General features: G+C 44.9%; 40 protein-coding genes, 6 tRNA genes, 1 other RNA gene and 1 pseudogene. 43 read left to right on the top strand and 5 right to left on the bottom strand.

Translation table 11 applies throughout. The features are described 5' to 3' along the window. Positions 1-155 precede the first annotated feature (155 nt). Both KKI13_06495 and glgP read left to right on the top strand, forming a co-directional pair. Entirely contained in the window at positions 156-1,079 is a 924-nt protein-coding gene (locus KKI13_06495) for a class A beta-lactamase-related serine hydrolase (protein ID MBU4488687.1), read from the top strand. Positions 1,080-1,111: 32 nt separating this feature from the next. Continuing rightward, complete coding sequence (gene glgP, locus KKI13_06490; protein MBU4488686.1) at positions 1,112-2,806, top strand: alpha-glucan family phosphorylase; 1,695 nt, start codon at positions 1,112-1,114, stop codon at positions 2,804-2,806. Between the two features lie 674 nt (positions 2,807-3,480). On the opposite strand, the gene KKI13_06485 is transcribed toward glgP, so the two are convergent. Continuing rightward, on the bottom strand, positions 3,481-3,645 hold the full coding sequence (locus KKI13_06485; GenBank protein MBU4488685.1) for a DNA-directed RNA polymerase: 165 nt from the start codon (positions 3,643-3,645) through the stop codon (positions 3,481-3,483). Between the two features lie 13 nt (positions 3,646-3,658). Beyond that, the gene (locus KKI13_06480) at positions 3,659-3,823 is read right to left on the bottom strand and encodes a hypothetical protein (protein MBU4488684.1); all 165 of its coding nucleotides are present in this window, start codon (positions 3,821-3,823) and stop codon (positions 3,659-3,661) included. Between the two features lie 132 nt (positions 3,824-3,955). Between KKI13_06480 and KKI13_06475 the strand changes: the two genes are divergently transcribed. The 27 genes and pseudogenes from KKI13_06475 (at position 3,956) to KKI13_06345 (ending at position 23,111) form a co-directional block, all read left to right on the top strand. Then, the gene (locus KKI13_06475) at positions 3,956-4,843 is read left to right on the top strand and encodes a phosphoribosylaminoimidazolesuccinocarboxamide synthase (protein MBU4488683.1); all 888 of its coding nucleotides are present in this window, start codon (positions 3,956-3,958) and stop codon (positions 4,841-4,843) included. A gap of 14 nt (positions 4,844-4,857) precedes the next feature. Beyond that, the gene (locus KKI13_06470; protein MBU4488682.1) at positions 4,858-5,202 is read left to right on the top strand and encodes a hypothetical protein; all 345 of its coding nucleotides are present in this window, start codon (positions 4,858-4,860) and stop codon (positions 5,200-5,202) included. A 29-nt stretch (positions 5,203-5,231) separates the two neighbouring features. Further along, a complete protein-coding gene (cbiM, locus tag KKI13_06465; GenBank protein ID MBU4488681.1) occupies positions 5,232-5,900 on the top strand; it encodes a cobalt transporter CbiM in 669 nt (222 codons plus the stop codon). 8 nt (positions 5,901-5,908) lie between these two features. Then, entirely contained in the window at positions 5,909-6,244 is a 336-nt protein-coding gene (locus tag KKI13_06460) for a cobalamin biosynthesis protein (GenBank protein MBU4488680.1), read from the top strand. 2 nt (positions 6,245-6,246) lie between these two features. After that, on the top strand, positions 6,247-7,020 hold the full coding sequence (gene cbiQ, locus KKI13_06455) for a cobalt ECF transporter T component CbiQ (protein MBU4488679.1): 774 nt from the start codon (positions 6,247-6,249) through the stop codon (positions 7,018-7,020). Beyond that, complete coding sequence (locus tag KKI13_06450) at positions 7,004-7,813, top strand: energy-coupling factor ABC transporter ATP-binding protein (GenBank protein MBU4488678.1); 810 nt, start codon at positions 7,004-7,006, stop codon at positions 7,811-7,813. Before cbiQ ends, KKI13_06450 begins: the two co-directional genes overlap by 17 nt. Positions 7,814-7,858: 45 nt before the next feature. Then, a tRNA-Arg gene (locus tag KKI13_06445) sits at positions 7,859-7,935 on the top strand. 7 nt (positions 7,936-7,942) lie between these two features. Then, positions 7,943-8,021 (top strand) — tRNA-Pro (locus KKI13_06440). Positions 8,022-8,146: 125 nt separating this feature from the next. Then, the gene (locus tag KKI13_06435) at positions 8,147-9,619 is read left to right on the top strand and encodes a glucose-6-phosphate isomerase (protein MBU4488677.1); all 1,473 of its coding nucleotides are present in this window, start codon (positions 8,147-8,149) and stop codon (positions 9,617-9,619) included. Positions 9,620-9,699: 80 nt separating this feature from the next. Further along, a tRNA-Arg gene (locus tag KKI13_06430) sits at positions 9,700-9,776 on the top strand. A 264-nt stretch (positions 9,777-10,040) separates the two neighbouring features. Continuing rightward, positions 10,041-10,125, top strand: a tRNA-Leu gene (locus tag KKI13_06425). A gap of 699 nt (positions 10,126-10,824) precedes the next feature. Next, positions 10,825-11,103, top strand: coding sequence for a hypothetical protein (locus tag KKI13_06420; GenBank protein MBU4488676.1), 279 nt, complete (start codon positions 10,825-10,827; stop codon positions 11,101-11,103). A gap of 9 nt (positions 11,104-11,112) precedes the next feature. Continuing rightward, on the top strand, positions 11,113-11,751 hold the full coding sequence (locus tag KKI13_06415; GenBank protein ID MBU4488675.1) for a type II secretion system GspH family protein: 639 nt from the start codon (positions 11,113-11,115) through the stop codon (positions 11,749-11,751). Positions 11,752-11,800: 49 nt separating this feature from the next. Then, positions 11,801-11,991, top strand: a non-coding RNA gene (ssrS, locus tag KKI13_06410) — 6S RNA. 424 nt (positions 11,992-12,415) lie between these two features. Continuing rightward, positions 12,416-12,877 (top strand): annotated as a pseudogene (locus tag KKI13_06405) (site-specific integrase). A gap of 135 nt (positions 12,878-13,012) precedes the next feature. Further along, positions 13,013-13,088 (top strand) — tRNA-Lys (locus KKI13_06400). A 65-nt stretch (positions 13,089-13,153) separates the two neighbouring features. Next, complete coding sequence (locus KKI13_06395; GenBank protein MBU4488674.1) at positions 13,154-13,672, top strand: hypothetical protein; 519 nt, start codon at positions 13,154-13,156, stop codon at positions 13,670-13,672. Beyond that, positions 13,663-13,737: transfer RNA gene (locus KKI13_06390), tRNA-Gly, on the top strand. The genes KKI13_06395 and KKI13_06390 overlap by 10 nt, the downstream gene beginning before the upstream one ends. A gap of 203 nt (positions 13,738-13,940) precedes the next feature. Next, on the top strand, positions 13,941-14,408 hold the full coding sequence (locus KKI13_06385) for a PTS sugar transporter subunit IIA (GenBank protein ID MBU4488673.1): 468 nt from the start codon (positions 13,941-13,943) through the stop codon (positions 14,406-14,408). 9 nt (positions 14,409-14,417) lie between these two features. Beyond that, positions 14,418-15,668 (top strand): YvcK family protein, encoded by a 1,251-nt coding sequence (locus tag KKI13_06380; protein MBU4488672.1) that lies wholly within the window; start codon positions 14,418-14,420, stop codon positions 15,666-15,668. Continuing rightward, positions 15,659-16,018 (top strand): HPr family phosphocarrier protein, encoded by a 360-nt coding sequence (locus KKI13_06375; GenBank protein ID MBU4488671.1) that lies wholly within the window; start codon positions 15,659-15,661, stop codon positions 16,016-16,018. The genes KKI13_06380 and KKI13_06375 overlap by 10 nt, the downstream gene beginning before the upstream one ends. A 4-nt stretch (positions 16,019-16,022) precedes the next feature. Next, entirely contained in the window at positions 16,023-17,774 is a 1,752-nt protein-coding gene (gene ptsP, locus KKI13_06370; GenBank protein MBU4488670.1) for a phosphoenolpyruvate--protein phosphotransferase, read from the top strand. A 12-nt stretch (positions 17,775-17,786) separates the two neighbouring features. Next, a complete protein-coding gene (locus KKI13_06365) occupies positions 17,787-18,533 on the top strand; it encodes a nucleotidyltransferase family protein (GenBank protein ID MBU4488669.1) in 747 nt (248 codons plus the stop codon). Further along, complete coding sequence (metK, locus tag KKI13_06360) at positions 18,533-19,711, top strand: methionine adenosyltransferase (GenBank protein ID MBU4488668.1); 1,179 nt, start codon at positions 18,533-18,535, stop codon at positions 19,709-19,711. The genes KKI13_06365 and metK overlap by 1 nt, the downstream gene beginning before the upstream one ends. A gap of 11 nt (positions 19,712-19,722) precedes the next feature. Further along, positions 19,723-20,979 carry an adenosylhomocysteinase gene (ahcY, locus tag KKI13_06355; GenBank protein MBU4488667.1) on the top strand — a complete coding sequence of 419 codons (1,257 nt, stop codon included), beginning with the start codon at positions 19,723-19,725 and terminating at the stop codon, positions 20,977-20,979. Next, the gene (gene pfkA, locus KKI13_06350; protein MBU4488666.1) at positions 20,979-21,950 is read left to right on the top strand and encodes a 6-phosphofructokinase; all 972 of its coding nucleotides are present in this window, start codon (positions 20,979-20,981) and stop codon (positions 21,948-21,950) included. Before ahcY ends, pfkA begins: the two co-directional genes overlap by 1 nt. A 90-nt stretch (positions 21,951-22,040) precedes the next feature. Next, complete coding sequence (locus KKI13_06345) at positions 22,041-23,111, top strand: class II fructose-bisphosphate aldolase (GenBank protein MBU4488665.1); 1,071 nt, start codon at positions 22,041-22,043, stop codon at positions 23,109-23,111. A gap of 3 nt (positions 23,112-23,114) precedes the next feature. On the opposite strand, the gene KKI13_06340 is transcribed toward KKI13_06345, so the two are convergent. Genes KKI13_06340 through KKI13_06330 form a run of 3 tightly spaced genes read right to left on the bottom strand, consistent with a single transcriptional unit; the run spans position 23,115 to position 25,834 of the window. Continuing rightward, positions 23,115-24,221 (bottom strand): LptF/LptG family permease, encoded by a 1,107-nt coding sequence (locus KKI13_06340; GenBank protein ID MBU4488664.1) that lies wholly within the window; start codon positions 24,219-24,221, stop codon positions 23,115-23,117. Between the two features lies 1 nt (position 24,222). Then, positions 24,223-25,326 (bottom strand): LptF/LptG family permease, encoded by a 1,104-nt coding sequence (locus tag KKI13_06335; protein ID MBU4488663.1) that lies wholly within the window; start codon positions 25,324-25,326, stop codon positions 24,223-24,225. A 25-nt stretch (positions 25,327-25,351) separates the two neighbouring features. After that, a complete protein-coding gene (locus KKI13_06330) occupies positions 25,352-25,834 on the bottom strand; it encodes a ComF family protein (protein MBU4488662.1) in 483 nt (160 codons plus the stop codon). Between the two features lie 315 nt (positions 25,835-26,149). Here KKI13_06330 and KKI13_06325 point away from each other — a divergent pair, with 315 nt between their 5' ends. The 14 genes from KKI13_06325 (at position 26,150) to KKI13_06260 (ending at position 40,800) form a co-directional block, all read left to right on the top strand. After that, entirely contained in the window at positions 26,150-28,186 is a 2,037-nt protein-coding gene (locus tag KKI13_06325; protein ID MBU4488661.1) for a CHASE2 domain-containing protein, read from the top strand. A gap of 106 nt (positions 28,187-28,292) precedes the next feature. Next, positions 28,293-29,111, top strand: a complete 819-nt coding sequence (locus tag KKI13_06320; GenBank protein MBU4488660.1) for a SurA N-terminal domain-containing protein — start codon at positions 28,293-28,295, stop codon at positions 29,109-29,111. Positions 29,112-29,184: 73 nt separating this feature from the next. After that, a complete protein-coding gene (locus KKI13_06315; GenBank protein MBU4488659.1) occupies positions 29,185-29,682 on the top strand; it encodes a methyl-accepting chemotaxis protein in 498 nt (165 codons plus the stop codon). Position 29,683: 1 nt separating this feature from the next. Then, the gene (locus tag KKI13_06310; GenBank protein MBU4488658.1) at positions 29,684-30,256 is read left to right on the top strand and encodes a hypothetical protein; all 573 of its coding nucleotides are present in this window, start codon (positions 29,684-29,686) and stop codon (positions 30,254-30,256) included. Positions 30,257-30,364: 108 nt separating this feature from the next. Then, positions 30,365-31,780 carry a lysine--tRNA ligase gene (lysS, locus tag KKI13_06305; GenBank protein MBU4488657.1) on the top strand — a complete coding sequence of 472 codons (1,416 nt, stop codon included), beginning with the start codon at positions 30,365-30,367 and terminating at the stop codon, positions 31,778-31,780. Beyond that, positions 31,777-32,961, top strand: coding sequence for an ABC transporter permease (locus KKI13_06300; protein ID MBU4488656.1), 1,185 nt, complete (start codon positions 31,777-31,779; stop codon positions 32,959-32,961). Before lysS ends, KKI13_06300 begins: the two co-directional genes overlap by 4 nt. Next, on the top strand, positions 32,954-33,631 hold the full coding sequence (locus KKI13_06295) for an ABC transporter ATP-binding protein (GenBank protein ID MBU4488655.1): 678 nt from the start codon (positions 32,954-32,956) through the stop codon (positions 33,629-33,631). The genes KKI13_06300 and KKI13_06295 overlap by 8 nt, the downstream gene beginning before the upstream one ends. A 44-nt stretch (positions 33,632-33,675) precedes the next feature. Next, entirely contained in the window at positions 33,676-34,548 is an 873-nt protein-coding gene (gene ilvE / locus KKI13_06290; protein MBU4488654.1) for a branched-chain-amino-acid transaminase, read from the top strand. Positions 34,549-34,584: 36 nt separating this feature from the next. After that, positions 34,585-35,184, top strand: a complete 600-nt coding sequence (locus tag KKI13_06285; protein ID MBU4488653.1) for a methyl-accepting chemotaxis protein — start codon at positions 34,585-34,587, stop codon at positions 35,182-35,184. Positions 35,185-35,204: 20 nt separating this feature from the next. Beyond that, positions 35,205-35,708 carry a UvrB/UvrC motif-containing protein gene (locus tag KKI13_06280; GenBank protein MBU4488652.1) on the top strand — a complete coding sequence of 168 codons (504 nt, stop codon included), beginning with the start codon at positions 35,205-35,207 and terminating at the stop codon, positions 35,706-35,708. After that, on the top strand, positions 35,705-36,757 hold the full coding sequence (locus KKI13_06275; protein MBU4488651.1) for a protein arginine kinase: 1,053 nt from the start codon (positions 35,705-35,707) through the stop codon (positions 36,755-36,757). Before KKI13_06280 ends, KKI13_06275 begins: the two co-directional genes overlap by 4 nt. A 27-nt stretch (positions 36,758-36,784) precedes the next feature. After that, a complete protein-coding gene (locus KKI13_06270) occupies positions 36,785-39,223 on the top strand; it encodes an ATP-dependent Clp protease ATP-binding subunit (GenBank protein ID MBU4488650.1) in 2,439 nt (812 codons plus the stop codon). Beyond that, positions 39,216-40,028 carry an ABC transporter permease gene (locus KKI13_06265; GenBank protein MBU4488649.1) on the top strand — a complete coding sequence of 271 codons (813 nt, stop codon included), beginning with the start codon at positions 39,216-39,218 and terminating at the stop codon, positions 40,026-40,028. The genes KKI13_06270 and KKI13_06265 overlap by 8 nt, the downstream gene beginning before the upstream one ends. Positions 40,029-40,032: 4 nt before the next feature. Continuing rightward, the gene (locus KKI13_06260) at positions 40,033-40,800 is read left to right on the top strand and encodes an ABC transporter ATP-binding protein (GenBank protein MBU4488648.1); all 768 of its coding nucleotides are present in this window, start codon (positions 40,033-40,035) and stop codon (positions 40,798-40,800) included. Positions 40,801-40,929 lie beyond the last annotated feature (129 nt).

Below are 40,929 nucleotides of genomic sequence, written 5' to 3'. Positions count from 1 at the left end.
TCCTGCGCCAGAGGCCATAGCTCTCTCTTAAGAACTGGTACAACTTCTAGGGGCAGGTCAATTGACGAGAGAGTTTTTGAGAATGAATGCGCCTCAAAAAACGAATATTTGATAGCCTGGAATGAGGGCGAGGATTTTATATCCCTTAAGGAAAAATGAAAGCAAAGAACATATTTCTATTTATTTTAATTATTGTTGTATTGAGCGTCGGAGCATATTTTGGCCGGCAGTATTACGCTAGATTCCAAAAGACTCAACAACAGCGGCTTCTCTATGAGGCAAGGAAAGCCGCATGGCAGGATCTCCAGCAACGCATTAAGAGTGAAATAGACCACTTTAAGGGCGAGACCGGAATAGTGATTAAGGATTTAGAAACCGGGTGGGGACTTTCTTGCGAGAAGGATAAACTGTTTCCTTCGGCAAGCTTGGCCAAAATCCCTCTTATGGCGGCATGTTTTTTGGCGGCTGACCAAGGGAGAATTAAGCTTGACCGTAATGTCGCGCTTAAATCTACGGATAAACTTACCGGCTCAGGGGTATTGAAGGATATGCCTGCAGGCACCACTTTCAGCGTGGAGAGGCTCATCGGCCTTATGATTTATGACAGCGATAACACCGCAACCAATATACTTACCAATATGGTTGGTATTGATTATTTGAATAATTCATTTGAGGCATTTGGGTTGAAAAACACCGAGCTTTCGCGAAAGATAGCCGATTATAAATCAAGGGATGCCGGGCTTGAGAATTATACGACAGCAGAAGATATGGCTCTGATACTGGAGAATATATATAGACGAGTCCTGGTAAATAAGGATATTTCTGAAAAATGTATAAAGCTTCTGAAGTTGCAACGGATTAATGATCGTCTATCAAAATATCTACCAGTTGAAACTCTGCTTGCTCACAAGACTGGTCTAGAACGCGGTATCTGCCATGATGTAGGATTAGTATTTACCCATAAAGGCGATTTTATTATTGTGGTATTAACGAAACACGCGAATTCTACAAGCGCTCCATCAAAGGAATTTATCGCTAAGATTGCATTGCATGTTTATAACTATTTTGAGCAATTGTAATGTCTACTGATGTTGATTTGAGGTAGAAGAAGATGAATAAACAAGAGCTAGAGAAAAGAAAGATCGCATATTTTACAATGGAAGCGGGATTTGACCCCAGGATGCCTACTTATAGCGGTGGATTGGGAGTTCTGGCAGGAGATACTCTAAAATCCTGCGCGGATTTAGGCGTGCCGCTTATTGCCGTAACTTTACTTAATGAAAAAGGCTACTTTGCGCAAAAGCTGGATGCACAAGGTAGCCAGACAGAGTTTCCTGTAGACTGGTCAAAAGAGGAGTTTTTAACCCCTTTGCCGGTAAAAGCAGCTGTAAATATTGAGGCAAGAGAAATCACGCTTCGGATTTGGGAATATATTGTAAAGGGGGTTACCGGAGCAACTGTGCCTGTTTATTTTCTGGACACAAACCTTGCTGAAAACGCTGAATATGACCGTACCTTAACCAGTTTTCTTTACGGAGGCGACCAGTGGTATCGCCTTTGTCAGGAAATAATCCTTGGTATAGGGGGGTTGAGGGCAATCGAAGCTATCGGCTATAAAAATATCGAGAAATACCATATGAATGAAGGCCATGCCAGTCTTTTGGCAATGGAATTACTGGAGAGGACAAAAAAAGACATTGAGACGGATATTTATAAAAAATATGACCTTGAATCCGTAAGAAATAAATGTATATTCACCACTCATACGCCTGTAGCCGCCGGACATGACCGGTTTCCCCTTGACTTTGTAAAAAGGGCTCTGCGCAGCGATTTACCTTTTAAAATGCCCGATATATTTATCCGGGGTAACGAAATGAATATGACTTTAATTGCTTTAAATCTGAGTAAATACGTCAACGGGGTAGCTAAAAAACACGGCGAAGTGACGCGGGAGATGTTTCCTGGTTATTCCATAGATTCTATTACCAACGGTATTCATTTGCTGACTTGGGTGTCTCCTGTATTCAAAAAGCTTTACGATAAATATATTCCCGGCTGGCAATCAGACTATTTTTCCTTGCGTTACGCCTTGAGTATCTCTAAAGAGGAAATATTTCAGGCGCACCTTGAGGCAAAAAAAGAGCTTATTGATTATGTAAATGCCCGCACAGGTATTGATATGGACTGCGATACCTTTACTATAGGTTTTGCCCGGCGCGCCACAGCCTATAAAAGAGCAGACCTTTTATTAAGCGATATAAACCGGTTAGTTGAGATTAATGACAAGGCAGGCAGGATGCAAATCATTTATGCGGGAAAGGCTCATCCTAAGGATGGGGGCGGCAAGGAACTGATAAAGAAGATATTTTCAAAAATGAAAGAGCTCAATCCAAAAATCAAAATTGCCTATCTTGAAAATTACAATATGACACAAGGGAAATTGATTACTGCTGGTGTTGACCTCTGGCTAAATACCCCGCTTCCGCCGCAAGAGGCATCCGGTACAAGCGGAATGAAAGCTTGCCTTAACGGTGTGCCGAATTTAAGTATTTTGGACGGCTGGTGGATAGAGGGATGTATTGAGAATGTCACCGGCTGGGCAATCGGCTCATCACAAAAGCAGAATACGGACAGCGCTCAAGATGCCCGTGATTTATATCAGAAATTAGAAAATATAATCATCCCGATGTTTTACAAAGACAAAGATAAATGGCTTGAAGTTATGCGCCATGCGATAGCGTTGAACGCCTCATTTTTTAATACTCAGAGAATGGTTCAGGAATATGTGTTAAATGCTTATTTATGAGTAAGCCAGGTGCTATGAAGGGATTCTATGGTTAAAACTAAGATAATCTGTACGCTTGGTCCTGCATCGCCAGAAGTCGGCGGCATCATGATAGCGCGCGGGGAAATTAGTTTTATAAGCTTTTAGTTCAATTTAGTAAGGCGGTAGGTAGAAAAATGAAAAGATTAGAATGGTATCAGCAGTCAATAGTAGAGGTTTTTTCATACCTTCAGACAAGGGCTACGGGCCTTACTGAGGAGGAGGTGACCTGCCCCTAGAAGTTGTACCAGTTTTTAAGAGAGAGGAACCGGGGTTTGGTCAGTGGTCGGGGTAGTAAAATATGAATGTCCGGACAAAGAGAGGCGGACATTCCTATCTCCTGATATATCAAAGAGTTACGTAAATTAAAGCCAAAAAATACCGGACAAATAGGACCCTCCTACGCTAAAGCTTCGGAGGGCAGGCCCTCTTTCGCTCTTGAGCTACAGAGGACGGGCATTTTCCCGAGGAATAAACCTCTCTAAATAGCAAAATTTGCTTGTTTCCGTCCGTAATCGGACTATAATAGATACCTATATAAACCGAGAGGTTCCCTTGGGTGACACTCCACTGGGACCCCAGATTTGTTCCTAGTCGAAAAAAAAACGAGAGCGTGTCAAATAGTGACACGCTCTCGTTTTTAGTAAAGCAGATATTTAACGGCTGCTATCTTTGTGCTTCGAGAAACATTCTTTGCAGTATACCGGACGATCTTCCCTGGGCTTGAAAGGTACTTCACACTCTTTCTTACAATCTGCGCAGATTGCCTTGTGCATCTCTCTCGGACCGCTGCCGAATCCACCGCCACCTTGATATCCCATGTCACTCCTCTTTCTATTCTCCGGTAAGCTCAGTCTCTGGGCCTATCGGAGGGTTTTTTACTTCGTTATCAGGTTGTACATTCTTTTTGTCCAACCTGCGCTGCTCTTTTGCTTCTTTCTTCTTTTTCTTCGCCAGTTCTCTGGCGTACTTTTTATATGAATAGTTATCTTTTGCCAATATACGTTCCCTGCCTGCTTTTAACCCGGGAGAATCCCCGTATCACTAGTATACCTCTTAAAGCGCTAAGCGTCAAGGCAAAATTTTCCTTGTTTCCAGCCGTGATTGAGTTATAATAGATATCCACATATGATAAGCGAAACATTACGCATAACAGAATTTAAGGATATAGAGCTCTTCAAAAGAGGCAAAGTCCGCGATGTCTATGATTTAAAGGATAAGCTTCTGGTTGTCTCAAGCGACAGGATATCCTGTTTTGATGTTATCCTGCCGACGTGCATACCGCATAAGGGCGAAATACTTACCCGGCTTTCTTTATTTTGGTTTGAGTTCACCAAGGATATCATCCCCAACCATTTTATCTCGGCAAATGTAGAAGATTTCCCCGAGCCTTTACAAAAATATAAGGATATTTTGAAAGGCCGCTCCATGCTGGTAAAAAAAGCAAAGTCCATGCCCGTAGAATGTGTCGTACGCGGATATCTTTCCGGTTCCGGATGGAAAGAGTACAAAAAGACCCAATCTATCTGCGGAATCAAACTGCCAAAAGGGCTTCGGGAATCCGATAAACTGCCGGAGCCGATCTTTACTCCATCAACCAAGGAAGAAGAGGGGCATGATATAAACGTGTCCGAAGCGTATGTAGAAAAGTCGCTGGGGAGAGGCATTACCGAAGAGCTGAGAAGGATGAGCATTGCTATTTATACGAAGGCAAGCCAATACGCAGAGTCAAAAGGCATAATCATCGCGGATACAAAATTTGAATTTGGCACACATGACGGAAAAACCATCCTTATCGATGAAATCCTTACGCCGGATTCCTCGCGTTTCTGGCCGAAGGATGAATACAAGCCTGGCGGGCCGCAGCCGAGTTTTGATAAACAATTCGTGCGCGATTACCTGGAGACGCTTGACTGGGACAAGACTCCGCCCGCTCCGGAACTACCCGAAGATATAATAAAAAAGACGGGCAAAAAATACTTCAGGGCCCTTTCTATACTTACCGGGAAAACCATTTAAGAGAGGAGAGAACGATGCAAAAGAAAATTCAATGTTTTGTTATGGCGGCATGTATTTTATTGGCGGCCTCAATGGCCGGCGCGGAAGAGACACAGATGGTATCCGGCACCGTGATAGAGGTCAATCCGGTTTCATCGACAGTTGTTATCAGCTACCGTAACGCCGAAGCCAACGCGCTATTAAATATGGAGCTTTACGTGCCTGAAAACGCGATACTGAAGGGCGGCGCGCAGACGATTTCATTGGATGATGTCCAGGTGTCGGATAGGGTGGAAATAGAATTTAGCGGCGATCCCATGGATAATCCGATGGTAGAACGCCTCATAGACCTCGACCGCACAACTCTTGAAGTCGATTGAGATTCCTGTAAAGAGGAGTGATAGATGATATGCATATACCGGATGGTTATTTAGGCCCCGCTACAAGCGGGGTTCTTTATGTAGTAATGATTCCTGTGTGGATAGCCGCATCCAATATCGTAAAAAAGACGCTTAAAGCTGCACAGGTGCCGCTACTTGCTATAGGGGCCGCGTTCAGTTTTATAATCATGATGTTTAACGTGCCCATACCTGGCGGAACTACAGGGCATGCTGTTGGCGCGGCGCTTGCAGCCATAATTTTAGGGCCGTGGGCGGCGTGCATTGCCGTTACAGTAGCATTGGTCATACAAGCGCTTTTATTCGGCGACGGCGGCATTACAGCTATAGGCGCCAATTGTTTTAACATGGCATTTATTATGCCTTTCACCGCCTATTTTATTTATAAACTTATAAGCGGAAAGTCCGCGCCAGAATCTAATATCAGAATCATCGCCGCGGCGATCGCGGGATATGTTTCTTTAAATATTGCGGCCTTATTTACCGCGGTAGAATTCGGGCTTCAGCCGTTATTACACCACACAGCGGGCGGCCAAGCCCTATATTGCCCATACGGACTTAATGTTGCGCTTATCGCTATGATGTCGGAACATCTTCTTATTTTCGGTTGGATAGAAGCGCTCGTTACGGGTTTGGCGGTTAAGTATCTGCAAAAACATAAGGAAATCCCGATTAGTTAGGAGCGCGGATGAAGCTGACTACCAAATTATGGATAGGGATAGGTATTTTAATTATTCTTTCTCCTCTGGGATTGTTTTTACCGGAGCATTTTAAGGCCGGAGCGGCATGGGGCGAATGGGGTTTAGAGGAAATCAGGGAAATTGTCGGTTATATGCCCGAAGGATTGGCAAAATTGGCGGGCCTTTGGAATGCGCCGATCCCCGATTATACGTTTAGGGGATGGGAGGAAAAAGGTTTTTGCTATTTGAGTGTTGCGTATATAATATCGGCAACCGTAGGTATATCGGTTGCGGTTTTTGCGATAATGTTCATAGGGAGACTCTTAGTAAAAAAGGAAAAATAAAGGTGCGAAAAAAAAGCGGCGATTTCATAGAGCGCTCACTGGCGGAGGCAGTTTTATTTTTAAAAAATTCCATATTTGCGGAGGAATATGCCTCGAGAAATGGTTTTTTACGCTCGCGGGCGACGCGCGCCAAGATATTGACAATAGCGCTCATTTTACTCGCCGTATTATTTACAAAAAGCGTACTTTTCTTATTAGGATTATATATTCTCTGCCTTATAGTCGCCAAGGCCTCTTCAATAAGCCTCGGATTTTTTCTAAAACGGACGTGGATTTTTATACCGATGTTTGCGCTTATTATCGCAGTGCCGGCGCTTTTTTCCGCATTCTCACCCGGAGAGCCGTTAGTTACTTTTAAAATATTCAACGCCGCATTTGTTATCACAAGGCAGGGCGCGGGCGCCGCCGCTATATTTTTTATGCGCGTTTTAACATCAGTATCCTGGACAGTGCTTTTGGCATTGACGACAAGGCATTTTGTATTATTAAAAGCGCTAAGGAGTTTCGGTATACCGCAAATATTTGTAATGACACTCGGTATGTGTTACAGGTATATTTATCTTCTTTTGGATATATTTTACAATACCCATACTGCGATAAAAAGCAGGGTAGGGTTTATTTCGTCTTCCCGTAAAAGCCGCGGTGTCGTGGGTTGGAATATGGCAAACTTATGGCAGCGCTCATATAAATTGCAGAATGACGTATACAGCGCGATGCTTTCGCGCGGATATAACGCCGATGTACGCGTTTTGGACGAAAATGGAAAAAGTATTTGAATTAAAAGATGCTCATTTTTCATATCTCGGGAAGATTCCCGCTTTATGCGGCGTGAACCTTGATATAGAAAAAGGAAGCAAGGTTTCCGTAATAGGCGCAAACGGCACCGGTAAATCTACCTTACTCGCGATGCTCGATGCGCTGGTTTTCCCGGACAAAGGGGACATTAAGGCGTTTGGCGCGGAGCTTAACGAAGGCCTTTTCCGGGACAGCGAATTTACGGCGTCTTTCCGCCGGCGGGTAGGATTTGTATTTCAAAATCCGGATGTGCAGCTTTTTTGCCCCACGGTGCGGGAAGATATTGTCTTCGGGCCTCTTCAGTTGGGGGTGCGTGAGTCCGAGGTCAAAAAGCGCCTCGATAAAATCGCGCACGATTTTCACCTTGGAGAATTGCTTGATAGGCCGCCTTATCAGCTGAGCATAGGCGAAAAGAAAAAAGTTGCCGTTGCTTCTATTATAGCTATTGAACCTGAAATATTTTTGTTGGATGAACCGACCGCAGGCCTCGACCCGCAGACGACAAGAAATATTATCGACCTGATTCTGAAAGAGCACGAAAAAGGCAAGACCATCGTTACCGCCACGCACGACCTGCATATAGTGGAGGAGGTTTCCGATATCGTGCATGTTTTGAGTGAGGCAAAAAATATTATCCGCTCCGGAACGCCGCATGATATACTATCGGATAGCATTTTTTTGAAAGAAAATAATCTTGTCCATATTCATTCCCATAAGCATAAAGACGGGGTACATATACATCCGCATCTGCATATTGAGCACCATGGGGAATAGCCTTGTCTCGCCCTGGTTCTTATGGTAATATCACCGTATATAAATGTGCCTGTAGCTCAGTTGGATAGAGCATCTGCCTTCTAAGCCGAGGGTCGCAGGTTCGAATCCTGCCAGGCACGCCAAATTTTACGGGGTGTAGCTCAGCTCGGTTTAGAGCGCTTGCTTTGGGAGCAAGAAGTCGGAGGTTCGAATCCTCTCACCCCGACCACCCTTCGACGTGGTCGCTGGAGGCGACCGTGCTCAGGGTGGTCCTGAGCAAGCGACTTGTGGTGAGCAAAGTCGAACCAAGCGCGTCGAAGGACCATCTAGTGAGATTTTACCGGAGGTAACTCTATGATGAGAGGCATCAAATTCGATTTCAATAATATGTTCAGTTCTGCCGTCGGGAAAAAGGACGGCGTAAGTGAGGCCGATATCCATGCAATGGGAAATGCCGTAGATAAGGCAGACCGGCACCTCAAGAATATTCTTTCCGATAGCCGTAAAAGAGTCAGTTTAAATCTTGAATGGGCCAATTTACCGTTTCAGGACAAGGCAGCGCTGGCTTTTATTCAGAAACTCGGCAAAGAGATAGCCGCGAAATACGATAACGTAATTTCTCTGGGAATAGGCGGTTCATACCTTGGGCTGAAAGCAGCGCAGGATGCCCTGGCAGGCGCTTATTATAATGAATTTCCTTCGGTAAGATTTGGCAGGCCGAGGATCTATTTCGAAGGCAATAATCTTGATCCCGATACTCTCGGGACACTTCTTGAAAATCTGAATCCGCGTGAAACGGCAATTATCGTTATTTCAAAATCCGGCGAGACAACCGAAACAAAGGCAGCTTTCGACATTGTCGAGCATTGGCTCAAAAAAAGCTGCGGCAGGCATTATGGCCGCCAGATTATAGCTATTACCGATCCGGGTTCCGGAACTTTGCGTAAAAAAGTAAATGCGGAGAGTACCCGTGATCCTTTAAGTTTCAGGAGCCTGCCGCTTTTAAAGGGTGTGGGCGGGAGATTTTCCGAACTGAATATGGGCCTTTTACATTTGGCTATTTTGGGAATTAATTTAAAAGAGGTTTTAGGCGGCGCGGCCCAAATGGCAAAGAGGTGCAGTTATTCATCCGTATTCGAAAATCCGGCTTATATGTACGCTGTACTGCATACAATTCTTTATCAAAAGAAAGGAAAACCCATAACCGTACTTATGCCATTTTCGGAGGGGCTTAAGTCTACCGCCGATTGGTATGTGCAACTTTTGGCGGAGAGCACCGGCAAAAAATATGCAAGAAAGATAAAGATAGAAGGCGGCAAAGAGAAATGGGAGAGCGACAGAGGCTCCATAGTGCACGTTGGCCGCACGCCTGTACCGTCGCGCGGTACATCGGACCTCCATTCCATACAACAAAATAATATAGAAGGCGAGAATGACAAAGTTATAACGTTTATCAGGGTGGAGAGATTCAGAAAAGATATAAAGATTTCAGAAACAGGAGATTTTCTTTCAGGGAAAAGGTATTCGCAGTTAATAACGACAGCGGAAGAAGCTACTGAATGGGCGCTTGTCAAAGAAGCGCGGCCTAATTGCACGATTATAATGCCGGCCATTACGCCTTATTATTGGGGCGAGCTGATATTCTTTTTTCAGATGGCGACAGCGTTCGAAGGAGAGCTTCTTAATATAAATGCGTTTGATCAGCCGGGCGTGGAAAGCTATAAAAATTACATGTATTACAAATTGCGAAAACCCGGACTATCTTCGCAAATAGCGGCCGAGATAAAGAAATATCCGCTTGTCAAGAAATCGAAATATATTATTTAGCGCCCGTCCTCCTTCGCCACATTGCTTTCGCGTGTGGCTTCGGAGGGACTGGGCTTTTCGTAGAAGAGATTCGTAGAAGAGCGCCCGTAGCTCAACTGGATAGAGCGACTGGCTTCGAACCAGTAGGTCGCAGGTTCAACTCCTGCCGGGCGCGCCATCTATTTGTAAGTAAGCGCGCAACGTGGAGTTGAAGTGAGGCCGCGCCGACCAACGGGAGGAAAAGGCCGTAAGTCGAAGACCGGCCGTAAGCGGCCGAGTGCCCGACCGGAGCCGGAGCTCCGCGACGGCGGAGGCGGCAACTCCTGCCGGGCGCGCCAAAGGCGGGATTGATCCCGCGACCGAAGGGAGTCCCGCCAGGGGCAGTGCCGTAAAGCAATGCGACGAATAGGAGCATTGCAGGTACGGAGGGGCCATCATTAATGCGGGCGTGGCGAAATTGGCACACGCGCATGGCTTAGGACCATGTGGAGAAATCCTTGGGGGTTCAAGTCCCTCCGCCCGCACCATGGTTCGACGCGGCCGCCACAGGCGGCCTTGCTCACTATGGCCCTGAGCAAGCGAGTAGAGCGAGCGCGGCGAAGGGCCATTTTTCGCTTGCCATTATCGACTCCTGTGATATAATAATACGCTAATTTCTTATATATTTACACTATAGCGCCCGCATAGCTCAGTTGGTAGAGCAGGACACTCTTAATTCGACCCGGGCTACTCGTAGCGCTGCTTTAAACGTGCAATTTCCGACGGGGTATCGTTCTAAGTTATTTGTATCACCCTCCGCTATCACAGCCCGTCTCGGGCTGCGTTTAGGCACGTTTTGGTCACAAGAAGACTGTATACCTGTTGATTAAAAGGTCAACGGGGATTTTTTATGTCTACTTACTTTAAACTCTTAGAAAGAGAGCAAGATGAATGTCTTTTTATTGATTAAGAAGGCAAGCATTTGAGCCGAGAGGAGAAACCATACACCATCCAGTCTACTTGATTTTAGTGTTACAAACGTTACAGACGTTCATGTGTTACAGTCTTTCTTGTGTTACCAGAGACTCTCCCTTGGGTTAGGGGCCTCCAGACATAGTTCTATGTTACTTTGTGTGTTCACGTGTAAAGGAAGTACTGCTAAGCCACAAGGAGACACATCCGTAAGTATAGTTGACACTTTCGGAGCCTTTTCTGTTGTTAGCTAAAGCATAGCCGCGTCACTTTTCTTGTTAAGCATTGTTAAGCATGGTGTTGACATTTACAAGGTCAAAGAGCTTCTCGGCCACTCCGACATAGGCGACACTATGAAATACGCCCACGTGCCGACGGAGTTTATGAAGGAAGACGTGAAGAAGCTGGAAGCCCTCAATTTCGAAAAAAATGAAAATTTTTTGAAAGAGAAATGCCGTTTTGAACGTATATATAAGGATATTTTATGTCTTTATATCTATAGCGAAATGAGGTATAATACATTAGGAGTAGAGAATTATCGACTGTTAATATAAGAGACATAAATGGATAAAAGAGCGTTTACCCTAATTGAACTTCTCGTCGTCATAGTTATTATAGGGCTGTTGATAGCTTTTTTGTCGCCCGTAATGGGCGCGGCAAGAGAGGGTGCGCGAAGGGCGCAATGCGCAAATAATCTTCGCCAACTCGGCATGGCGAATTATATGTATGCCGATGACCATAACGGCCTGATCCCGGCAGTGCTTCCGAATTTTTGGAGTTACGACATCATATGGGACGGAAGCGCAAATAACGGCATGGGGGTTCTTTATCCTTCGTATGTGGATGACCTGGCAATTTTTTATTGCCCTTCCGCCAACCCAAGTTATAAATTCTCACCATGGTCAATGTCAAATTTTGGAGTATCCGGCGTACTCACTCGCGCGGACTACCGTTATGGCAACGCATTTTTAACAATACCACCGCCCATCTTGGCAAAGATCAGCAACAAAATTTTTATTATGGATTACAGTGAAAATGCATCTGGTTCGGGCTTCGTAAAAGGATGCAACCATCCGGGGGGGTTGAATGTTGTTTTGCCGGATGGATCTGTACGCTGGTTTAAGAGAAATCCGCCGAAACAAAGCCAGAATATGAGCGAAGCAGGGGCAGAGCAGCTTGCCATAGAAGCGACTCTGCAGTAAAGATGAGCCTCATATTGAAATAGAGTTTTAATATGGTATACTTGCGTTGAGTTCCTTGCTTTGTGCGTGAGAGTCAACGAAAAATCTAAACTGACAAATTAATAAAGGGAGCCTGACTCCGGATGCGGCGCGCATGTCCCTGCTGTGCAGAATTGGGAAAGCGTAAAGTATCCGGAAGGGCACCTGCCTGTAATAAACAGGTTCACAGATTTATCGTTTTCACGGCACGGCGGGGACGTATCGTATATGACTGATGAAGCAAAGAAAAATTTTTTAGCTTATCCAGATACACTGACCTGCCCTGGAAGTTGTACCAATTCTTAAGAAAGAGTTATGGCCTCTTGGCGCAGGAGGTCGATAGCCTAATACGCTCCAAAGAACTCATACAAAAAACTATCAACATCTTTCAACCTTACAGCGAAGAAAAACTAACCGAAGCCCTCTGTTTAGTACCCTCTGGTAGATACGTCTTTTTGTGTCGCGGAAGTACTTTCCTTACGTCAGAACGAGTTGAGCAATAGTCTGATATGGATTTATGTTTACCCCTCAAGAAGAGCTTTTCCCCGCGGTTTCCGATATCCTATATATGCTCTTTAGAAAAATAGTCTCGGTATAATGAAAAGCAAAGCTGATATCTTGACACCGTTTTGTAAGGCTCCGTTTCTTGGAAAAGGAGGAAATACCGAAATTGGTGAATAATTGTTCCCCACATCTTAAGCCAATAGTAATATTAGCTCTTAATACAGGGATGCGAAAAGGTGAGATTTTAGGACTTAAATGGGTTAATATTGACCTTAGGCATGATACAATTCATTTATTAGACACTAAGAACGGCGAAAAGAGGGAAGTGCCGGTTAATAGTGTGGCGAAGAGAGCATTAACTGAAATTACCATACATGGCGATTCCCCATATGTATTCTGCAATAAAGACGGTAAACCTTATGGTGATATAAAGAAATCTTTCTTGACCGCTATGAAGAATTCTGGTATAATCGGCTTTCACTTTCATGATTTAAGGCACACATTCGCATCACAGCTTGTGATGGCTGGTATAGATTTAAACACTGTTAGGGAATTATTAGGGCATAAGAGCCTTGAAATGACGTTAAGGTATAGCCACCTATCGCCAGACCATAAGAAGCGGGCAGTTGATGTTTTAAGCAAGCAAATGGACACTATTTGGACACCAGAGCCCATGGCTGAAGAGGCAGAAGAATTACCGAGTTCACAAGTCTTTGATAATGCAGAAGATAGAATTAATGCCCGCATAGCTCAGTTGGTAGAGCAGGACACTCTTAATGTCAAGGTCCAAGGTTCGAATCCTTGTGCGGGTACCACTAATGTTCCTCTTTCAAAAGAAGAGGTGAGGGTGCCCAGCGGGTAACAAGTACTGATAGGAAAGATGATGATAGATAAGATTGCTGTTATGAATGAAGCGCGCGCAAGGCATAGAGCTGACCGCGATACCGAGGTTAGAAATCAAGCGGAGCTATTATTTGAAAAATATAAAGATGACCCGCTATTTGTTGCAGGAGTAATGTTATATTGGGCAGAAGGAACCCGTATTTCTAAAAGCAGTACCAATCGAAAGTATCAATTAGCGCTTACAAATTCCAATCCCGAGTTACTGGAAGTATATTGTAATTTTTTGCGCAAATATTTTGGGGATATCGAATTAAATCTCAGAATGGCTTTATATATTTACCAAGATATTGATGAGTTAAGCACTAAATCGTTTTGGTCTGCCCGACTAAGAGTACCTTTAGATCAGTTTATAAAAACTCAAATACTTCCAAGTAGAGCCGTATTGACTAAAAACAAATTATCCCACGGAATTTGCTGTCTATATTTAAATGGCAAAGATTATTGCCTTAGAATGGAAACCTGGATAAAAAACATATCGGATTATATGCGAGGGTAATTCAGTGGTAGAATGCTTGCTTGCCAAGCAAGATGTCGCGGGTTCGACCCCCGTCCCTCGCTCCATTCTACTTCGCTCGAATGTTTTCACGTTAGAGCTTCGTAGGAATGGGTTCCTTCGAAGCCGTACCATGTATTAAGTTTGCTTACGGCGAAGAAGAACCAAAATTATAAAAACACCTACGTAATGGGGAGGAAAGGTGTTCAGTCTATTTAGCGCAGTTTCAAACTTGGAACGTAGCTTATGAAAGGAAGGAGTATAGGTCAAAATGAAGATAATGGATTTTCTCAACAAAAAGGCTATCAGCGCCAACCTCAAAGCAACTGACAAGGAAGGCGTGATAAAAGAGCTTGTAGATCTCCTGGTCAAAGCCGACGGCGTAGCAGGCAGAAAAGACGAGATAGTAAAGATCCTGATGGCCAGAGAGGCGCTGGGATCTACGGGCATAGGCCAGGGCATAGGAATACCGCACGGCAAGACAGCAAACGTTAAATCTCTTGTAGCAACCTTCGGTTTATCCAAAAAAGGCATAGATTTTGAATCTTTGGACGGAGAACCTGCTTATATGTTTTTCCTGTTATTGGCCCCCGAAGAGTCCGCCGGTCCGCATCTTAAAGCGCTGGCCAGGATATCGCGTCTTTTAAAGGATAAATACGTGAGGGACATGCTGCGACAGGCAGAAACAGAAAAAGATATCATCAAGGTCATCACCGACGAAGACCTTAAGAAACAATAATATCCGCATATGAAAATACTAAAGTGGCTTATACCCGGTATGGGTGTAAAAAGATGGGCCGCTCTTGTGGTATTGAGCGTGGTCTTAATATCTATGGGAACGGTCATAATGGTTATAAATAGAGACGCTAATAATAAGGCGGCTGTAAGCGTTGTTATCCTTTTCGGGATAATAGGCCTTATAGTAGCCATAAAAAATATCGTAAAATCCGTAGTGACGGTATTTTTGCCCCAGCGCGAAGAGGAATTGGTAGATATTGTATATCAAAAAAGGTATCTAGAGCGCGGCTCTAACATAGTGACCATAGGCGGAGGGACGGGGCTCTCGGTCCTTCTGCACGGCTTAAAGAGTTACTCAAGTAATATTACAGCCATAGTTACGGTAGCCGATGACGGCGGTTCTTCCGGGAGATTGAGGCAGGAATTCAATATGCTGCCTCCCGGTGATATACGAAGCTGCCTAGTCGCGCTTGCGGACGCGGAACCATTGATGAGGAAGCTCTTCCAATTTCGCTTTGAGGAAGGCGATTATCTTAAAGGCCACAGTTTCGGGAATCTTTTTATAACAGCCATGTCAAAGGTGACGGGCGACTTCGAAGAGGCGATAAAGCAGTCAAGCAAGGTCTTGGCCATAAGGGGCAAGGTAATACCTTCAACTTTATCCAAAATAAAACTTGTGGCAGAACACAAAAACGGCGAATTGACGGCCGGAGAAAGCAAGATATCCGAAACGAAAAATCCTATAAAGCGGGTATTTTTAGAGCCCGATAACTGCGAGGCGACGGAAGAAGCCCTTATTGCGGTGAAAGAAGCAGACGTTATAATATTGGGCCCGGGGAGTTTGTATACCAGCATCATCCCAAATCTGCTTATAAGCGGCATATATCAGGAAGTATCAAGGAGTAAAGTCCTGAAAGTATATATATGCAACGTCATGACGCAGCCGGGCGAGACTGATGGTTATAAAGCCAGCGATCACCTGAAGGCCCTTATAAATCATTCTACGCCGGGGATAGTGAACACTTGTATTATAAATACGGGCAATGTACCCGAGGCCCTTCTAAAAAAATATAAGGAAGAAGGGGCCGGCATAGTAGAGCCCGATAGAGAAACGATACAGAAGATGGGCTATCAAGTCGTAGGGGCCAACATAATAAGCGCTACAGATTATGTGCGGCACAATGCAGACAAGCTTTCCCGCCTCATAATGAATCTTGTGGGGGAGGGGACGCGAAGGGGTGCGGGAGAAAAATGGTTGTAGAAAGAAAGATAGTAATAAAAAATAAAATGGGCTTACACGCAAGGCCCGCCGCAATATTTGTGCAGATGGCTAATAAATTTGATTGTGAAATATCAGTCAAACGCGGCAATCAGCAGGTTAACGGTAAATCTATAATGGGTATTCTTATGCTCGCGGCCGGCAGAGGAAGCAAAATACTAATAAAAGCGGAAGGGTTGGACGCAGAGGCCGCTGTCAATGAGCTGGAGAGGTTTTTATCGGGCGAACTCGACGATACTCTCTTCAGGGATATTATGCCAAAGACAAAAAAGGACGTTTCATCAAAAGGCAAACTGATATCAGCAGAGGAAACAGGCGATAAAGATGTCTGAGACCATTCTAAAAGGCATACCGGCAGCACCTGGAATAATCGTAGGCAAGGCCTATCTTGTAGACAGCGAGGATATTACTGTTTCACGCAGGAGGATAAAAGACGACGATCTTCCGGATGAGATAAACAGGCTTCAGGACGCGCTTGTAAAGACCAGAGGCGAAATACTCAAGATAAAAGAAAAGATATCTAAAGACATGGGCGCCGAACACGGAGAAATATTCAGCGCGCATCTTTTGGTCCTGGAAGATACTATGCTTATAGAAGAAGTAATAGCAAAGATGAAAAAGGAGAAGGTCGGTGTAGAATATGTCTTTCTCGATGTCCTCAGAAAATATATAAATACTTTTTCCAAGATGGACGACGAATATCTTAAAGAGCGCATAAGCGATATCAGTGATGTCGGTAAAAGGATATTGAGGAACCTTCTGGGCGCCAAACAGATATCGTTGGCGGACCTAAAAGAAGAGGTTGTGATAGTGGCGTATGATCTTTCGCCTTCAGATACCGCCGTTATGCATAAAAAGAACGTCATAGGTTTTGTAACAGATATCGGCGGCCGTACTTCACACACAGCCATCATGGCAAAGTCCCTGGAAATACCCGCCGTAGTAGGCCTTGAAAAGATAACCAAAATAGTGCAGAACGGCGATGTCGTTATTGTGGACGGCCACCGCGGTCTTATAATAGTGAATCCGCAGAAAAAGACGCTGGATAGATATAATGCCGAAAAGAAGAAGTATGGACAGCTGGAAAAAGAACTGTCATCTTTAAAAAACCTGCCATGCGAGACGCTTGACGGCCGCAGGATAGAGCTTTCGGCCAATATAGAACTGCCGGAGGAGATGCAATCAGTAATAAAACACGGTGCCAACGGAATAGGGCTTTACAGAAGCGAATATTTCTACATGAACAGGCCCGACCTTCCATCCGAAGACGAACAGTATAAGGCGTACAGAGAAGTAGCGAAAAAGCTTTCACCCAAGCCCGTTATAATAAGGACCATGGATTTAGGCGGAGACAAATTTCTGTCGCAGCTTGAAATACCCCGAGAGATGAATCCTTTTATGGGTTGGAGGGCGATAAGATTTTGCCTTGCGAGGCCCGATATATTCAAGGTTCAGCTGCGGGCCATACTTAGAGCATCGGTAAGCGGCAATCTTAAGATAATGTATCCTATGATATCGGGTATTGAGGAATTGAGAGGTGCCAATGCTCTTCTTGATGAATCCAAGAATGAATTGCGTAAAGAAAAGACACCCTTCAATAAAAATATCGAGGTAGGCGCCATGATAGAGATACCTTCCGCCGCGCTTACAAGCGATATTTTGGCCAAAGAAGTGAAATTTTTCTCCATAGGGACGAACGACCTTATACAATATGCCCTCGCCGTAGACAGGGTAAATGAAAAGATAGCGTATCTCTACGAGCCGGCGCATCCGGCAGTACTCCGCCTTATTAAAAATGTTATAAATAACGGCCACAAAGAGAACATATGGGTCGGCATGTGCGGGGAGATGGCCGGCGATCCGGCACTGACAATAATATTGGTGGGCCTCGGGCTAGACGAATTTAGTACTTCGCCCATACTTCTACCTGAGATAAAAAAGATCATAAGGAGCGTAAAATTTTCAGACGCCAAAAAGATAGCGATAAAGGCGCTTACGCTTAATACCGGCAGGGAAGTGGAAGACTTCGCGAGACAGAGACTTAAGGAGCTCTTGCCGGACCTGGTAATCTATAACGACAAATATTAAAAAAGGAATATTATGAAAGCGCTTATACTAGCTGCGGGTTATGCGACAAGACTCTATCCTTTGACTATCGGCATGCCGAAGCCGCTCTTACCCATAAAAGATAAGCCGATAATAAATTATACGGTGGAACAATTAGAGAAGATGGCGGAACTTGACGAGATTTATGTGGTGACGAACCACAGGTTCTATAAGAATTTTAAGACATGGGCGTCCGATTACGGCTGTAAAAAGAAGATAACCATTGTAAACGACAAAACCCTTACCAACGAAGAGAGGCTGGGGGCGATAGGCGATATAGAACTTGTCATTAAAGAAACAAAAATAGATGATGACCTTGTGATAGTGGCAGGAGATAATCTTTTTGCTTTTAATCTTTTGGATTTCGTAAATTTTTCCAGAAAATATTCGCCAAACTGCAGTGTTGCTCTTCACGACATAAACTCACTTGAGGAAGCGAAGAAATTCGGGATAGTTACGATAGACAATGATAATAAAATATTGCACTTTACAGAAAAACCCGCAAAGCCCGAATCTACGCTCGTAGCAATATGCGTCTATTATTTTCCCAAAAATAAATTATCCATGGTATCTAAATACCTGGAGCAGTCAAAACATAGCGATGCGCCCGGTAATTACATAAGCTGGCTGGTCAAAAAAGAGAATGTGTATGGATTTACTTTTAACGAGGAATGGTATGACATAGGAGATAAGCATACCTATGAGAGCATAAAGGACAGTTATAAAGGGAGGCAGATATAATGATACAGTCAAAGAGCAAGTTTTTGTTCACATCGGAAAGTGTGACGGAGGGGCACCCTGATAAAGTTTGCGATCAGATTTCGGATGCTGTTTTAGATAGTGTGCTAAGCCAGGACGAGGTGGGGAGGGTTGCCTGCGAGACCTACGTAACTATGGGCCTTATAATCGTAGGTGGTGAAATAACCACAAGCGCTTACGTAGATATGCATAACCTGTGCAGAAATCTTTTAAAAGACATAGGTTATACGCACCCAAAATATGGCTTTGATTATCACACCTGCGCGATACTGAACGCCATACATACCCAGTCGCCTGATATAGCAAAAGGAGTGGACAAGGGCGGGGCGGGCGATCAAGGCATGATGATGGGTTACGCATGCCGCGAGACGAAAGAGTTGATGCCGCTTCCTATTATGCTTGCGCATAAACTGACAAAGCGCCTGGCAGAAGTAAGGAAGAAAGGCATTTTGAAATATCTTGGGCCCGATGGCAAATCTCAGGTCACGGTGGAATACGCCCACGGAAAACCCCAGCGCGTTACGGATGTTATCCTTGCCTGCCAGCACACCGAGGATGTCCTGGATAAGAAAAAAGACATGATGTCGAGCGATGCAAGGCAAGAAGTAATAGACAAAGTGGCGAAACCGATTCTAAAAGATTATATGGATAAAAATACAAAGTTCTTTGTGAACGCGACGGGTAAATTTGTGATAGGCGGCCCCCAATCCGATACCGGTATGACCGGAAGAAAGATAATAGTCGATACTTACGGCGGCATGATCTCCCACGGCGGGGGTGCCTTTTCCGGAAAGGATCCGACCAAAGTAGACCGCTCAGCCGCTTATATGTGCCGTTATATAGCGAAAAATGTCGTAAAAGCGGGCCTTGCGGACCACTTCCTGATACAACTTGCCTACGCTATAGGCGTGGCAGACCCGGTTTCCATAATGGTAGATACTTTCGGGACGGCGAGGGTTTCGGAAGATAAGCTCATAAAGATAATAAAAGACAATTTTGAATTGACCCCGCACGGCATAATTGCAGAATTAAAGCTGCATGAGTCGGCAAATAACAGGTATAGACGAACGGCAAGCTACGGCCACTTTGGAAGAGAAGAGGAAGGTTTTACCTGGGAAAACACTGACATTGCGAGAAGCCTGGCGAAACACATAAAATAGGAAAGGTGCGCATGAAATACGACGTTAAAAATTTAAATTTGGCAAAAAAAGGAAAGCTTCGCATAGAATGGGCGGCAGAATATATGCCCGTTCTGAAATTAATAACGAAACGCTTCCAAAAGGAAAAGCCTCTTAAAGGGACAAAGGTAGCCTGCTGCCTCCACGTTACCACCGAAACCGCCAATCTGATGCTTGCGCTTAAAGGCGGCGGGGCGGATGTTTTACTCTGCGCGTCAAACCCCTTGAGCACTCAGGATGATGTGGCGGCGTCGCTTGTCAAAGATTTCGGAATCTCTACTTTTGCCATAAAAGGCGAGGGCGAAAAGACGTATTACAAGCATATAAATAGCGTTCTGGATAAAGAACCCCAGATAACAATGGATGACGGGGCTGACCTCGTATCGTGCATACATATGAAAAGAAGAGATCTGGCCCGAAAGGTGATGGGCGGCAGCGAAGAGACGACTACCGGCGTGATAAGATTAAGAAGCATGGAACGCGGCGGTAAGCTTCTTTTTCCCATGATAGCCGTAAACGATGCGGATACAAAACATCTTTTTGATAATAGATACGGCACAGGCCAATCCACAGTGGACGGCATCATAAGAGCCACGAATGTATTATTTGCGGGTTCAAAAATCGTAGTGTGCGGTTACGGATGGTGCGGAAGGGGCGTGGCAATGCGCGCCCGGGGCATGGGAGCGGTAGTTTATATATGCGAAGTGGATCCTTTGAAGGCCCTCGAAGCGGTGATGGACGGCTATGAAGTCCTGCCGATGAAAGAAGTCGCCAAAATAGGCGATATATTCATCACCCTGACCGGAGATATAAATGTGATAAGAGGGGAACATTTCAAAGTGATGAAAGATGGCGCTATTGTATGTAATTCGGGCCATTTTAATGTGGAGCTGGATATCCCGGCCCTAAAAAAACTATCCAAGAAAAAAAGACAGGTACGCGAATTTGTGAATGAATATACCCTTAGGGACGGCAGGCGAATAAATCTTCTGGGCGAAGGCCGGCTTATAAACCTGGCCGCGGCGGAAGGCCACCCGGCGAGCGTAATGGACATGAGTTTTGCCGATCAGTCTCTTTGCGCAGAATATGTAAGGAAGAATTACGAAAAACTGGGGAAAAAGGTCTACGTAGTCCCGGAAGATATAGATAAAGAAGTTGCCCGGCTTAAGCTTAAAAGCATGAATGTAAGGATCGACATTCTGACGCCGGAGCAGAAAAAGTATCTTGAAAGTTGGGAGATGGGGACTTGATAAAAAAGATTGCGGTGCTGACAAGCGGGGGAGATGCGCCGGGAATGAATGCTGCAATACGCGCTGTAGTGAGAACGGCCGTGAACAATAAGATGGGCGTTTACGGAGTAATGAGAGGTTACGAAGGCCTCATAAGTGGAGATTTTGTGGAAATGAATCACCGCAGCGTCAGTAATATCATAACTCTGGGCGGAACCATGTTGAAGACATCCAGAAGTGAAGAGTTTATGACTCCCGAGGGCCGCAGGAAAGCGGCAGATCAGCTTAAAAAACGCGGCATCGAGGGCTTGATAGTAATAGGCGGCAACGGTTCGTTTCAAGGCGCTCATAAGCTTTATAAAGAGTGCGGTATTCCGGTTATAGGCGTGCCCGGGACAATAGATAACGATCTCTCCGGGACCGATTATACGATAGGCGCCGACACCGCAGTAAATACGGCATTGAACTCTATAGATAAGATCAGAGATACCGTTGACAGTATGGAGCGCATCTTTGTCGTGGAAGTCATGGGAAGGGACGACGCGTTTATCGCAATAAGAGTAGGGCTTGCGGGAGGGGCGGAAGACGTATTAGTCCCTCATAGTGAATATAATATAGAAGACATGTGCGACGATATACGCGAAGGCCACAAAAAAGGTAAGATAAGCTGGATATTGGTAGTCTCTGAAGGCGTTGGATCCGCAAAAGATGTAGCGGATCTTATTAATGAAAATACAGGGCTTGAGGTAAGGCATATCACGCTTGGGCATGTGCAAAGGGGCGGCTCTCCTACGGCAGCGGACAGGATTCTAGGTTTGCGGCTGGGAGAGGCGGCGGTAAAAGCGATTCAAAAAGGCGAAAGTGATAAAATGGCAGGGGCTGTTAACGACGAAATAGTCCTTACAAATCTGGAGGAGGCCTGCAAGAGGTCTCCGCGAAAACTTGGACTTGATAGGGAGCTCTATAGATTGACGCGTGCATTGTCGATGTAATAATTATGGGGTCAGACCCTCGTTATGTAAACTACGCTAGTTAACATAATCAGGGTCTGACCCTAAAATGCGGAGGGCGGTAAAGTGGATATTAAAAAAGTACTGGAAGCAAGGCCGAAAAACACGGCAAAAAAATTGGGCGATAATAAACTCTTACTTTTAAGCAGCCATAGCATATTTGATGTACTTAGGGATAAGAAGGTGATACTTATGGCCTGCAACATAAGGATAAAGCACGCCGTCCCCGGCATCATGCGCGCCGCGGACGAGCTCGACGCTATAGTCGGCTTTGAGCTGGCGCGCTCGGAAGGCAATCTTAAAGGCGGCTATACGGGTTTTACTCCTTATACATTTTTCGATACGATAGTGGACTATGCAAATCAACTCGGTCACAAAAAGCCTTTTTTTATCCATGCGGATCACACCGCGGTAAGGGATACTTCGATGGAGGAGTTTCAAATAGCGGAGGAGATAATAAAAGCGGCTATAGAAGCCGGTTACACATCGGTTGCCATAGACGCTTCCCATAACGAAATCTCGGACAATATCAATATAACGGCAAAACTGGGAAAGCTCATACAGGGAGCGGGCCTCGGCCTCGAAGCTGAAATAGGGGAGATAAAACTCGTCAAAGAAGGAGGAGCCCTTTCTACCGTAGAAGAATCGCTTGAGTTTATCGGCGGTTTAAAAGATAACGGCGTTATTCCGGATCTTCTTGCGATAAACAACGGTTCAAAACACGGAAATTATGCCCCCGGAGAAGAGGTTCACATAGACCTTAAACGTACGGGAGAGATATTTGATGCCATGAAAAAATACGGCGTTTGCATAGCGCAGCACGGTATCACGGGCACGCCCTTAGAGACAGTGGGCCAGTTTGCCGATTATGGCATAAGAAAAGGAAACGTAGGGACCGAATGGCAGAACGTCGCACATCACAATCTACCCAAAGACCTCTTTCTCGAAATGGAAAAATGGTGCGAGGAAAACAACAAAGATATAAAGATGGCGACAAAGCCCTTTAAAGAAAAAATAGATAATATACCGGATAAGTATAAGAAGGCGACCGAAGACGAAGCGTACCTTAGGGCAAGGGAATACATACTAGCTTTCAGGGGCAAGGGTACCGCGGCGATGGCAGTAGATGCGCTGAGCAAGTAATAATTATTTGTCTCTGAGTATGAGAATAAGGCCTGCTGCGGCAAAGATTATATTGGGGCACCATGCGGAGAGAAAAGGCGGAATAAATCCGGCTTTTCCGAAAGCAAGGCTCACAGACATTATCACATAATAACCGAGCACCATAGCTATGCTTATGCATATCCCCATTATTACGCCGCCTCTTCTGTTTGTCCTGAAGGCGAAGGGAGAGGCGACAAGTATTACAATCAGGTTCGCGAAAGGAAGCGCGAATTTTTGGTGTAAATCCACTTTTAGGTTTCTTACGGTTGTGCCCCCCACGAAAGAAAGGTACCCTATACATTTCTTAAGTTCCGCCGAACTCATAAACTCAGTCTGATTCTGACGCTGCCTGAAGTCGGCGGGATCCTCCTCTATGTCTATATACGCCTCTTCGTAAAAATCCGGATCGCCTACGATTCTACCCGTTTTGTCAAGATTGAAAGATACCACTGTTCTTCCGTACCATTTGTCGTTCTGCCAGCTTGCTTCCGACGCGGTTATCTTTGATGTTACACTTTGTTCTTTATCCTGGTTGAATATTATAAGTCCTACTATCTTTTTCTGAAATACAAAATAGCGCCTTGCGTATATTATCCTGTTTTTCTTTCCGTGAAACGCTATATTCTCCAGTTCTATCTCTACTTTTTTCTTAAGTTTCTTTGTGTTCTTTACTTTCTCCATTTTTTCGTCTTTTATCCTGGCGGAGGTCATGCTGGATGTCGGAACGACCCTGTCATTTACCAGAAATGCCGCTACGCTTATCAAAAGCCCCATCATAATGAGCGGGGTAAGTATATCAAGGAGGCTTATGCCGCTGGAACGCATGGCGAGTATCTCGTTATTTCTGTTGAATATTCCAAGAGAATACATTATCGCGACTAAAACGGCAATGGGCGCTGTCTGGACAAATATGAAAGGGATAAGGTTCAGGTAATAATAAAATACCGTGATGATATCAAGGCGACTCTCCACCATTTCATTGAGGTTATTAAAAAGGTCTATGGCGATATAGACGAATATAAAACTCAGAAGGCAGAAAATAAAAGGCCCTATGAAATGATTTAAAAGATACCTGTGCAGTATTTTCACGCTATTTCCTTACGGTTACATAAAGCATCGCAATCCCTATTGACATGATAACGATATTACCGAACCACGTAGCGAGCCATACGGGAAGTATGTCCTTGGTGACAAAGACCTGGCCGACGGCCGCAAGCAGCCAATAAATTACTATGAGCGCCAGGCTTATGCCGAATCCTATGGATTTTTCGCTCCTGCGCGTAGTTATGGCGAGAGGTATGCCTATCAGGACAAAGGCGAGAGGCGCGAAAGAATCGGCTATCCTTTTATGTATGCGCCGTTCAACCGGCGTCGCGTCTATGCCGGATTTTTTAAGTTCGGCGGCGTTCCGTTTGAGTTCCGCAAAGGTCATCTCTTTTGTCTTTTTGCCGCTCTCCTGCATGGTAGAGTCATCCACAAAAAGCGTGAGATAATATGTTTTGAAATTCAGCTTATAGAGGTTTTTAGGGTTTGTGGGGTTGGGCTCTTCTATAGTGCCGTTAGTCAATTTTAACTTAACCGCATTCTTTTCGGGCAAGGGAATCAACTCGCCGCCCGCAGCAATTATAGTCCTTGTGGGCGCATTTTTCTGCGGCTGATATATCCGGACATTGTTAAATATTGTCCTGTCTTTAGCGTATTTGATCTCGTATATGAATAGAATGTAGTCTTTAAATCCCCGTATGAAAGTGCCGGCTTCCAGGTATGCCGCGGGTGAGCGCATACCAAGTTCTTTTATGAGCATCCTCGTCTTATAATGCGTGCGCGGTACTATTTTGTCGTTAAGCGGCACGGAAAGAAGGCTGAATATTAGCCCCAGCATTATCGCGGGCAAAGCGATCTTATAGAGGTTTATGCCGGTTGAGCGCATGGCGATGATCTCATTGTCGCTGGATAATCTGCCAAAGGCAAGCATAGTCGCTGTCAAAAGGGCCATAGGAATGCTAAAGCTCAGAACTTTGGGTATCAAAAATAAGAATATCTGGCCCACATAGCTTAGATCGACGCCTTTATTGATGACGAAATCGGCCAGTTTTACAAGATTGCCTACCAGGAATGCAAAGGTAATGATAACAATGGCTATGGCCATCCATGGAAGCATTTCCACCAGTATATAGTTTCTTAGTATTCTCATAAAACCTGCCTGCCTATCGTGATCATTACATGCCCTGAGCCAGCGTAAATGCCTCTATATATCCTGTACCCGCAAGCTTAAGGACTCTTGAACATTCGTTCAAGGTGGCGCCGGTGGTAAAGACATCATCTATAAGTAAAACGGATTTGTCGTTCAATAAAACCGGCCTTTTCAGTTTGAATGCGCCTTTAATGTTTTTCAGGCGTTCTCTTTTTGGCAGATCTATCTGCGGCTTTCCCGCCCTTATTCTTATAAGGTTATTGTTGATGCAGGGTATTTTCAGTTTACGGGAGACCGAAGACGCCAATATAGCCGCCTGATTAAAAGATCTTTCCCGCAGTTTTGTCCTGTAAAGCGGGACGGGAATAATGAAATCAAAAAGATTTTTATCTATGTATTTTCCGGCGTAATCTGTCATTAGTTCCGCAAAGAGCCCCTCCACAGAAAGCATACCGTTATACTTGAACTTATGTATGCATTCGCGCATTACGCCTTCATAAGCGGCCACAGAATGTACCCGGTCGAAATAATAGCCGGCCCTTCTTGTGCTTGCCGTAAAAAGAGGCTTATTATATCTTATCTTTTTATGGCATGTTTCGCATAAAGAAACGCTTTCGGACGACCCGATACTACGCGCACACACGCAGCAGGACCGGGGATATACGAGCTCCAGCGCAGTGTTGAATACAGCCTTAGGTAATGCGCATATAGCGCTTAACATAGTGTATTATAATACCACTTAATATTTTCATTGTCAATCAGCTCGCGGTTGCTTTCAGGAAGCTGTTATGATATACTTAAGTCAGTAACTTTCAGGGAGTATATGCGGATTTTAGAAAAGATAAAGAGCGCTTTTAAAAGAAAGTCCGGCGGCAAGGCTTCAGGGGCGATCAGCGATTTCAGATTAGGTATAATAATGGCCTTGATTATTGCCGGCCTGTCCTTCGCAGGCTCTTTCGAAAAGTACGAACTCTTAGCTCTTGACGAGATGTTTAGGATCCGCGGTTTTGAGGCGCCCTCCGATAAGATAATTATCATCGAAATAGAAGATCATAGCCTGGAAATACTCGGCAGGTGGCCCTGGCCAAGGAGCCATCACGCGAGCTTTCTGGATATTCTGGACGAAGCACGCCCGGCAGTTGTAATCTTTGATATACTCTTTCCCGAAGCCGACCCGGAAAACGACGGAACATTTGCGGCGGTTGCCGAAAAGACAGGCAATGTATATCTGGCCGCATATTTTTCCCTGGAAAAATATGCCCCTCCCGCGCCTCTTTCCGAAGATTTAGTATTGAAACGCATGCCCTCGGTGGGCGGCAAGGTTAAAGATAAAAACAGATATTTAAAGGCGTCTTCAGTGACTTTGCCGGTTGCGGAACTGGCTGACTCGGCAAAAAGGATTTCCATAGTGAATGTGCCTTCCGACCCTGATGGGGCAACTCGCCACCTTCCGCTACTTATAGAGTTTGGAGAAAAACTTTATCCGGCCCTGAGCCTTCAGATTGCCTCCGATTATCTGGGCGTAGATACGAAAGATATTAAGGTAGAGCCCAATTCTATTGTATTGCCCGTCGTAGGCAATCCCATCCGCATACCCGTCGACTCCAAGGCAAGTATGGTCATTAATTACTGCGGCCCGATCAATACCTTTGAAAGATATTCCTACGTGCAGGTTATTCAGGACTATAACAGGCTGATAAACGGCGAAGAGCCCGTCATTTTAAATAAATTAAAAGGGAAAATAATCTTCATAGGACATACGGCGACCGGGACCATAGATTCAAGAATAATGCCATTTTCCAATGCCTATCCGGCGGTAGGAGTGCACGCCAGCGCTTTAAGTAATATTCTGAAAAGAAATTTTATGCGCCGCGCGGGCGTATCAACCAATATGTTAACTATTTTGTTATTGGGCGGTATGTTAAGCGCGTTATTAAGAAAAGGCAGGAAAGCACTTACGAATTTTGGTATTATGCTGGCCGTATTTTTTGCGTATGCAGTGTCCGCTTTTGTACTGTTTGCTTATTTAGATTTCTGGATAAATAGCTTTGCTCCGCTCGTTGCCATAATATTTATATATGTAGGCCTGACGGCAAACCAATACAGCGCCATTAGGTATGAAAAGAGGGTGCTGGAAAACGAGCTTCTTATAGCAAGGGCGATACAACAGAGTTTTTTGCCTAAAAATTATCCCCAGGTGCAATTTTTGGAATTCGCCGCCAGATGTTTGCCGGCAAAGCATATAGGCGGGGACCTTTATGATTTTATAACGCTTGAAAACGGTAAGATCGGAGTCGTTATAGGCGACGTGTCCGGAAAGGGTGTGCCGGCAGCGCTGTACATGGCGCGTACAATAAGCGAATTTAGGACCACAGCGCATTTCGATAAAGATCCGGCCGAAACATTACGGATTTTGAACGACGCCGTTTCCAAGGAAGGCATGGAAAAATCCTTCATCACCATGCAATATGTCACTATAGATCTTAAGTCGAAAGAATTTCTGTTTTCAAACGCTGGGCATAATACAATTATTCATTTTATTAATAACAGCCGCAAAATAGAAGAGATAGATACAGAAGGCGGAATGCCTATAGGTGTGATGGAAGGCATAGACTTCTATAATAAACAAGTGCCTATGGAGAAGGGCGATATACTCTTTTTGTACTCGGACGGTGTTTCGGAGGCGATGGATAAGAACCGAAAAGAGTTCGGACTGAATCGCGTTAAAGATATCCTGTTGGCCAATTACGGATTGGGCGCCTTAGATATAATGTCAAAAGTGCTGACTGCGATAGAAATATTTTCAAAGGGCGCGCCCCAGCATGATGATATAACGGTTATAGTTATTAAGGCAGTATAGGATTTTAAAGGTAGTCCCTCGACGCGCTCGTATATACGAAGTGCGAGTTCGCTTGCTCGGGATGAATTTTTAAACATTAAATAGCGGGAAAATTCGGAGGCTACACATGAAATTGCGTATATGTCTACTTATTCTGGCGATATTTTTTATAAGCGGCTGCGCGGTCAAAAAAGGCGAAGAAAGAGTGCTTGCGCGCATAAACGATTACGAAATGAGCGTCGAAGATTTTAATTACGAATCAAGTGAAGTCTTAAGGATGGGCAGGATGACCGGCGAGATACCTATTACAAAAAAAGAGATGCTGGACGCGCTCATTACGAAAGAAGTTCTTATACAGGAAGCAGTCAAAAAGGGCCTTGATAAGGAGAAGGCCTTTATGAAGACGATAGAGCTCTATTGGGAGCAGGCGCTTCTTAAAAATCTTTTGGTCAATAAAAGCGACGAAATAACTCAGAAGACCGTTGTATACGAAGATGATATAAAGCGCTACTACGATAGTATGCAGAATAAAATAAAAGCGAGGGTCATAGTATTTTCCGACGAGAGGTCGGCGCGGAAAGCGCTGGGGCAAAATGAAGCCGCTCTTTTGGCGTGGAAGAATGAGCCGCAGAAACACTCTATTGATGCTGTGATTCCTTCGAGCTGGTATATTTTGGGCGAAGATAAGACCTCAGTAGAATATGCCGTATTTGACATAGATGCCAAAAAAGGAAAAGGTGTAACAAAGTTAAGCGGAAAGTGGGCCTTAGTCATTATAGATGAGATTACACCGAATGAGACAGGGCCTCTTGCCCCTCTTAAAGACGAAATAATAAAAAATATACGCACGGTGAAAGAGGGAGAGGCGATGGAGGGATGGATAGATTCGCTGCGCTCAAAATCGCGAATAAAAATAGATGAGAAGGTGTTCGATACATTAAACTAACTTAAGTAGAAGTCCTTCCCCCGCCATGGCGGGGTCAGGACGATTTTTGCACGCAAAAATCGGAGGTGCTGACATGGAAAATAGACGCAAAAATTATTTTATAAAGAAGGAATTCCAGGCGAAATTTATCCTGAAGTTCTGCGCATTGGTAGCGCTTACTGCTTTGATATCGGCTTCGGTGATATATCTATTTTTAAGTCAGAGCGTGATCACCGTTTTTGAAAATTCGAGGATTGTAATAAAACCGAGCACGGAATTTATAATGCCCGGGCTTATTCTAAGCGGCCTTGTATCTATAGCGCTGGTAGGAGTGACTACCATCATCATAGTGCTTTTTATCTCGCATCGCATAGCGGGCCCTCTTTATAAAATTGAGAGTTCACTGGAGAAGATGGGAGACGGCGATTTAAGCTTTGATATATCCTTCAGGAAAAATGATGAGACGAAGATACTTTCCGAGGTCTTCAATAGGGCGCGCCGGCGCTTAAACAACATGATCAGCGGCATAAAAAAGGACCTGAAAGAAGGCCGCGACGTTACGGAAAGAATAGAAAAGTTTAAATTGGGCTAGAATGAAAAGAATACCCGCAATATATTTTACGTTTCTGATTATTCTGGCTGTTTCCGGCCTTGCGTTTTCCGAAGAGATTACCGCCGGAGAAGACGGCGCTGTCATCAGCGCTTCGTACGCAACTATATATGTTGCGGGCGATGTGGACCTGAAGAGTGTCGTACGCAAGATAGACGTAGACTTTGCCAGATATGATCCGGTAGAAAAAGAGATAATGCTCAAGAAGGGCATATCCACTGGCGAGCAACTGGCTAACAAAATAGATATATTGACAAGGAAGGTCCGAAAAGTTTTGGATATGTATCCGCAGGGTTTCAAGGTCAATATAAGGATATATAAGAACGCAGAGGACTTGAAGGATGCTTATAAGGGCATTTTTGAAGAAGAAGCAGACCATAAGGCATTTTATATCTATAAATTCAATACGATATATATTTCGATGGATGATCTCTCCGAATCTATACTTTCCCATGAAATAGGCCACGCCGTTATTGACAACTACTTCAACGTACTCCCGCCCGCCAAGATCCGCGAACTTCTCGCCTGCTATGTAGAGCTGCACTTACGGGATTAATATTATTCTAAGCCGCGAAATGTCAATATGGCGGCTAAGCCATTGACATAATTAGCTGTGTAATATATACTATGTGCTAATAACACTAATTAAGCGAGGGAAACGGAAATGTCTGGTATCATTAAAGATAGGTATGCGAAACTGGACTCATTGATTGCAAGGGGGATAGACCCTTTTGGCGGAAAATTCAGCGCTTCTTCGCGCGTAAAAGGTATTTTAGCCGATTTTAAAATAGGCGAAAAGGCTACCATCGCCGGCAGGCTCATGGCTAAGCGCAAACACGGCAAGAGCATATTTTGCGATATTCGAGACGAGACAGATAAGATACAGCTATATTTTAACAGTGATACGCTCGGTATTGACAAATTCGATATTATAGATTCTATGCTTGATATCGGAGATATAATCGGCGCTAGAGGGGAGCTATTTAAGACCAGGACGAACGAACCAACCATAAAGGTCGAGGATTTTACGGTCCTTTCAAAGAGCCTGAGGCCTCTTCCGGAGAAGTGGCACGGCCTTAAGGACGTAGAAACAAGATATAGGCAGAGGTACCTTGATCTCATAGCCAATCCCGGCGTAAGGAAGATATTTAGTACGCGCTCGGAGATAATAAAGAGCATACGTTCTATCCTGGATTTAAAAGGTTATCTGGAGGTCGAGACGCCCATGATGCAGCCTATGGCGGGAGGGGCGAGCGGTAAACCCTTTAAGACGCATCACGAGGCGCTTGATATGGATCTTTACCTCAGGATAGCGCCGGAGCTTTACCTTAAAAGGCTTCTCGTAGGCGGCTTTGAAAAGGTCTACGAAATAAACAAGAGTTTCAGAAATGAGGGCATATCCATAAGGCACAATCCCGAATTTACGATGCTCGAGGTCTATACCGCGTATAGCGATTGCGAGGGGACTATGGAATTGACCAGGGAGCTCGTAACCGAGACGGCAAAAAAAGTTTTAGGAAAAGATAAAATAGAATATCAAGGCAAGACGATAGACCTTACTAAATGGGAGAAGGTCTCTTTTTCCGAGATAATGAAGACGTCCTACGACATAAATCCTGACGATGACGAGAAACTTTGGATAAAGAAACTGAAGGCAAAAGGCATAGAGATAGAAGGCAAAAATATCGGAAGGACGCAGGTCGCTAATATCATCGCCGACCTTCTTACACCCAAGGCGGATCATCCGGTATTCGTAGTGGATATGTTTAAAGACCTCTGCCCGCTCGCCAAAGTGAAAAAAGACAGCCCGCTTCTTACCGACAGGTTCGAACTTTTTATGGGCGGTATGGAAATCGCTAACGCTTATTCGGAATTGAATAACCCGATAGAGCAGAAGGAGCGTTTTGTAGAGCAGCGGGAAGATGGCGAGATAGACGAGGATTTCATAAGGGCGCTGGAGTACGGCATGCCTCCGGCCGGCGGACTTGGCATAGGGATAGACCGGCTTGTCATGCTGCTTACGGATTCCCCTTCGATCAGGGATGTGATACTATTTCCGCAGCTTAGGAAGGAGACATGAACTGGCACTTTTTCGTCGCGCTAAGATATTTTAATACGCGCAGCAGAGAGAGTTTTATCTCGGTGATAAGCCTTATATCTGTTTTAGGGGTGGCAGTCGGCGTGGCTGCGCTCATAATCGTTATAGCTGTAATGAGCGGGTTTAATAGTGAACTTAAAGAGAGGATCATAGGAACGACACCGCACATATTTATCGAAAAGGAAGGTGGTATAAATCCTTCGGATCCGGCGGTTAAAAAGGTCCTCTCCGAAACTAAAGAAGTGACAGGTTCATCCGCTTTTGTCGCAGGCCAGGTCCTTTTAAAATACGGCGATAACTTTACAGGCGCCATATTGAACGGTATTGATGAAGATACCGAACAGCGCGTTACAAATATAAAAAAATACGTAGAAGGCCCTGCTCCGGTCTTAGGCGCGGGCGGCATTTTGATAGGAAATGAACTCGCAAGAGAAATGGGGCTTAAGCCGGGCGACGAAGTCTCTTTGGTATCCGCTGTATCAGGCAAGCCGCAGTCTTTTGAAGTCGCCGGTATTTTTAATACGGGTTTATATAGTTTTGATGTGAATAATGCCTTTGTAAATCTGGCCGCCGCTCAAAAATTATTCGATACAAAAAGCGCGGTGACCGCTGTGACCGTCAGAATAAAAGATGTGCTTAAGGCGGATGCGGTAAAAAAAGAGATCGCGTCAAAGCTGCGTTATCCCTATTTCGTGCGCAATTGGATGGATCTGAACAAAAATTTATTCGGCGCCCTTCTCTTGGAAAAGATAGTCATGTTTGCGCTCCTTGCCCTTATAGTTTTGGTGGCTTGCTTCAATATCGCAAGCATGCTGATTATGAGGGTGATGGAAAAAACAAAAGACATCGGCATACTAAAAGCGATAGGCGCCTCAAACGCTGATGTCATGTCGGTATTCAGGATAGAAGGTTTTCTGGTGGGATTGATAGGTACTATTTTAGGCTCGGCGGCAGGGCTTTTAATAGTCTGGCTTCAAAAAGCATACAAGCTGATAAAACTGCCTAGCGATGTTTATTATATAGATGCGCTTCCCGTGAGCATAAATTGGCATGAGCCGGCGATGATAGCCGTAGCCGCGATTCTTTTAAGCCTCGCCGCGACGGTTTATCCGTCATTGCAGGCCGCGCGGCTTGAGGTGGTTGAGGCGCTTAGGTATGAATGACCTTATGGTTCGCGCCAAAGACCTGCGGAAGAGCTTTTATAACGGCAAAAACAGGATAGATGCCGTAAAAGGCGCAGATATATTTATAAAAAACGGCGAAAGCCTTTTTATAACAGGCCCTTCGGGCACCGGCAAGTCCACGCTTCTCAATATCCTCGCCGGTTTTGAAAAACCGGATAAGGGCGAGGTCATATTAGGCGGAGAAAATATATATAGATTGTCCGATAAAAAACGCGCTGTCATACGTAATGAGAAAATAGGTTTTATTTTTCAGTTTTACCATTTACTTCCGGAATTTACAGCGGCCGAAAATGTAATGCTGCCGGCATTGATGCACCCGAAGTGCGTGAGAGTGGCCGCAAAGAAAAAGGCAGAGGAACTTTTGGCCAAGGTAGGCCTTTCCATGCGGCTTAATCACAGGCCCGGAGAGATGTCGGGCGGAGAGCAGCAGCGCGTGGCGATAGCGCGCTCGCTTATAAATTCGCCGAAGGTCTTATTTTGCGATGAGCCCACGGGGAATCTCGATTCAAAAAATAGCCGGGCTATATATGAGCTCTTATTCGGCATAAGCAAAGAGAACGGCCTGACATTGGCTGTGGTTACGCACGAGGCAGGCTTTGCCGCCAGCGCGGACAGGTGCCTTGGAATAAAAGATGGGCTGTTGGTCTGAAAATATGGTATAATATTTCACTAATAAACCTCCAGGAGGGCACGATGGGCCTTAAAGTCTACATAGACGGAAAATTTTATGAAAAAGAAGATGCTAAGATATCGGTCTTTGACCACGGGCTTCTTTACGGGGACGGCGTCTTTGAGGGGATAAGATCGTATAATCGCCGAGTATTTAAACTGGATGAACACATAAACAGATTATACGCCTCAGCCAAGACCATTATGCTTGATATCCCGCTTTCGAAGAAGGAAATGCAGGATGCGGTTATAGCCACGCTGAAAAAGAATCATATGGATAACGCATATATAAGGCTTATCGTAACCCGTGGCCCAGGCGACCTTGGGCTCGACCCGAGAAAATGTAAAAGGCCGACTGTCGTCGTTATTACGGATAATATAGTTCTCTACCCTGATAAATATTACAAAAACGGGCTCGAGATAATAACCGTACCGACGAGGCGGAATATACCGGAGGCTCTCAATCCAAAGGTCAAGTCTCTCAATTACCTGAATAACATCCTCGCAAAGATAGAGGCGGCCAATGCGGGTTTTGAAGAGGCGATCATGCTGAACTCGGATGGGTATGTTTTGGAATGCACAGGTGACAATATCTTCATAGTAAAAAACGGAGAGCTTCTCACGCCTCCGACTTATCTGGGCGCGCTGGAAGGAGTAACCAGAGATGCTGTCATAGGTATAGCGCAGGCAAAGTCGATGAGGTTCTCCGAAAAGGTGATGACAAGGCACAGTTTATTTAATGCCGAAGAATGCTTCCTTACCGGGACCGCAGCCGAAATAATACCCGTCATCAAGATCGACAATAGGGTCATCGGCAGCGGAGCGCCGGGCAAGGTGACGGCAAAACTTATGGACGAATTTCGTAAGCTGACCAAAAAAGACGGAACGAAATATTGAAAGTAGCAGCATAAACCTTAAAAGGAGGGACGCAAAATGAAGCCAAAGATCCACGCGCGCCGGAAGTATCTTATCAATAAGGAAATACAGCTTTCTTACAGCTGGCTGCTTATTGTTTGCGTAGGTTTGGTAATATTGGTTTTCGGATTATCCTTGTGGTACATAAACAAAGTGCACCTGGACCTATTTCATCAGATAGTAGGCGAAGATGCGCTGCCGAAGGCCTATATAGACTCAATACAGAACCAGTTTTTGATAGGCATTCCCATAACTATAGTCCTAGTGTCGCTTTTACTTTTTGGCCTGGGCATTTACAGCTCTCACAAAGTGGCGGGTCCGATGTACCGCATAGCCAAAAACATGAATTTAATAGGAGTGGAAAACCATATAGATACGGTTCAGATAAGAAAAAGAGACCAATTGCGCGGACTGGCGGATGCCTTTAATCATATGGTCCACGCGCTAAAAGACAGGATGTATCAGGATATGCGCCTCATAGACCAGGTTAGAATGAAGATAGCGCAGCTGCATACCGGCCTTAAAGGTGAGAGCGTAGATATAGATAAGCTTTCCGAACAGGTCAAAGAGATAGACAAGTTAGCGATTGAGATGAAGAATAGAAAACAGGAAGAGTAACCTAGAGGAGAAGATATATAATGCTTTGTGATATCTGCGGCAAGAATGAAGCGACAGTCCATCTTACAGAGATTATAAATGAACAGATGACTAAACTTCATCTTTGCGAGGAATGCGCCAAAAAGAAAGGCGCGGAGATGGAGGAACATTTCGGCCTTGCCGATCTATTGGCGGGCCTCGCCAATTTAGACACTCCCGTAGAGACGATGAAAGATAAAAAAGTCAAATGTTCTTCCTGCGGTATGACCTACACTGATTTTAAAAAGATAGGAAGATTAGGCTGCGGCCAATGCTATGAAACATTCAAGACATATTTGGCGCCTTTATTAAAGAGGATCCACGGCTCGGAGATCCATCTGGGGAAGGCCCCCGGCAAGAAAGGCAAACTTACGAAAAGCAGAAAGGTCGATGTTGAGCAATTAAAGCGGCGTTTAAAACGCGCAATAGAACTTGAGGAGTTTGAGGAAGCCGCACAGCTGAGGGACGAGATCAAAAAGTACGAACGCGAAGAAGGTAAAAAATGAATATAAATGATCTGGTCAATAAACCGGGTGAATGGCTGAAAGGCACAGGGCCTAATGCCGATATAGTAATATCAAGCAGAGTCCGCATAGCCAGGAATATCAAGGACCATCCCTTCTGCCAATGGTCGGGAAAAAAAGAAAGGATGGAAATCCTTTCGCAAGCAAAGGACGCTATAACTAATTCTAAAGATATGAAAAACGCTTTGTTTGTCAGGATAACAGATTTGGACGAGGTTGACAGATTATTTCTTATCGAAAGGCATCTTATGAGCAGGGAACACGCACTAGCCGACGAATCCAAAGCGCTCGCGGTAGATGAGAGAGAAATAATCTCGGTTATGATAAATGAGGAAGACCATATAAGGGCTCAGGCCATACAATCAGGATTTAATGTGGCGGATACATGGCGCATAATTGACGCTTTTGACAATGATCTGGCAACCAAACTCGATTACTGTTATACGGAAAGGTGGGGGTATCTCACCGCCTGCCCTACAAATATAGGAACGGGCATGAGGAGTTCGGTTATGATGCATCTTCCGGCCCTGGTGATAACCAATCAGATAGGCAAGGTGCTGCAGGCAGTAATAAAACTCGGTATTACCGCAAGAGGCCTTTACGGTGAAGGCAGTGAGGCCAGCGGTAATTTCTTTCAAATATCAAACCAGGTTACTCTGGGTCGCTCGGAAGAAGATATAATAGATAATATAGAAAAATTGATCAATCAGGTAATAGGGAGAGAAAAAAGCGCAAGAGACTACCTTCTGACTAATAGCAGGGCATCGGTATACGATAGGATATGGAGGGCCTACGGGACATTGAAGAGCGCGAGGATTATTACCAGCGACGAGACCATAAGGCTGCTTTCGCTTATAAGGCTCGGGGTAGATATCAGCATAATAACCGATATAGACAGAAAGATACTTAATGAACTTTTTATATTTACACAGCCGGCGCACCTTCAGAAATTGGAAGGCAAGAAACTTTCTTCCTCAGAGAGGGATATGAAGAGGGCGGATTTAATAAGAGAGAAACTCAAGGTTACGTAACGTTGCGGAGGTAGTTAAAAAATGGCGATGTTCAATAGATTCACGGAAAGGGCAAGAAAGGTGATCCTTTTGGCTAAAGAAGAAGCCAAAAGGTTTAATCATGATTATATAGGCACAGAGCATATACTTTTGGGGCTGGTAAGAGAGGGCGAAGGCGTTGCCGCGGCAGTGTTGGAGAATTTAGGCCTCAGTTCGGAGAAGATAAGAATAGAAGTAGAGAAGCTTGTCCAGACCGGCCCGAGTACCGTTATATCCGGCGATATTCCTTTTACTCCTAAGGCGAAGAAGGTAATGGAACTCGCTATGGACGAAGCCGTTTCCCTCGGACATAATTATGTGGGGACAGAGCATCTTCTCCTTGGGTTATTGAGGGAGGGGGAAGGCGTTGCTTCGCAAGTCCTGATAAATTTGGGGCTCGACCTCAATAAAGTACGTAATGAAGTGATGAGATTGCTTGGTTCAGCGACTCCGGATTTTGGAATAGCTCCCAACAAGCTGGCAATGGGCCGCGGAGGCGTAAGAAAATCGCCGGCGCTGGATGCCTTTGCGCGCGACCTTACCGAACTTGCCAAACAGAACAAGCTTGACCCCGTAATAGGCAGGAAGAACGAGATAGAAAGGGTTGTGCAGATTTTGAGCAGGCGTACAAAGAATAATCCCGTCCTTTTGGGAGAAGCCGGTGTAGGAAAGACGGCGATAGTGGAAGGATTGGCGCAGAGCATCATTTCCAGTGATGTGCCCGAGACGCTGAGAAATAAACGCATCCTTATACTGGACCTTGCCCTTATGGTTGCCGGCACAAAATATCGCGGCCAATTTGAAGAGAGAATAAAAGCCGTTATGGACGAAATAAAACGCGCGGAAGACCTTATAATATTTATTGACGAACTTCATACTCTTGTCGGCGCCGGCGGCGCGGAAGGGGCCATAGACGCATCCAATATCTTGAAACCGGCGCTTTCGAGAGGGGAGATACAATGCATAGGCGCCACCACGCTTGACGAATACAGAAAATATATTGAGAAAGATGCCGCGCTTGAGCGCAGATTCCAGGTGATTATGGTGGATCCGCCGAACGTAGCTGAGACAATAGAAATACTGAAGGGGCTGCGCGATAAATACGAAGCGCACCACAGGGTAAAATTTACCGATGATGCGCTGGAAGCGGCTGCTAGACTTTCCGACCGATATATAAGCGGCAGGTTCCTGCCGGATAAGGCCATAGACGTGATGGACGAGGCCGGCTCAAGAGCGCGTCTTGCGGTAATGACAGTTCCGCCGGACATGAAAGAGCTGGAAGGAGCAATAGATAACCTTAAAAAGGAAAAAGAAGCAGCCGTTGACAGGCAGGATTTTGAAAAAGCCGCGGAATTCAGAGACCTTGAGAGGAAGGAAAAGGACAAGCTCGTCACTATAAAGAAGGATTGGAGCCAGAAAAAATCCGAAACGGAGACGAAGGTCACCGAAGAAGATATCGCTCTTATAGTTTCAAAATGGACAGGCATACCTCTCGTGAGGCTGGAAGAGAAAGAGACAGAAAAATTTCTGAAGATGGAAGACGGCCTGAGAAAACGCGTTGTAGGCCAGACCGAAGCGATTTCGGCAATAGCCCATGCGGTAAGGCGATCGCGCGCGGGTATAAAAGACCCAAAGAGGCCGATAGGCTCTTTCGTATTCATGGGGCCTACGGGTGTTGGAAAAACGCTTTTGGCGCGCGCTCTTGCGGAATATATGTTCGGCGACGAAAACGCCATAATACAGCTTGACATGTCGGAGTATATGGAGAAGTTTAATGTATCCCGTCTCGTCGGAGCTCCGCCCGGTTATGTGGGCTACGAAGAGGGCGGGCAGTTGACGGAAAGGGTAAGAAGACGGCCCTATGCCGTCGTGCTTCTTGACGAAATAGAAAAGGCGCATCCGGATGTATTTAATATCCTACTTCAGGTACTTGAGGACGGGCGCATGACCGATTCTTTCGGCAGGCGCGTCGATTTTAAAAATACAATAATAATCATGACTTCAAATATAGGCGCGGAGCTCTTAAAAAAACAGACATCAGTAGGCTTCATAACCGAAAGCGCGGAGAAGGCAAGTTACGAAGATATGAAAAGAAAACTGCTTGATGAAATCAAAAGGACGTTCAAGCCCGAGTTCCTGAACAGGGTGGATGATATCGTCGTATTTCACTCACTTACAAAAGAAGACCTGCATAAGATAATAGACATAGAGATCGAGGATGTCAAAAAGCGGCTTGAAGAGCAGAATATAGATATCACTTTAAACGAAGAAGCAAAGGTGCTGCTTGTAGAGAAAGGTTTTGATCCTATCTTCGGAGCAAGGCCGCTTAAAAGGACAATACAGAAGTTACTGGAAGATCCGCTTGCCGAAAATATCATTGCGGGCAAGTTTAAATCCGGGAGCGCGATTAAGGTCATAAGAAAAGGAGATGGGTTCGACTTTGAATAAGAAGGTATCGTGGAGCAATATTGAAAGCAGGGCTTATTCTTTGGGCTCAAACTTTGTGGATATAATGGGCTATATCGGAGGCTCGTTTATACTCTTTGCCCAGACGATATACTGGATTTTTGTCCCGCCGCTTAAGAAAAGACAGGTAATAGATCAGATGAATAAGATAGGGGTCAATAGCCTGCCGATAGTCCTTCTTACAAGCCTTTTTACGGGGATGGTACTTGCTCTCCAAAGCGCTTACCAGATGCAAAAGATGTCCTCCGAAATGTATATAGCATCATTGGTCTCTCTTTCAATAGTCAGGGAGTTGGGGCCCGTATTGACCGCGCTGGTCGTTGCCGGAAGGGTAGGCGCGGCTATTACGGCGGAACTGGGAACCATGAAAGTGACCGAGCAGATAGATGCGCTCGAGACACTCGCTACCAATCCCATAAAGTATCTTGTAGTGCCGAGGTTCTTGGCGCTTTTTATAATGCTGCCTCTTTTGACAATATACGCCGATATGATCGGCATATTTGGCGGTTACATAATAGGTGTTTTTAAGCTTAATATAACTCCAAGGATGTATATGCGGATGACATATCAGCCGCTTATCTTTAAGGATGTATTCACAGGACTAATAAAATCGGTTGTCTTTGGTATAATAATAGCCATCGTGGCATGTTTTCAGGGCATGAGGACCGAAGGCGGCGCCGAAGGTGTCGGAAAATCGACGACTCAGGCCGTAGTAATAAGTTTCATAATGATAATAGCGGCCGATTGCTTTATCACGGCCATGTTTTATTTTGCGTTTAAGGTGTGAAGATATGATTGAAATTATAAATTTATGCAAGGCATTCGGAGACCACGTCGTCTTAGATAATACTAACCTTAATATCGAAAAAGGCGAGACGATGGTCATCATCGGCCGTTCCGGTACCGGCAAAAGCGTCCTTCTTAAACATATAATAGGCATAATGAAGCCGGATTCCGGGCAGGTAATAATAGACGGCGTGGATATCACGCGTTTGAGCGAAAAGGAACTGAATGAATTCAGGATGAAATTCGGCATGCTCTTTCAGGGGGCGGCGCTTTTTGACTCATTGACGGTAGGGGAGAATGTCGGATTTGCATTGTATGAGCATTCGGCCCTCAGCAGTTCACAAATAGAAAAGAGGGTGGCGGAATGCCTTGGGCATGTAGATTTAGGCGGCATAGAGAATCTGAAGCCCGCAGAACTTTCGGGCGGCATGAGAAAAAGAGTGGGCCTTGCCCGGGCAATATGCGTAAATCCCGAAATAATCATGTATGACGAGCCGACTACGGGGGTCGACCCAATAATGGGCGATGCCGTGAATGACCTGATAGTTACTTTGCACGACAAATTAAAGATAACTTCTATCGCCGTTACGCACGATATGGTAAGCGCTTATAAGATAGCGGACAGGATAGCCATGCTTTATGAAGGCAAGATCATAGAAATCGGCACTCCCGACGAGATAAAGAACACAAAAAACCCGGTAGTAAAACAATTTATAACCGGTGCGGCGGTCGGGCCCATAACAGAAAAAGAGCCGGTCAAGACACAATTATAAAAGGAGTTATAAATGAATACTAAAGAGATGTCATTTGAGGTAAAGGTCGGTATATTTATTTTGGTTGGCTTTGTCATACTTCTTATCATGATCTTTTCTATAAGCGATATCTATTTTATAAAGCCCGGC

The organism is Candidatus Omnitrophota bacterium (genome assembly GCA_018894435.1).
Taxonomy (GTDB): domain Bacteria; phylum Omnitrophota; class Gorgyraeia; order JAHIPI01; family JAHIPI01; genus JAHIPI01.
The sequence above is the reverse complement of the archived record's forward strand: the minus strand, read 5'-3'. Positions and strand labels throughout refer to the sequence as shown.

Excerpts from the sequence above, each read along its gene's own strand:
- KKI13_06460 (MBU4488680.1), top strand. The coding sequence starts at position 5,909 with ATGAAGCTGACTACCAAATTATGGATAGGGATAGGTATTTTAATTATT.
- KKI13_06375 (MBU4488671.1), top strand. The coding sequence starts at position 15,659 with ATGGTTGTAGAAAGAAAGATAGTAATAAAAAATAAAATGGGCTTACAC.
- KKI13_06415 (MBU4488675.1), top strand. The coding sequence starts at position 11,113 with ATGGATAAAAGAGCGTTTACCCTAATTGAACTTCTCGTCGTCATAGTT.
- KKI13_06310 (MBU4488658.1), top strand. The coding sequence starts at position 29,684 with ATGAAAAGAATACCCGCAATATATTTTACGTTTCTGATTATTCTGGCT.
- metK (MBU4488668.1), top strand. The coding sequence starts at position 18,533 with ATGATACAGTCAAAGAGCAAGTTTTTGTTCACATCGGAAAGTGTGACG.
- cbiM (MBU4488681.1), top strand. The coding sequence starts at position 5,232 with ATGCATATACCGGATGGTTATTTAGGCCCCGCTACAAGCGGGGTTCTT.
- KKI13_06260 (MBU4488648.1), top strand. The coding sequence starts at position 40,033 with ATGATTGAAATTATAAATTTATGCAAGGCATTCGGAGACCACGTCGTC.
- KKI13_06300 (MBU4488656.1), top strand. The coding sequence starts at position 31,777 with ATGAACTGGCACTTTTTCGTCGCGCTAAGATATTTTAATACGCGCAGC.
- KKI13_06450 (MBU4488678.1), top strand. The coding sequence starts at position 7,004 with ATGGAAAAAGTATTTGAATTAAAAGATGCTCATTTTTCATATCTCGGG.
- KKI13_06280 (MBU4488652.1), top strand. The coding sequence starts at position 35,205 with ATGCTTTGTGATATCTGCGGCAAGAATGAAGCGACAGTCCATCTTACA.
- KKI13_06295 (MBU4488655.1), top strand. The coding sequence starts at position 32,954 with ATGAATGACCTTATGGTTCGCGCCAAAGACCTGCGGAAGAGCTTTTAT.
- KKI13_06495 (MBU4488687.1), top strand. The coding sequence starts at position 156 with ATGAAAGCAAAGAACATATTTCTATTTATTTTAATTATTGTTGTATTG.
- KKI13_06285 (MBU4488653.1), top strand. The coding sequence starts at position 34,585 with ATGAAGCCAAAGATCCACGCGCGCCGGAAGTATCTTATCAATAAGGAA.
- KKI13_06335 (MBU4488663.1), bottom strand. The coding sequence starts at position 25,326 with ATGAGAATACTAAGAAACTATATACTGGTGGAAATGCTTCCATGGATG.
- glgP (MBU4488686.1), top strand. The coding sequence starts at position 1,112 with ATGAATAAACAAGAGCTAGAGAAAAGAAAGATCGCATATTTTACAATG.
- KKI13_06380 (MBU4488672.1), top strand. The coding sequence starts at position 14,418 with ATGAAAATACTAAAGTGGCTTATACCCGGTATGGGTGTAAAAAGATGG.
- KKI13_06315 (MBU4488659.1), top strand. The coding sequence starts at position 29,185 with ATGGAAAATAGACGCAAAAATTATTTTATAAAGAAGGAATTCCAGGCG.
- lysS (MBU4488657.1), top strand. The coding sequence starts at position 30,365 with ATGTCTGGTATCATTAAAGATAGGTATGCGAAACTGGACTCATTGATT.
- KKI13_06485 (MBU4488685.1), bottom strand. The coding sequence starts at position 3,645 with ATGGGATATCAAGGTGGCGGTGGATTCGGCAGCGGTCCGAGAGAGATG.
- ahcY (MBU4488667.1), top strand. The coding sequence starts at position 19,723 with ATGAAATACGACGTTAAAAATTTAAATTTGGCAAAAAAAGGAAAGCTT.
- KKI13_06325 (MBU4488661.1), top strand. The coding sequence starts at position 26,150 with ATGCGGATTTTAGAAAAGATAAAGAGCGCTTTTAAAAGAAAGTCCGGC.
- KKI13_06365 (MBU4488669.1), top strand. The coding sequence starts at position 17,787 with ATGAAAGCGCTTATACTAGCTGCGGGTTATGCGACAAGACTCTATCCT.
- KKI13_06470 (MBU4488682.1), top strand. The coding sequence starts at position 4,858 with ATGCAAAAGAAAATTCAATGTTTTGTTATGGCGGCATGTATTTTATTG.
- KKI13_06320 (MBU4488660.1), top strand. The coding sequence starts at position 28,293 with ATGAAATTGCGTATATGTCTACTTATTCTGGCGATATTTTTTATAAGC.
- KKI13_06385 (MBU4488673.1), top strand. The coding sequence starts at position 13,941 with ATGAAGATAATGGATTTTCTCAACAAAAAGGCTATCAGCGCCAACCTC.
- KKI13_06275 (MBU4488651.1), top strand. The coding sequence starts at position 35,705 with ATGAATATAAATGATCTGGTCAATAAACCGGGTGAATGGCTGAAAGGC.
- KKI13_06270 (MBU4488650.1), top strand. The coding sequence starts at position 36,785 with ATGTTCAATAGATTCACGGAAAGGGCAAGAAAGGTGATCCTTTTGGCT.
- ilvE (MBU4488654.1), top strand. The coding sequence starts at position 33,676 with ATGGGCCTTAAAGTCTACATAGACGGAAAATTTTATGAAAAAGAAGAT.
- KKI13_06395 (MBU4488674.1), top strand. The coding sequence starts at position 13,154 with ATGATGATAGATAAGATTGCTGTTATGAATGAAGCGCGCGCAAGGCAT.
- KKI13_06435 (MBU4488677.1), top strand. The coding sequence starts at position 8,147 with ATGATGAGAGGCATCAAATTCGATTTCAATAATATGTTCAGTTCTGCC.